The organism is Streptomyces sp. H27-C3 (assembly GCF_030063415.1).
Taxonomy (GTDB): Bacteria; Actinomycetota; Actinomycetes; order Streptomycetales; family Streptomycetaceae; genus Streptomyces.
Map to the genome: position 1 here is coordinate 131534 of NZ_JASITA010000015.1, position 49892 is coordinate 181425.

General features: G+C 70.4%; 50 protein-coding genes, 1 tRNA gene and 5 pseudogenes. 26 read left to right on the forward strand and 30 right to left on the reverse strand.

The window, feature by feature from the left end:
* On the forward strand, nucleotides 1-1521 hold a 1521-nt coding region (locus QMK30_RS17410; protein WP_283519047.1), incomplete at its 5' end, for an ATP-binding domain-containing protein.
* A 79-nt stretch (nucleotides 1522-1600) separates the two neighbouring features.
* Here the strand turns inward: QMK30_RS17410 and QMK30_RS17415 are convergent.
* The gene (locus tag QMK30_RS17415; protein WP_283519049.1) at nucleotides 1601-2251 is read right to left on the reverse strand and encodes a hypothetical protein; all 651 of its coding nucleotides are present in this window, start codon (nucleotides 2249-2251) and stop codon (nucleotides 1601-1603) included.
* A 47-nt stretch (nucleotides 2252-2298) separates the two neighbouring features.
* Between QMK30_RS17415 and QMK30_RS17420 the strand changes: the two genes are divergently transcribed.
* Nucleotides 2299-2487: a DUF5703 family protein gene (locus QMK30_RS17420; RefSeq protein ID WP_283519051.1), complete on the forward strand. Its 189-nt coding sequence runs from the start codon at nucleotides 2299-2301 to the stop codon at nucleotides 2485-2487.
* 80 nt (nucleotides 2488-2567) lie between these two features.
* Here QMK30_RS17420 and QMK30_RS17425 read toward each other — a convergent pair whose 3' ends face one another.
* The 3 genes from QMK30_RS17425 to QMK30_RS17435 all read right to left on the reverse strand — a co-directional run bounded on the left by QMK30_RS17425 (nucleotide 2568) and on the right by QMK30_RS17435 (nucleotide 5236).
* Nucleotides 2568-3365 carry a chaplin gene (locus QMK30_RS17425; protein ID WP_283519053.1) on the reverse strand — a complete coding sequence of 266 codons (798 nt, stop codon included), beginning with the start codon at nucleotides 3363-3365 and terminating at the stop codon, nucleotides 2568-2570.
* Between the two features lie 140 nt (nucleotides 3366-3505).
* Nucleotides 3506-3739 carry a chaplin ChpH gene (gene chpH, locus QMK30_RS17430; protein WP_283519056.1) on the reverse strand — a complete coding sequence of 78 codons (234 nt, stop codon included), beginning with the start codon at nucleotides 3737-3739 and terminating at the stop codon, nucleotides 3506-3508.
* Nucleotides 3740-3910: 171 nt separating this feature from the next.
* A complete protein-coding gene (locus QMK30_RS17435) occupies nucleotides 3911-5236 on the reverse strand; it encodes a M20/M25/M40 family metallo-hydrolase (RefSeq protein WP_283519057.1) in 1326 nt (441 codons plus the stop codon).
* Nucleotides 5237-5423: 187 nt separating this feature from the next.
* Here QMK30_RS17435 and QMK30_RS17440 point away from each other — a divergent pair.
* Nucleotides 5424-5511: transfer RNA gene (locus QMK30_RS17440), tRNA-Leu, on the forward strand.
* 334 nt (nucleotides 5512-5845) lie between these two features.
* Here QMK30_RS17440 and QMK30_RS17445 read toward each other — a convergent pair.
* Nucleotides 5846-6405, reverse strand: a pseudogene (locus tag QMK30_RS17445) (IS701 family transposase); the annotation flags it as partial.
* A gap of 20 nt (nucleotides 6406-6425) precedes the next feature.
* The gene (locus QMK30_RS17450) at nucleotides 6426-6788 is read right to left on the reverse strand and encodes a hypothetical protein (protein ID WP_283519059.1); all 363 of its coding nucleotides are present in this window, start codon (nucleotides 6786-6788) and stop codon (nucleotides 6426-6428) included.
* Nucleotides 6789-6890: 102 nt separating this feature from the next.
* On the opposite strand from QMK30_RS17450, the gene sigJ reads away from it, so the two are divergent.
* The 3 genes from sigJ to QMK30_RS17465 all read left to right on the forward strand — a co-directional run bounded on the left by sigJ (nucleotide 6891) and on the right by QMK30_RS17465 (nucleotide 9207).
* Nucleotides 6891-7790 carry an RNA polymerase sigma factor SigJ gene (gene sigJ / locus QMK30_RS17455; RefSeq protein ID WP_283519061.1) on the forward strand — a complete coding sequence of 300 codons (900 nt, stop codon included), beginning with the start codon at nucleotides 6891-6893 and terminating at the stop codon, nucleotides 7788-7790.
* Nucleotides 7791-8411: 621 nt separating this feature from the next.
* On the forward strand, nucleotides 8412-8768 hold the full coding sequence (locus QMK30_RS17460; RefSeq protein ID WP_283519063.1) for a recombinase family protein: 357 nt from the start codon (nucleotides 8412-8414) through the stop codon (nucleotides 8766-8768).
* The gene (locus QMK30_RS17465; protein ID WP_283519064.1) at nucleotides 8740-9207 is read left to right on the forward strand and encodes a recombinase family protein; all 468 of its coding nucleotides are present in this window, start codon (nucleotides 8740-8742) and stop codon (nucleotides 9205-9207) included. The genes QMK30_RS17460 and QMK30_RS17465 overlap by 29 nt, the downstream gene beginning before the upstream one ends.
* Nucleotides 9208-9259: 52 nt before the next feature.
* Here QMK30_RS17465 and QMK30_RS17470 read toward each other — a convergent pair whose 3' ends face one another.
* Both QMK30_RS17470 and QMK30_RS17475 read right to left on the reverse strand, forming a co-directional pair.
* Nucleotides 9260-9634: an STAS domain-containing protein gene (locus tag QMK30_RS17470; RefSeq protein WP_283519066.1), complete on the reverse strand. Its 375-nt coding sequence runs from the start codon at nucleotides 9632-9634 to the stop codon at nucleotides 9260-9262.
* Nucleotides 9631-11118, reverse strand: a complete 1488-nt coding sequence (locus tag QMK30_RS17475) for a PP2C family protein-serine/threonine phosphatase (RefSeq protein WP_283519067.1) — start codon at nucleotides 11116-11118, stop codon at nucleotides 9631-9633. The genes QMK30_RS17470 and QMK30_RS17475 overlap by 4 nt, the downstream gene beginning before the upstream one ends.
* Nucleotides 11119-11339: 221 nt before the next feature.
* Between QMK30_RS17475 and QMK30_RS17480 the strand changes: the two are divergent.
* Nucleotides 11340-11636, forward strand: a pseudogene (locus tag QMK30_RS17480) (DDE-type integrase/transposase/recombinase); the annotation flags it as partial.
* Nucleotides 11637-11696: 60 nt separating this feature from the next.
* On the opposite strand, the gene QMK30_RS17485 reads toward QMK30_RS17480, so the two are convergent.
* The 6 genes and pseudogenes from QMK30_RS17485 to QMK30_RS17510 form a co-directional block, all read right to left on the reverse strand.
* A complete protein-coding gene (locus tag QMK30_RS17485; protein WP_283519068.1) occupies nucleotides 11697-11888 on the reverse strand; it encodes a hypothetical protein in 192 nt (63 codons plus the stop codon).
* Nucleotides 11889-12371: 483 nt separating this feature from the next.
* On the reverse strand, nucleotides 12372-13001 hold the full coding sequence (locus tag QMK30_RS17490) for an MBL fold metallo-hydrolase (protein WP_283519069.1): 630 nt from the start codon (nucleotides 12999-13001) through the stop codon (nucleotides 12372-12374).
* On the reverse strand, nucleotides 13001-14086 hold the full coding sequence (locus QMK30_RS17495) for an S-(hydroxymethyl)mycothiol dehydrogenase (protein WP_283519070.1): 1086 nt from the start codon (nucleotides 14084-14086) through the stop codon (nucleotides 13001-13003). Before QMK30_RS17495 ends, QMK30_RS17490 begins: the two co-directional genes overlap by 1 nt.
* Before the next feature lie 82 nt (nucleotides 14087-14168).
* A pseudogene (locus tag QMK30_RS17500) lies at nucleotides 14169-15617 on the reverse strand (amidohydrolase); the annotation flags it as partial.
* Nucleotides 15618-15946: 329 nt separating this feature from the next.
* Nucleotides 15947-17413, reverse strand: coding sequence for an amino acid permease (locus QMK30_RS17505; RefSeq protein ID WP_283519071.1), 1467 nt, complete (start codon nucleotides 17411-17413; stop codon nucleotides 15947-15949).
* On the reverse strand, nucleotides 17406-18143 hold the full coding sequence (locus QMK30_RS17510; RefSeq protein WP_283519072.1) for a FadR/GntR family transcriptional regulator: 738 nt from the start codon (nucleotides 18141-18143) through the stop codon (nucleotides 17406-17408). The genes QMK30_RS17505 and QMK30_RS17510 overlap by 8 nt, the downstream gene beginning before the upstream one ends.
* Before the next feature lie 214 nt (nucleotides 18144-18357).
* On the opposite strand from QMK30_RS17510, the gene QMK30_RS17515 reads away from it, so the two are divergent.
* From QMK30_RS17515 to QMK30_RS17520, 3 genes and pseudogenes are all read left to right on the forward strand, one after another.
* A complete protein-coding gene (locus tag QMK30_RS17515; RefSeq protein WP_283519074.1) occupies nucleotides 18358-18867 on the forward strand; it encodes a gluconokinase in 510 nt (169 codons plus the stop codon).
* A gap of 60 nt (nucleotides 18868-18927) precedes the next feature.
* Nucleotides 18928-19125 (forward strand): hypothetical protein, encoded by a 198-nt coding sequence (locus QMK30_RS38800; protein WP_502963155.1) that lies wholly within the window; start codon nucleotides 18928-18930, stop codon nucleotides 19123-19125.
* Nucleotides 19101-19742, forward strand: a pseudogene (locus tag QMK30_RS17520) (GntT/GntP/DsdX family permease); the annotation flags it as partial. The gene QMK30_RS38800 and the pseudogene QMK30_RS17520, both read left to right, overlap by 25 nt.
* Here QMK30_RS17520 and QMK30_RS17525 read toward each other — a convergent pair.
* The 4 genes from QMK30_RS17525 to QMK30_RS17540 form a co-directional block, all read right to left on the reverse strand.
* The gene (locus QMK30_RS17525; RefSeq protein WP_283519075.1) at nucleotides 19704-20375 is read right to left on the reverse strand and encodes a cytochrome b/b6 domain-containing protein; all 672 of its coding nucleotides are present in this window, start codon (nucleotides 20373-20375) and stop codon (nucleotides 19704-19706) included. The pseudogene QMK30_RS17520 and the gene QMK30_RS17525 sit on opposite strands and share 39 nt — an antisense overlap.
* Nucleotides 20359-21024 (reverse strand): molybdopterin-dependent oxidoreductase, encoded by a 666-nt coding sequence (locus tag QMK30_RS17530; protein WP_283519143.1) that lies wholly within the window; start codon nucleotides 21022-21024, stop codon nucleotides 20359-20361. Before QMK30_RS17530 ends, QMK30_RS17525 begins: the two co-directional genes overlap by 17 nt.
* A gap of 165 nt (nucleotides 21025-21189) precedes the next feature.
* Complete coding sequence (locus QMK30_RS17535; RefSeq protein WP_283519077.1) at nucleotides 21190-22770, reverse strand: APC family permease; 1581 nt, start codon at nucleotides 22768-22770, stop codon at nucleotides 21190-21192.
* 23 nt (nucleotides 22771-22793) lie between these two features.
* Complete coding sequence (locus QMK30_RS17540) at nucleotides 22794-23744, reverse strand: hypothetical protein (RefSeq protein ID WP_283519079.1); 951 nt, start codon at nucleotides 23742-23744, stop codon at nucleotides 22794-22796.
* A 160-nt stretch (nucleotides 23745-23904) separates the two neighbouring features.
* On the opposite strand from QMK30_RS17540, the gene QMK30_RS17545 reads away from it, so the two are divergent.
* Nucleotides 23905-24345, forward strand: coding sequence for an ASCH domain-containing protein (locus tag QMK30_RS17545; RefSeq protein ID WP_283519081.1), 441 nt, complete (start codon nucleotides 23905-23907; stop codon nucleotides 24343-24345).
* Nucleotides 24346-24561: 216 nt separating this feature from the next.
* Here the strand turns inward: QMK30_RS17545 and QMK30_RS17550 are convergent, their stop codons facing one another.
* The 3 genes and pseudogenes from QMK30_RS17550 to QMK30_RS17560 all read right to left on the reverse strand — a co-directional run bounded on the left by QMK30_RS17550 (nucleotide 24562) and on the right by QMK30_RS17560 (nucleotide 27508).
* Nucleotides 24562-25590 (reverse strand): hydroxyacid dehydrogenase, encoded by a 1029-nt coding sequence (locus tag QMK30_RS17550; RefSeq protein ID WP_283519083.1) that lies wholly within the window; start codon nucleotides 25588-25590, stop codon nucleotides 24562-24564.
* Nucleotides 25591-25657: 67 nt separating this feature from the next.
* A pseudogene (locus QMK30_RS17555) lies at nucleotides 25658-25849 on the reverse strand (carbohydrate ABC transporter permease); the annotation flags it as partial.
* Nucleotides 25850-25852: 3 nt separating this feature from the next.
* Nucleotides 25853-27508 (reverse strand): FAD-binding dehydrogenase, encoded by a 1656-nt coding sequence (locus tag QMK30_RS17560; RefSeq protein ID WP_283519085.1) that lies wholly within the window; start codon nucleotides 27506-27508, stop codon nucleotides 25853-25855.
* 105 nt (nucleotides 27509-27613) lie between these two features.
* Between QMK30_RS17560 and QMK30_RS17565 the strand changes: the two genes are divergently transcribed.
* The 3 genes from QMK30_RS17565 to QMK30_RS17575 are packed head-to-tail and all read left to right on the forward strand — an operon-like array spanning nucleotide 27614 to nucleotide 28906.
* Nucleotides 27614-28168: an NUDIX domain-containing protein gene (locus QMK30_RS17565; RefSeq protein ID WP_283519087.1), complete on the forward strand. Its 555-nt coding sequence runs from the start codon at nucleotides 27614-27616 to the stop codon at nucleotides 28166-28168.
* A gap of 10 nt (nucleotides 28169-28178) precedes the next feature.
* Nucleotides 28179-28574: a YidH family protein gene (locus QMK30_RS17570; protein WP_283519089.1), complete on the forward strand. Its 396-nt coding sequence runs from the start codon at nucleotides 28179-28181 to the stop codon at nucleotides 28572-28574.
* Nucleotides 28571-28906: a DUF202 domain-containing protein gene (locus tag QMK30_RS17575; RefSeq protein WP_283519091.1), complete on the forward strand. Its 336-nt coding sequence runs from the start codon at nucleotides 28571-28573 to the stop codon at nucleotides 28904-28906. The genes QMK30_RS17570 and QMK30_RS17575 overlap by 4 nt, the downstream gene beginning before the upstream one ends.
* Before the next feature lie 544 nt (nucleotides 28907-29450).
* Here QMK30_RS17575 and QMK30_RS17580 read toward each other — a convergent pair.
* Nucleotides 29451-30383 carry an NADP-dependent oxidoreductase gene (locus QMK30_RS17580; protein WP_283519092.1) on the reverse strand — a complete coding sequence of 311 codons (933 nt, stop codon included), beginning with the start codon at nucleotides 30381-30383 and terminating at the stop codon, nucleotides 29451-29453.
* A gap of 170 nt (nucleotides 30384-30553) precedes the next feature.
* Here QMK30_RS17580 and QMK30_RS17585 point away from each other — a divergent pair, with 170 nt between their 5' ends.
* The 4 genes from QMK30_RS17585 (at nucleotide 30554) to QMK30_RS17600 (ending at nucleotide 34271) form a co-directional block, all read left to right on the forward strand.
* Complete coding sequence (locus tag QMK30_RS17585; RefSeq protein WP_283519093.1) at nucleotides 30554-30850, forward strand: hypothetical protein; 297 nt, start codon at nucleotides 30554-30556, stop codon at nucleotides 30848-30850.
* A gap of 155 nt (nucleotides 30851-31005) precedes the next feature.
* Nucleotides 31006-31917 (forward strand): MBL fold metallo-hydrolase, encoded by a 912-nt coding sequence (locus QMK30_RS17590; protein ID WP_283519094.1) that lies wholly within the window; start codon nucleotides 31006-31008, stop codon nucleotides 31915-31917.
* 95 nt (nucleotides 31918-32012) lie between these two features.
* Nucleotides 32013-33050 (forward strand): phosphotransferase family protein, encoded by a 1038-nt coding sequence (locus tag QMK30_RS17595; protein WP_283519095.1) that lies wholly within the window; start codon nucleotides 32013-32015, stop codon nucleotides 33048-33050.
* Between the two features lie 6 nt (nucleotides 33051-33056).
* Nucleotides 33057-34271 (forward strand): acyl-CoA dehydrogenase family protein, encoded by a 1215-nt coding sequence (locus tag QMK30_RS17600; protein ID WP_283519096.1) that lies wholly within the window; start codon nucleotides 33057-33059, stop codon nucleotides 34269-34271.
* 135 nt (nucleotides 34272-34406) lie between these two features.
* Here QMK30_RS17600 and QMK30_RS17605 read toward each other — a convergent pair whose 3' ends face one another.
* From QMK30_RS17605 to QMK30_RS17615, 3 genes are read right to left on the reverse strand one after another with little or no spacing between them, the layout of a single operon-like run.
* Nucleotides 34407-35000, reverse strand: a complete 594-nt coding sequence (locus QMK30_RS17605) for a TetR/AcrR family transcriptional regulator (RefSeq protein ID WP_283519098.1) — start codon at nucleotides 34998-35000, stop codon at nucleotides 34407-34409.
* 34 nt (nucleotides 35001-35034) lie between these two features.
* The gene (locus tag QMK30_RS17610; RefSeq protein ID WP_283519100.1) at nucleotides 35035-36690 is read right to left on the reverse strand and encodes an AMP-binding protein; all 1656 of its coding nucleotides are present in this window, start codon (nucleotides 36688-36690) and stop codon (nucleotides 35035-35037) included.
* Nucleotides 36687-37451 carry an SDR family oxidoreductase gene (locus tag QMK30_RS17615; RefSeq protein WP_283519102.1) on the reverse strand — a complete coding sequence of 255 codons (765 nt, stop codon included), beginning with the start codon at nucleotides 37449-37451 and terminating at the stop codon, nucleotides 36687-36689. The genes QMK30_RS17610 and QMK30_RS17615 overlap by 4 nt, the downstream gene beginning before the upstream one ends.
* Before the next feature lie 169 nt (nucleotides 37452-37620).
* Between QMK30_RS17615 and QMK30_RS17620 the strand changes: the two genes are divergently transcribed.
* The 4 genes from QMK30_RS17620 to QMK30_RS17635 all read left to right on the forward strand — a co-directional run bounded on the left by QMK30_RS17620 (nucleotide 37621) and on the right by QMK30_RS17635 (nucleotide 42002).
* Nucleotides 37621-38880: an exo-beta-N-acetylmuramidase NamZ family protein gene (locus tag QMK30_RS17620; protein ID WP_283519103.1), complete on the forward strand. Its 1260-nt coding sequence runs from the start codon at nucleotides 37621-37623 to the stop codon at nucleotides 38878-38880.
* Between the two features lie 114 nt (nucleotides 38881-38994).
* Nucleotides 38995-40308, forward strand: coding sequence for a serine-threonine protein kinase (locus QMK30_RS17625; RefSeq protein ID WP_283519104.1), 1314 nt, complete (start codon nucleotides 38995-38997; stop codon nucleotides 40306-40308).
* Nucleotides 40309-40455: 147 nt separating this feature from the next.
* Entirely contained in the window at nucleotides 40456-41067 is a 612-nt protein-coding gene (locus tag QMK30_RS17630; protein ID WP_283519105.1) for a hypothetical protein, read from the forward strand.
* Between the two features lie 221 nt (nucleotides 41068-41288).
* Entirely contained in the window at nucleotides 41289-42002 is a 714-nt protein-coding gene (locus QMK30_RS17635; protein WP_283519106.1) for a 3-keto-5-aminohexanoate cleavage protein, read from the forward strand.
* A gap of 98 nt (nucleotides 42003-42100) precedes the next feature.
* Here the strand turns inward: QMK30_RS17635 and soxR are convergent, their stop codons facing one another.
* Nucleotides 42101-42595, reverse strand: a complete 495-nt coding sequence (gene soxR, locus QMK30_RS17640) for a redox-sensitive transcriptional activator SoxR (protein WP_283519108.1) — start codon at nucleotides 42593-42595, stop codon at nucleotides 42101-42103.
* Nucleotides 42596-42727: 132 nt separating this feature from the next.
* Here soxR and QMK30_RS17645 point away from each other — a divergent pair, with 132 nt between their 5' ends.
* Nucleotides 42728-43189, forward strand: a complete 462-nt coding sequence (locus QMK30_RS17645; RefSeq protein WP_283519109.1) for a MaoC family dehydratase — start codon at nucleotides 42728-42730, stop codon at nucleotides 43187-43189.
* A 125-nt stretch (nucleotides 43190-43314) separates the two neighbouring features.
* Here the strand turns inward: QMK30_RS17645 and QMK30_RS17650 are convergent, their stop codons facing one another.
* The 3 genes from QMK30_RS17650 to QMK30_RS17660 form a co-directional block, all read right to left on the reverse strand.
* Nucleotides 43315-43941 (reverse strand): TetR/AcrR family transcriptional regulator, encoded by a 627-nt coding sequence (locus QMK30_RS17650; protein ID WP_283519111.1) that lies wholly within the window; start codon nucleotides 43939-43941, stop codon nucleotides 43315-43317.
* 140 nt (nucleotides 43942-44081) lie between these two features.
* Nucleotides 44082-44372 (reverse strand): YiaA/YiaB family inner membrane protein, encoded by a 291-nt coding sequence (locus tag QMK30_RS17655; RefSeq protein WP_283519113.1) that lies wholly within the window; start codon nucleotides 44370-44372, stop codon nucleotides 44082-44084.
* A 90-nt stretch (nucleotides 44373-44462) separates the two neighbouring features.
* The gene (locus QMK30_RS17660) at nucleotides 44463-45614 is read right to left on the reverse strand and encodes an acyl-CoA dehydrogenase family protein (RefSeq protein WP_283519114.1); all 1152 of its coding nucleotides are present in this window, start codon (nucleotides 45612-45614) and stop codon (nucleotides 44463-44465) included.
* A 74-nt stretch (nucleotides 45615-45688) separates the two neighbouring features.
* Here QMK30_RS17660 and QMK30_RS17665 point away from each other — a divergent pair, with 74 nt between their 5' ends.
* The 3 genes from QMK30_RS17665 (at nucleotide 45689) to QMK30_RS17675 (ending at nucleotide 48479) form a co-directional block, all read left to right on the forward strand.
* Nucleotides 45689-46369 (forward strand): TetR/AcrR family transcriptional regulator, encoded by a 681-nt coding sequence (locus QMK30_RS17665; RefSeq protein WP_283519116.1) that lies wholly within the window; start codon nucleotides 45689-45691, stop codon nucleotides 46367-46369.
* A gap of 302 nt (nucleotides 46370-46671) precedes the next feature.
* Complete coding sequence (locus tag QMK30_RS17670) at nucleotides 46672-47388, forward strand: ArsR/SmtB family transcription factor (RefSeq protein ID WP_283519118.1); 717 nt, start codon at nucleotides 46672-46674, stop codon at nucleotides 47386-47388.
* Nucleotides 47389-47420: 32 nt separating this feature from the next.
* Nucleotides 47421-48479, forward strand: coding sequence for a DMT family transporter (locus QMK30_RS17675; protein WP_283519119.1), 1059 nt, complete (start codon nucleotides 47421-47423; stop codon nucleotides 48477-48479).
* Here the strand turns inward: QMK30_RS17675 and QMK30_RS17680 are convergent.
* On the reverse strand, nucleotides 48433-49770 hold the full coding sequence (locus QMK30_RS17680; protein ID WP_283519121.1) for an MFS transporter: 1338 nt from the start codon (nucleotides 49768-49770) through the stop codon (nucleotides 48433-48435). The two genes, QMK30_RS17675 and QMK30_RS17680, sit on opposite strands and share 47 nt — an antisense overlap.
* Nucleotides 49771-49892: the final 122 nt, after the last annotated feature.

The following is a 49892-nucleotide window of genomic DNA, read 5'->3' on the forward strand; positions in this document are numbered from 1 at the left end:
GGCGACGAGCGCGGGAGGGCGGCGCTCGTCGCCCGGTTCCTTGAGCGTGCGGCCCTCCAGGGGCACACCGTCCTCGATGCGACCGTGGTGGCCAAGGCGCTGACCGGGCACGGGGTGCCAGACCCCGACGAGGCCCTGCAGCACGCGATCGCCGAAGGCGTCGTGCTGAGCTTCCAGGACGGCGCCGACGACACGGCCGCGGCCGACGAGGACGAGGACGAGGCGGAATCCGCGGACGCGCAGGAGCAGACCGAGCCGGTCCAGGTCCTGCTGGGTCTTGAGCGCTACGCCCTCGCCGAGGAGAGCCTCGCCGAGGGCCTCGCCAGGCTGGTCAGCACCTTCACCGAGGCCGCGGCCTGGGACACGGCCACGGCCTCGCGCTCCGCCGCCGGACTGATCGGCGCCGTCGCGGGGCACGGCCTGGTCGCCCACACCGGCGGTGAGGCCGCCCGCGCCGAACCGGCCGAGCTGGTCACCCTGGCGCGGGGGCTGGGCCTGCGCGCCTTCGCGGCGTCGCACAGCGTGGACGGCGCGCGGCGCCTCGCCACGGCGGTCGACGACCCCGCGGCCTCGGTCACCCTCTACGGCCTGCTCTCCGGGACCGAGGGGCCCGGCCGGGACGACGAGGGTCTGCTCGCGCTCGACCTGCTGGTCGTGCTGGACGCCCCGCAGCTGGACGTGGAGACCGCAGCGGTTCTGGTGGAGTCGCTGCCCGACGCCACCAGGCTCGTCCTCAGCGGCGACCCCGGTGTGCTGCCTTCGGCCGGTGCGGGCAGGGTGTTCGCGGATCTGCTGGCCGCTCATGCCTGCCCGCAGATCGCCTCGCGCACGCCCGACCCCGGGCCGATCGGCGAGCTGGTGTCCGGGATCGGAATCGGCGAGCTGAACCAGGTAGAGGCGCCGGGCAAGGAAGTGGTGATCGTCCCGGTCCGCGACGCGGGCGAGGCGGTGCACCGCACCGTGCAGCTGGTCGCCGATTCGGTGCCGCGCGCCTTCGGGATGAGTGCCGAACAGACGCAGGTGATCACTCCCGGGCACGGCGGATCCGCCGGTACCCGCGCGCTCAACGCGGCCCTCAAGCAGCGGCTGAACCCGGGCCCGGGCCGGTTCGCCGGCTTCGACCCGGGAGACCGGATCGCCCACGTACCGGTGCCCGGCCGGACGCTGCCCGGCACGGTCGTCACGGCCGACGCCGACGGTCTGCATCTCGACTGCGGCGGCACGCCCGTCGTCGTACCGAAGAGCCTGGTGGAGACCACGGTGCGGCACGGCTGGGCGCTCACCGCGCACCAGGCGACCGGGATGCGGTGGCCCGCGGTCGTGGTGGTGCTGCCCGGGGACGCAGCGGCGGGGCTGAGCCGGCCCTGGATCTACACCGCGTTCAGCCGCGGCGAGCGGCACCTGTCCGTGGTCCACGGCGTGGACCAGGCGCTGCCGCACGCAGTGACGGAGGTTCCGGACCGGCCACGCACCACGCGGCTGGGGGCCCTGCTGCAGCCCGCCGCCGGGCCCACGGCGTAGTACGCACCGAATAGTCCGCACCAAAAGGCCCCGCGGCCCCGGACGGGTCCGCGGGGCCACAGGGCCGTGTCTCGGGCTCTCAGGCCTCCTCGCGGCCGCCGAGCTCGTGAAGTTCGTCGTCGAAGACGGAGCTGACGTCGAAGCGGCATACGACGCGCAGCGGATCGGCCTGGTCGAAGGGCGCGGTCAGCCACTCCCCGGGTTCGGGCAGGTCGTCCGCCGCCGTCACCCACAGGGTGGAGTCGCCCTCCTCCAGGCCGAACTCTTTGTGCCGGGAGGCGATTTCGTCCGGCTCGTACTCGCCGAAGAGCACGCCGATGGCGGCGTGGACGCTGCCGCCGCCGACCCCTGCCGTCGCGCTCCGCTCGTCGGAGTCCGGGTCCAGGTCCGCGATGCGCTGTGCCTGTGCGAGCAGCCGCTGCGTCTGAGCCACCGCGTAGTCGCGCCGGATCAGGACGCTCACCGCGTTCGGCTCCTCGGGGCCCGAGTACGGCGGCAGGGAGTCGTCGGACGCGGGAATCTCGAAGGGGGTGACTTCGTCGTAGCGGTCGTAGAGCTGCTCGTCGTAGGCCTCGGCGGCTGCGGCGAGCTCGTTGAACGCGTCGTAGACGGCCGGGTCGTCGTCCCCGGTACGGTGCTCGACCGCCTCCAGGTGACGGTCCAGCGCGGCCTTGACCGCCTCGGCGGCGGCGCGTACCTCGGCAGCGGTGGGCTGCGCAGCATCAGACATAGTGCAGACGCTATCCGTACTGGGGCTCTGCCCGCACAATAGATGCGATGCCGGAATACGAATTTGTCGACGTGTACGTGCCACGCGGGGTCTCTCGCACGGACACGACCCGCCTGCTGACCGACCACGCCGAGTACGGACACTGGGAGTTGGACCGACTGAGCCTGCGCCGGGACGGCAGCCGCAGAGTGCGGCTGCGCAGGCGGATCATCCGCCAGCAGCGCGCGACCTGGTGAGGACGGTGCGGGCCCCGCAGTCACGGGGCCCGCACCGTCTTTCGCGCCGTCGAGGCCGACGCTGTCACCGCCTCACTGCCTTACGCCGCCGAACGTGCCCGGCGGTAGAGCACCGCACCGCCAAGGAGCAGTCCCGCACCCACCGGGACCACCAGCCCGAGCGGACCGGCGCCGGTCTGGGCGAGCAGTTCGGTGCCCTTGGGCTGGGTGACGCTCTGGGCGCCCGGGGTGTTCGGCTCGCCGGGCCGGTCCAGGCCCCCCGGCTTCTCGGGCCCGGCCGGGTCGACGGGCTTCTCGGGCTGACCCGGGTTGCCGGGTTGACCCGGATTCCCAGGCTCTCCCGGGTTGCCAGGAGTACCGGGGTTGCCGGGCTCTCCCGGGTTGCCAGGCTGCTCCGGCTTGCCGGGGCCGGGCCGGTCCGGGGCGCCGCTGTCGTTGGCGCAGTCGTTGCCCGTCACCGCGTTGCCGAGGCCGCCGATGGTGACGCTGTTCCCGCAGGCGTTCACCGGGATGTGGATCGGGACCTGGACGTGGTTGCCCGAGCCGACACCGGGCGAGTTGCTCGTGTGACCGTCGGCCGTCGCCCCGCCACCGCCGCGGGGCTTGCCGTGCGGCTTCCCGTGACCGGAGCCGTCCGACACATTGGCGCAGCGGTTGCCGACCGCGGGGTTGAGCAGCCCGACGACGTTGACCGTGTTCCCACAGGCGTTCACCGGGACGTGCACCGGGACCTGCACGGAGTTTCCCGACAGCACGCCCGGCGAGTCCGAGGCGGCCCCTTGGGCCCCCGCGTCGGCATGGGCGTTTCCGCCGGTCATGCCGAATACGCCGCCGACGGCCGCGATGGTGATCAGGCCTTTTCTGGTGACCTGGCGCATGGTTCTTCCTCCGCCTTCATACCTTCCGGAATGCCCGCGGACGTGGCTGCCCGCGGGCAGAATGCCCAGCGGCCCCGGAGTGCATGGCGCGCACTCCGGGGCCGCCCGGGACTCAGACCCTCACAGGTTGAGACACAACGTCACTTGTTGATGCAGGTGTTGCCGAAGGCGGGGTTCAGCAGCCCGATCACGGAGACCGTGTTTCCGCACACATTCACCGGAACGTGGATGGGCGCCTGGATGACGTTCCCCGAGAGGACGCCCGGCGAGCCCACAGCGGCACCCTGCGCGCCGGAATCCGCGACGGCCATACCCGCACCAGCGAGCACGAGACCACCAGTGGCAACCGCAGCAGCGACGACCTTCTTGATCATTACTTTTCCTCCTTGTTGGCAAATGCGATCCCAGCCGTGGACCACACCCCCTGTAACGAGGAGAAAGTGGCGGGGCTACGACCTGATGGCCCCATTCACTCCATTCAGTCAAATAGCACGCTCAACCGATTATTGGATGTTCCGTTTCCGCTACCGACCGGTGGCGTCCGCTCAGCATCCGTCCAGGAGGCGGTCCAGAACGCGTACGCCGAACTTCAGCCCGTCCACGGGCACCCGCTCGTCGACGCCGTGGAACATCCCCGCGAAGTCCAGCTCGGGCGGCAGCTTCAGCGGTGCGAAGCCGAAGCAGCGGATGCCCAGGTCGTCGAAGGACTTGGCGTCGGTGCCGCCGGAGAGCATGTACGGGACGGCGCGCGCGATGGGGTCCTCGGCCCTGAGGGCCACCTGCATCGCGTCGACGAGGTCACCGTCGAAGTTCGTCTCCAGGGCCTTGTCCCCGTGCACGTCCTCGCGCTTGACGCGCGGGCCGAGGATCCGGTCGAGGTCGGCCAGGAACTCGTCCTCGTACCCCGGCAGGAAGCGCCCGTCGACATGCGCGGTGGCCTGTCCGGGGATCACGTTCACCTTGTAGCCGGCGCCGAGCATGGTGGGCGCCGCCGAGTTCTGCAGGGTGGCGCCGACCATCTTCGCGATGCCGCCGAGCTTGGCGAGCGTGGCGTCCATGTCCTCCGGGTCGAGGGGGGTGCCGAGCGCGTCCGAGAGCTCGTCGAGGAAGGACCGTACGGTCTTGGTGACGCGCACCGGCCACTTGTGCCGGCCGAGCCGGCCGACGGCCTCGCACAGCTCGGTGATCGCGTTGTCCTTGTTGGTCATCGAGCCGTGCCCGGCCGTGCCGTCCACGGTGAGCCGCATCCAGTGCATGCCCTTCTGCGCCGTCTCGACGAGATACAGCCGCAGGTTCTCGTTGACGGTGAAGGAGAAGCCGCCGACCTCGCCGATGGCCTCGTTGACGCCCTCGAAGAGACCGGGGTGCTTGTCGACGAGATGCCGTGCCCCGTACGTGCCGCCCGCCTCCTCGTCGGCGAGGAAGGCCAGCACGATGTCGCGCGGGGGCTTGCGGCCGCTGCGCATCCTGTCGCGTACGACCGCGAGGGTCATCGCGTCCATGTCCTTCATGTCGACCGCGCCCCGGCCCCACACACAGCCGTCCGCGATCTCGCCGGCGAACGGATGGTGCGTCCAGTCCTGGGCGTTCGCCGGCACGACGTCGGTGTGCCCGTGGATGAGCAGCGCCGGCCGGGACGGGTCCTCGCCCGCGATCCTGGCCACCGTCGACGCGCGGCCCGGGTGGGACTCGAAGATCTGCGGTTCGAGCCCGACCTCGGCGAGCTGCTCGGCGATGTACTCCGCGGCGGCGCGTTCTCCCGGCCCGGAGTGGTCTCCGTAATTGCTGGTGTCGATCCGGATCAGGTCACGACAGAGATCGACGACCTCGTCCTCGCCCGAGACCTTCCGGGTCGTGTTCGACTCGCTCACGCTGCTTCCTCCCACTGGCATTGCTGGTGGTCCCCCCACATCCTCCCGCTTTCCGCCCCTTCACCCCAAGGGCGGTCCCCTCGCGTCATGCGCGGTTCACGGGTACGGGGGGTGGCGATCAGCGGGTCCGAATGTTTGCTATGGTTTTCCACGTCGGAACGGCCCAGGGCCGCACGGCAGACACCTTGTCCGGGTGGCGGAATGGCAGACGCGCTAGCTTGAGGTGCTAGTGCCCTTTATCGGGCGTGGGGGTTCAAGTCCCCCCTCGGACACCAGCAGGAACCCCAGTTGATCTGGGGTTTTTTGCGTTTCTAGGCTGTGGCGTGACCAACCACGTGACCAACAGCCCAGCGAATCACCTGGTCAGACCAGGGATGACAGGCCGAGTCGGCCCGCACCGGAGGCGGCGAGCTTCCGCGCTCCGTCCTTACGTGAGTGGCCGTATCGGGCCATCGTGTAGCCCGGCGAGTGGTGCCGGACGTTGGCGGAGACCTCGACAGGGCTCTCCCCGGCCTCCAGATCGTTCGTGACCTTGCTGTGCCGCCAGCCATGAATGCGGAAGTCCTCCGGCAGGTGCAGCCGGTTGCGCAGGGTGCACCCTGCGATTCAACCGGTCAGTGCCAGCACATAGGCCAGGCCTCGTTCCTCAAGGGCGAGGCGGAAGGGGCACTGACGCCGTAGCCGGCGTCGGCGACCACCACCGGTGCCTTCAGCTGCCAGTCAGTGAGCGTGTCGAGCAGTCCGAGTGCCAGACGCCACTTCTCCTGATGCGTCGCTCCCTCCGGAACACCGGCCTTCCGGCAGCGTTCCGGCTCGTCTGCCCACTCCCGGGGCAGATACAACTGCCACTGAAGCGGGCAGGACGCGGTATCGGTTGCAGCGTGGATACTGACCGCGACCTGGCAGTTCGCCCGTTTCCCGACCGCTCCGCAGTACTGGCGGGCCGCCCCCGCCGATGCATGGCCGCACTTGGGAAACGACACGTCATCGATCACCCACACCTCAGGTGCGATCGCCTCGGACAGCCGCTGGGCGATCCGCCGTCTCACCGGAAGCGGATCCCACGGCGACTGGTTGACGAACTGCCGCAGGGGCTGCGTGTTCCCGTCCGGCAGCCGTTCAGCCATCGGCTGGATCGACTTACGCCGGCCGTCCAGCAGCTGATCCCGGTGTGCCCCCGTATCGGACTTCAGCGCCGCGCCAGCGCCAGCACGCTCAGCCCGAACATCAGGACGCCCAGGGGGAGATGGACCGACGGTACGTGCGCGATGCCGAGCACGACCTGGGCCGAGGCGAGGACAAGGAAGCCGGACGCGTGCCAGACGGGCCGGGGCGAGCCGCCGCCCGGCTTCCACGCCAGCACCGCCGCGAGCACGTACAGCATCGACGCCCCGTACATCACGCGGGCTCCGACACTGTGCAGCGTCTCTCCGTAGGACGAGGTCAGCAGCAATCCGGCGGAGACCGCTTGAAGGAAGATGGTCAGGGTCTGCAAGGTGATCGCGATCTGCAGAAACGAGGAGCTGCGCTGTGCCGTCGCCTGGGTGGCCATGTCACGGTTCTCCTATTCCGCCCGGGGGCAGTAGATCGATAAGGTCTCACCAGCCCGACGACGCGGGCCTGCGAAAGGTAAGGCGAGGAGACGGTCGGGGGCATGGGGATGGCGGGGACGAGCACCGATGAGATAGCCGGTGAGCGGCGCCAACTGATCAATGTCGCCTACCGGTTGCTCGGTTCACTGGCCGAGGCCGAGGACGCCGTACAGGAGGCCTACGCGCGCTGGTACGCGCTGCCACGAAGTCGGCAGGAGGAGATCGTGTCCCCTGGCGCCTGGCTGACGACGGTGACCGGCCGCATCTGCCTGGACGTGCTCGGCTCGGCGCGGGCCCGGCGTGAACGCTATGTCGGCGCGTGGCTGCCCGAGCCGCTGCCCGACCGCGCCGAGTGGGACCACGGCCATGGCACCGACCCCGCCGACCAGATGGTCCTGGACGAATCGGTGACCATGGCATTCCTCGTCGTCCTGGAGTCGATGACGCCCGCCGAGCGGGTGGCGTTCGTCCTGCACGATGTCTTCCGTTACCCCTTCGCCGAGATCGCCGGCGTCCTCGGCCGGACCCCTGCGGCCTGCAAGCAGCTGGCGGCCTCCGCCCGGCGGCGGGTGGGCGTCGCGCGCGCTCCGGTGACGGCGGCCGGGCAGGCCGACGCGGTGATGCATGTCAAAGAGGCATGGGAGACGAAGGACATCGCGGCCCTCGTCGACCTCCTCGACCCGGCCGCCGTGATGACCGCCGACGGCGGCGGCATGGTCGGTACCGTCCTGCGCCCGATCGAAGGCGGCGCGCGCATCGCCCAGTACATGGTCGCCATCGCCGACAAGGCTCCGGGGCTCGAACTCCTGGAGCGGTCGGTCAACGGTGTGCCGGGCCTGGTGGCCCAGCGTGCCGGCGTCGTCATGACCGTAGCCTCGTTCGATGTCGCCGACGGCCGCGTCACCCGGATCTGGGCGGTCCGCAATCCGGAGAAGCTGCGGCCCTGGGCACGGGACGGCTAGTCATACCCCCACCCCTTCGTCGTCGCAGTCAGGCAGGGGGTAACGACCTCAACCGCGATTGACAGTGGGAGAAGGAGCGACGTCTGGGGCCTTCGAATCCAAGGCGGAGGAGGGAGTGATGGCGGAGCCATCGCGACTGACGACAACGCCGGAGGCGGAGGCCCCAGGCGCCGCGACGCCGCTGCCAATCGTGGGTGAGGTCGTAAGCCCCAGGCAGGGCGCGCCAGCACCCCCCGCTGTCCGAAGTGTTGAGCGTGAGTACCAGGACGCCCGACATGGCGGAGAGTGATCACGGCAGGGCGTCTCAATAACCATCCCGTTCCCGGAGCAAGATCAAGAGCGGGCTGCGGAAGCCGCCCGAATCGCGGATTCACTGTCACAACTCGTTCTCACTCAAAAGTGGGTTGCGGCCCATTCTGGGAAATGTTTGTGACAGCATCCGGGGGCATGACGGACCCTCAAGCCGCACTCGTGTCCGACGCCGATGATGTCGAGCGCCACCCCCGCCCCCGCTGTCACGCATCGTAAAGTTCACCCTGTCGCTCGCGTTCCGGGGCGGTCGCCGGCACCTATCACACCGGCCGCTTCACGAAGGTGCCCCGACTCGCGAAACTTCTGCGCGTGCCAACGCCCGCCGACCGCGGCCCCGGACAGCCGTGGCGGCCCGGCACCCCCGTCCCGGCACCGATCGACCCGCACACCCCGACCGTGGACATCCGCATCGGATACGCAAGGTGCTCCAGCCTCACCCAGGAACTACAGTCCCAGCTCGACGCGCTCGCCGCCAAGAACATTCCTCGGGACAAGATCTTCGCCGAGAAGATCAGCACCCGGGTACGGGTCCGTCCGCAGTTCGAAGCCGCACTCGCCGCCGCACGCGAGATCAAAGCCCACGCCCCGCACTGCCGGGTGATTTTCACGGTGAACGAGATGAAAAGGCTCGGACGGGATGCCCGCAGAGCTGACCGCGCTCGCTGACCACCTGACCGCCTACGGCCTGGTACTGGAGGTGCTCGCCGGGCCCCTGGCCGGGATCTACGACCCCACCGGACCCGGCCGCCCGCTGTTCGGCTTCTTCGCCGCGATGGCCGAGACCGAGCGCGAGAACATCCGCGAGGCCACCCTCGAAGGACTCGATGCCGCCTCCCGCAAGGGCAACCACGGCGGCCGGCCCCCGGTCATCACCGACGACATGCTGCACACCGTGCTCCGCCGCCGCGCGAACGGCGAGACCATCGAGGACATCCAGCCCGACCTGCTGATCCCCACCGGCCGCCGCAAGGGCCACAACCCCAGTCTGTCGAGCATCTACCGGGCGCTGGCCGAGCACGAAAAGACCCAGACGTACCCGGAAGCCGTCGCAACGGCACACGCCGACTTCGCCGCCCTCCAGCAGCGCGACCGCAGCCCCAAGTAGTTACTCAGTGCTACACGTCACCTGGCGGTAGCTATGCGAGAACAGGGCCGCTTCAGGCGGTTTTCAGCGGCAGTGCGCCAGGGGCGGACAGGGCGTCCGCTGCGCTCGCGTGGACGGGCAGGAGGGTATCGAGGCCGGTCAGACGCAGCACCTGGTCCAGGGATACGGGCAGAGCGGCCAGCGCCAGAGAGCCGTCGGCTGCTTGGGTGCGGTGCCACAGGTTGATGAAGGTGTTCAGGCCGGAGGAGTCGCAGAAGGCGACCTGTGACAGGTCGAGGACCAGGTGCGGATGGCCTTGCTCGATCAGGGCCAGGCAACGGGTGTGCAGCGCGGGGGCGTTGTGGAAGTCGATCCCGCCGGTGACGGCGACCACGGTGGCCGTGCCGTGATGGTGGTGCGAGAGGGCCAGGCCAGAGGTGTCGCTCACGGGGCTTCAGGGCTCCTGCCTGCGGACTCGGACGCCGCGGCACCGGGTGCTGCGGTGGTGTGGGCGGTGGCGCTGGCACCGTGCGGCACCGTGGGGCGGGTGGGCACGCTCAGCGCGAGCAGCGCCACATCGTCGCCGGGTCCCTCGGGCAGTGCGTCCAGGAGGGCGGCGGTGTCCTTGACCAGGGCGGCGGCGGACATCGGTGTGGGGCGCTGGGCGAGGAAGGCGGTCAGGCCGACGTCGCCGAGCATGCCGCCGCCTCGGGTGCGGGCTTCGGTCAGCCCGTCGGTGTACAGCAGCAGCGCCTCGCCGGGAGCCAGACGCACGGTGGTGGTGGCGAAACGGGCCTGGGCGAAGGCCCCGATGAGCATGCCGCCCTTGGGACGCACCGCATCCACCCGGACCCTGTCCACCTGCTCGCCGGGGATCAGATGGTAGGTCGGGGGGTGGCCGCCGGTGGCCACCGTGACCGTGAAGCCGGCTCCCTGTTCCTCGGGGACCAGGACGCCGAACACCGCGGTGCAGAACCGGCTGCCGATGGAGGGGTCCATCAGCAGGGCGGTGTTCAAGGTGGTCAGGACCGCTTCGGGGTCGGGGTCGATATGGGCGGCCGCGCGCAGCGTGTAGCGGGTCAGGGAGGTCACGGCGGCGGCTTCGGCGCCCTTGCCGCACACATCGCCGAGGAAGAACGCCCACCGCTCCGAACCGAGCGGGAAGACGTCGTAGAAGTCTCCGCCCACGTCCTGGGCGGAAGCGGTGTGGTAGTGGGCGGCCAGTTCCAGCCCGGGGACCGGCGGCAGGGCCGGCGGCAGCAGGGTGCGCTGGAGGGTGGCGGCGAAAGCGGCGATGGCGCTCTTGTCCCGCTCAGCCTGCTCACGCGCCACACGTTCACTCTCGGCCCGCTGGTGCTCGGCCTCCCGCTGGGCCTGCTCGGCCCGCACCGTGCCCAGCGCGGACAGCCGCAGTTCCAGCTCGTCCATCACGATCGCGGCCAGGTCCACCAGCGTCGCAGTGTCCGCGGCGGTGACCAGCCGCGGGCGGGTGTCCAGGACGTTCACAGTACCCAGCCGGTGCCCATCATCCGTGATGATCGGGGCCGCGGCGTAGAAGCGCACGCCCATGAGCCCGGCCACCAGCGGATTGGAGCAGGCCACCGGGTCTGCGAGAGCATCCGAGATCACCAAGGCGTCATCGCTCAGGACCGCCGAGGCACACAGACCCGGATCCCGGCCGATCTCGCTGACCCCCTCCAGACCGTGCGCGGCCTTGAACCAGATCCGGTCACTGTCCACGATCGTCACCGACGCCACCGGCACATCCAGCAACCGCGCCGCCATCGCCGCGACGCGGTCGAACGCCCCGTCCGGCGGAGTATCAAGAATGTCGTAACGGCGCACCGCCGCGATCCGCCCCACCTCATCCGAGGTTATGAGTGACGGCCGCACCCGCTCAGGTTCCCGGGACGCCGAAGCCTGCTGCGCCATGACCCCGCCTTCCCTCTACGAGGCCGCGGTTCCTTGGCGGCCCGGCCTGACCGCGCAACCCTATCCGAGGCCCCTCGGCCCCTCCAGAACAGCCCACGTCAAGGCCGATGTGCGGCTGAGGCCAGCGATGGGAGCCCCCTCGCACAACCAAGACCCAAGATCATCCCGTTGCGTGTTTTGGAGCCTGCTTGAACGGTACGGGCTTACCTCGGCGCTACCCCAGTTACGGGGCCGCACACCGCAAGGTGATGCCGTCGGTCGAGCACCGCTCGCACCAGGGACTCAACAACCAGGCGGAGAACTCCCACCAGCCAACGAGACAACGCGAACGCGCCATGAAGGGTTTCCGCTCCGTCGGCGGAGCTCAGCGGTGCCTGGGAGCCTTCAGCCGGATCTCCCCGCACTTCCGACCCCGCCGCCACCTCCTCGCGGCACCCCACTACCGCACCGAGACGAGGACCCGCTTCACCACCTGGCAGCAGATCACCACGCTCAGTGGCCCGCCCGCCGCGGCCTGAACACCGGCCACCATCCGGGGCCAACACATCCCGATCCGGAGAACGCCCCAGAGGCTCCACTCAACCTGACAATGCCCTCAGGGAAGCCGGCGCCCCATCCTCGCCGACCGCCGATTGTGTTCCTTGGTATCCCACCAGCTCCTCCAACAGGGCGCGCACCAGGTGTACGAGCTGGTGGAGCAGCTCGGGATCGGGGGCCTGCGAGGCGAACACATCCACAAAGGACTTATCGGTCCACGGCAGCGTGAACATCCAGCGCTCATCCTGGTGGCCTTGACGCACCGCAGCGAGCGAGTACGTCAAGGTCGCGCTGCGGTCCGGTGATGGGCGACTGACAGATCAGAGATGTCGAACGTAATTTGCCCGTCACCCGTGGTGTACGAATGACCCAGCGCACGCTCGGCCGGTGTGGGTGCCGGTGTCGGCATGCACACCCCCTGCCCTTTTCCCGTTATAGACCAGGCACTCACCCTCTTGCGCCGGGTTGGTCGCGTGGCCAACGCATGACCAACAGCGGTCCGAAGCAGGCAGAAACAGCAGGTGAGCATGACCAACACTCCCGCCCCGAACAGGGCCGAAGAGGGCATGTTTCCGCAGGTCAGCTAACTAATGAGCTGGTGCCCGAGTGGACAGTTCAAGTCCCCCCCTCGGACACCAGCAGGAACCCCAGTTGATCTGGGGTTTTTTGCGTTTCCGGGACCGTGTGCGGGGCCGGCCGGACTACTCCGGGCCGTGTCAGTGGCCCCTGGTGATCCATTCCTGGAGGTGCGGGGCCTCCGCGCCGATTGTGGTGGGGTCGCCGTGGCCGGTACGGACCTCGGTGTCCGGCGGCAGGGTCAGCAGCCGGTCCCTGATCGAGTCGACGATCGTCGGGAAGTGCGAGAAGGAGCGTCCGGTGGCGCCGGGGCCGCCCTGGAAGAGGGTGTCGCCGGTGAACACCGTGGACAGCTCCGGCGCGTACAGACAGACGGCGCCCGGCGCGTGGCCGGGGGTGTGCAGGACCGTGAGGGCGATTCCGGCGACCGTGATGCTCTGGCCGTCGGTGAGTTCGCCGTCGGGGGCGCGCTCCGGGTAGGTCTGCTTCCACAGCGGGAGGTCGTCGCCGTGCAGCAGGATCGGGGCGCCGGTGGCCGTGGCGAGGGCCGGGGCGGCGTCGATGTGGTCGTTGTGGGCGTGCGTGCAGATGATGGCGCGCAGCGTACGTCCGCCGAGTGCGGCCGCGATGGCGTCCGCGTCGTGGGCGGCGTCGATGACGACGGCCTCAATGTCATCACCGATGATCCACACATTGTTGTCGACGTCCCAGGTGCCGCCGTCGAGCGAGAAGGTGCCGGAGGTGACCAGGTGGTCGATGCGGGCGCTCATCAGAAGACCACCACCGAGCGCAGGACGTCGCCTTCGTGCATGCGCTCGAAGGCCTTCTCCACGTCGCCGAGTGCGATGGTCTCGGTGACGAAGGCGCCGAGATCGATCCGGCCCTGCTGGTGCAGGTCGATGAGCATCGGGAAGTCGCGCGACGGCAGACAGTCGCCGTACCAGGAGGACTTGAGCGCGCCGCCGCGGCCGAAGAAGTCGAGGAGCGGGAGCTCCAGCTTCATCTCCGGGGTGGGGACGCCGACCAGGACGACCGTGCCGGCCAGGTCGCGGGCGTAGAAGGCCTGCTTGTACGTCTCGGGGTGGCCCACCGCCTCGATGACGACGTCGGCGCCGAAGCCGCCGGTCAGCTCGCGGATGGCCTCGACGGCTTCCGTGGAGCGGGAGTTGACGGTGTGGGTGGCGCCCATCGTGCGGGCGGTCTCCAGCTTACGGTCGTCGATGTCGACGGCGATGATTTTGGCCGCGCCCGCGAGCTTGGCGCCCACGATCGCCGCGTCGCCGACGCCGCCGCAGCCGATGACGGCGACGGAGTCGCCGCGGCCGACCTGGCCGGTGTTGATGGCGGCGCCGATGCCCGCCATGACGCCGCAGCCGAGCAGGCCTGCGACAGCGGGTGATACGGCGGGGTCGACCTTGGTGCACTGGCCGGCCGCGACCAGGGTCTTCTCGGCGAAGGCGCCGATGCCGAGGGCCGGGGACAGCTCGGTGCCGTCGAGGAGGGTCATCTTCTGCTTCGCGTTGTGGGTGTCGAAGCAGTACTGGGGGCGGCCGCGCAGGCAGGCCCGGCACTGGCCGCACACCGCACGCCAGTTGAGGATGACGAAGTCGCCGGGGGCGACGTCGGTGACGCCGTCACCGACGGACTCGACGATGCCCGCCGCCTCGTGGCCGAGGAGGAAGGGGAAGTCGTCGTTGATGCCACCCTGCTTGTAGTGCAGGTCGGTGTGACAGACCCCGCACGCCTGGATCTTCACGACGGCCTCGCCGGGTCCCGGGTCCGGGACGAGGATGGTCTCCACCCGTACCGGCTGCTTCTTTCCGGGAGCGACTACCCCTTGGACCTGCTGCGTCATACCTGAACTTCCTTCCTAGCGTGTCGGGTACGCCCCCGTTTTCCGCACCGTACCCGCTGCCCGGCGTCCGCGGAGCGGTGGACTACAGACCGGCGTCGTAGACCTGCTGTCCGCCCACGAACGTACGGGCGACGCGGGTCGCGGCGATCTCCTCGGGCGGAGCCGCGTACGGGTCGCGGTCCAGCACCATCAGGTCGGCGAGGGCACCGGCGCGGACGCTGCCGGTGTAGTCGAGGTGATTCACCTGGGCGGAGCCCGCGGTGTACGCGGCGAAGGCGGCAGTCAGGCCGATGCGCTGGTCGGGGAGGAAGACCGGTCCGCTGTCGCCGGGCCCGACCCGGTTGACCGCGGTGTGGATGCCGTGCAGCGGGTCGGGACTGCTGACCGGCCAGTCGCTGCCCGCCGCGATGGTGGCGCCGGAGCGCAGCAGCGCCCCGAACGGGTACTGCCACCCTGCCCGTTCCGTTCCGAGGAAGGGGATGGTCAGTTCGTCCATCTGCGGTTCGTGCGCGGCCCACAGGGGCTGGATGTTGGCGGTGGCGCCGAGTTCCCGGAAGCGGCCGATGTCGTCGGGGTGGACGACCTGGACGTGGGCGAGGTGCGGGCGGGTGTCGCGCCAGCCGTTCGCGGTGCGGGCCGCCCCGACGGCGTCCAGGGCCTCGCGCACGGCGCGGTCGCCCAGCGCGTGGAAGTGGGCCTGGAAGCCGAGGGCGTCCAGCTCGGTGACGTACCGGCGCAGGTCGGCGGGGGCGATGAAGCTGGTGCCGCGGTTGGCGGTGGCGCAGCCGCAGCCGTCCAGGTAGGGGGCGAGGAGGGCCGCGGTGCCGGTCTCGGCGACCCCGTCGACCATCAGCTTGACCGATCCGGCGCGGAACCGGCCGAGGCTCGACTCGGCTCGGCGTGCGACGAGTTCGGGTATCTGCTCGGCGCCGCGCTCGCGGTCCCACCACAGGGCTCCGGCGACGCGGGCGGTCAGCGAGCCGTCGCGGGCCGCCGTCAGATAGGCGTCGAAGGGGTCCCCCATCGCGCCGAAGGTGCCGACGATGGCGTCCTGCCAGGCGGTGATGCCGAAGGAATGGAGGAGCCGCTGGGCGCGCAGCAGGGCGGCGAGCCGCTCGGCCGGGGTGGACGGCGGGGTGAGCCGGGCGATCAGGTCCATGGCGCCCTCCTGGAGGAGACCGGTGGGCTCGCCGTGCGTGTCCCGCTCGATGCGGCCGTCGGCCGGGTCGGGGGTGTCGCGGTCGATGCCGGCCAGGCGCAGGGCAAGGCTGTTGGCCCAGGCTCCGTGGTGGTCGCGGTTGGGCAGATAGACGGGCCGGTCGGGGACGACCGCGTCGAGCAGGTCCTGGGTGGGGCTGCCCCCGGCGAACGCCTCCATGGACCAGCCGCCGCCGGTGATCCACTCCGCCTCGGGGCGGGCTTCGGCGTACGCCCGTACGGCGGCGACGCTTTCGGGGGCGGTCAGGATGCCCGTCAGGTCGCACTGCGCCAGCTCCAGGCCGGCCGAGACCGGGTGGACGTGGGCGTCCTTGAGCCGGGAGTACGCGCATGATGCTGGCGGCGGCCGCGGCGCGGTTGCGGCGAGTCCATGCGGAGGAGAGTGGGTGATCGCCGGGCGGGCCGAGTGACGCGGCCCGCCCGGCGATCGGAGAACGCCAGTGCCGCGGCAGGTGACGTTTACCCGTCAAGGAGCGGCGTCCGGTGCGTGCTCTCGGCGCGCCGGCCGGAAGTCCTCGTACTGGACCGCACCTGGGCTTTCGGCCGGTGCGGCGAAGGGGGTCCCTCCCTGTTCGAGCGAAGCCGAGAACTCGGGAGCGCGTGCCGGGCGTCGCGACGGGCCAGATGTTGCCTGACGCGGCGCTAGAATCCCTCGCGATCCGCGGCCATCACCGCGACCCGCTTGCGGACCAGGAACCAGCCGCCGACCAGCGCCGCCGCGATCAGCGGCAGACACATCACGGTCGTGCGGCCGACGCCGCCGCCCCACCACATCAGGACCACGACGGTGGCGAGGAAGGCCAGCGTGACGAGCTGGGTGTACGGGGCCCAGGGCAGCCGGTAGGAGGGGCGGGTGACCTTGCCCTCCTTGGCCCGGTGCCAGAACAGCAGCGAGCAGAGCATGATCATGCCCCAGGTGCCGAGGATGCCGATCGAGGCGAAGTTCAGGACGATCTCGAAGGCCTCGCCGGGCATCACGAAGTTCAGCGCGACGCCGAGGACACCGAAGCCGGCGGTCAGCAGGATGCCGCCGTAGGGCACCTGGCCCTTGTTCATGCGGCCGGTGAACCTGGGCGCGGATCCCGCCAGTGCCATCGAGCGCAGAATCCGGCCGGTCGAGTACAGGCCCGAGTTGAGGCTGGAGAGCGCCGCTGTCAGGACGACGAGGTTCATCACGTCCGCGGCGCCGGCGACGCCGAGCTTGTTCATCACGGTGACGAAGGGGCTCTCGCCGTCGGAGTACGAGGTGTACGGGAGCAGCAGCGCGAGCAGGACGACCGAGCCGACGTAGAAGATGCCGACGCGCCACATGATCGAGTTAATCGCCTTCGGCATGATCTTCTCGGGGTTCTCCGTCTCACCGGCGGCGACGCCGCACAGCTCGACCGAGGCGTACGCGAAGACGACGCCCTGGATCACCAGGAGCATCGGCAGCATGCCGACGGGGAAGAAGCCGCCGCTGTCGCTGATGGTGGAGAAGCCGGGGGTGTGGCCGTCGATCTGGTGCTGGGTGACCACCAGGTAGATGCCGACGAGCATGAAGGCGACCAGCGCCGCGACCTTGATGATCGCGAACCAGAACTCCATCTCGCCGAAGTACTTCACCGAGATCAGGTTCGCGGTGAGGACGACGGCGAGGGCGATGAGGGCGAGCACCCACTGGGGTACGTCGCTGAACATGGCCCAGAAGTGGGCGTAGGTGGCGGCCGCCGTGATGTCGGCCACGGCCGTGGTGGACCAGTTGAGGAAGTACAGCCAGCCGGCCGCGAAGGCGCCCTTCTCGCCCATGAACTCACGGGCGTACGAGACGAAGGCGCCCGAGGAGGGGCGGTAGAGGACCAGCTCGCCCAGCGCGCGGACGACGAAGAAGGCGAAGACTCCGCAGACGGCGTACGCGACGGCGAGCGAGGGGCCCGCGCCGGCCATCCGGCCACCGGCGCCGAGGAAGAGGCCGGTGCCTATCGCGCCGCCGATCGCGATCATGCTGATGTGACGGGGCTTGAGATCCTTGCTGTAACCCTCGTCACCCGCGTCGACATGCGGTGATGTCTGCATGTGGGGGTCGATGCCGGTGCCGGGGTCGGCCGCAGACAGGGTGCGGTCACTCATGTATTTCTTCGCCTTCATTTGGGGGGTGTGCGGTGCCGGGCCGCACGATCGCGTTGAGAGTGATCTCGACGTGTTCGAGGTGGGCGGCCATGGCCTGCACGGCCGCCCCCTCGGAGCCGTCGAGAATTGCCTCGACGAGGGCCCGGTGCTCAAGGTCCGACTGGCGTCGCCGGTCCCCGAGTTGGTTCAGGAAGGTGGACTGCCGGGCGAGGGCGTCCCTGATCTCTTCGATGATCTTGCGGAAGACAGGGTTGCCCGACGCCTGGGCGACTGAGATGTGGAAGAGCGTGTCCAGCGCCACCCACGCGGTGGGGTCGGGCTCCTGCTCCATCTTCCCGATCAGGTGCGTCAGCAGGTGGATGTCGTCCTGCGTACGGCGGGAAGCAGCGTAACCCGCGACGGGGATCTCGACGTGCCGCCGCACTTCCAGCAGGTCACGGGCGGAGTACGAGCCGAAGATCGGGTTCTGGTCGGGCCCGCTGGCCGCGACATAGGTCCCCTTGCCGGCCCGCGACACCGTGAGGCCGAGCGCCTGGAGGGTGCGCAGCGCCTCGCGCACGACGGAGCGGCTCACCTCGAAGTGCTTGCCGAGCTCGGCCTCCGTGGGGAGCTTCTCCCCCACGGTGAGCTCGCCGCGCTCTATCGCGTCCCTGAGGTGCGCGAGGACGGCGTCCGTGGCGCTGATACGCCGGGGAACGCCGCCACTTGTCCGGCTGTCTGACAAGGTCATGCGGTGAATGCTCGGAGGTGAAGCACGTAAGCGTCAAGAGTGAACGGAGAATTGATTTAAAAAGAAGAAAAGGATAAAGGACCGGACATAATCGGTCACGCCAGGGCCTCACGAGGGGGTCGGTCAGGGAGCGAGGACGTCGAGCTCCTGGAGAGCCCCGACAGCGATTTCGCGTGACGGACCGATGTCGATGAAGACAGCGAGGCATCCATTCATGAACAGCCCCCACGTCGTCGTGATGATGGGCGTGGCAGGGACCGGTAAGACCACCATCGGTCCCCTGCTCGCCGAACGGCTCGGCGTTCCGTACGCCGAGGGCGACGACTTCCACCCGCCGGCGAACATCGCGAAGATGTCGGCCGGCACACCGCTGGACGACGAGGACCGGTGGCCCTGGCTCGACGCGATCGGGCAGTGGGCGCACGGCAGGGCAGCGCTCGGCGGGGTGGTGAGCAGCTCCGCGCTCAAGCGTTCCTACCGCGACCGGCTGCGCGCCGCCGCCCCCGACGCCGTATTCCTGCACCTCACCGGCGACCGCGAGCTGATCGAGAAGCGGATGCGCGAGCGCAAGGGGCACTTCATGCCCACCGCCCTGCTCGATTCGCAATACGCCACCCTCCAGCCGCTCCAGGACGACGAGGCGGGCGTGGACGTCGACGTCTCGGGCACCCCCGAAGTCATCACCGAGCGAGCCGTCGCGACCCTGCGCCGACTCGACGGCTAAAAGCGCGGCTCCCCCCAGCCGCAGCTCAGCCCGGCCCAGCCTGCGGAAAGAAGAAAGACCGTGACCAGTCTCAGCGTCGAGACGCTGGCAGCGGACGCCGTCGAGCCGATCACCTCGGCCGGCAACGCCCAGCTGGGGATCGCAGTGCTCGCGGGCATTGCCGTCATCGTCCTGCTCATCACGCAGTTCAAGCTCCACGCCTTCCCCGTGCCCGAGTGGCCGGCGACCGCGGAACCGTGCTGCTGCCTGTCGTGCTGATGCTGGCCAAGGCCCTGGTGGACATCGTCGTCGACGCTCCGGAGCACCCCGTCCAGCGGGTCACGGACGTCATCGGCTCGCCGCTGATCGCCCTGCTCGCCGCCGTGCTCGTAGGCATGTTCACGCTGGGCCGCGCTGCGGGCTTCACCAAGGACCGCCTCGCTTCGACCGTCGAGAAGTCGCTCGCCCCGATCGCGGGTGTGCTGATGATCGTCGGCGCGGGAGGCGGCTTCAAGCAGACGCTCATCGATGTGGGCGTGGGCGAGATGATCCTGGACTTCTCCAAGAGCTGGGCGATCCCCACTCTGTTGCTCGCCTGGCTGATCGCCGTCGCGATCCGGCTCGCGACGGGCTCGGCGACCGTGGCGACGATCTCCGCGACCGGTCTGGTGGCGCCACTCGCCGCCGACATGTCGACGTCGCACGCGGCGCTTCTGGTGCTGGCGGTCGGCGCGGGCTCGCTCTTCTTCAGCCATGTCAACGACGCCGGATTCTGGCTGGTCAAGGAGTACTTCGGGATGAGCGTCGGTCAGACGATCAAGACCTGGTCGGCGATGGAGACGATCATCTCGGTGGTCTCACTGATCTTCATCCTGCTGCTCTCGCTCGTTCTCTAGCTCCACCCCCTGCCCCATCTCTTTTTCCCACAACGGGTGTTCCGCCCGCGCCCATCGTCGGTCGACAGTCCCGGTGCGCATGCCGCGCCGGGACTCCGGCCGCATCAGGGCCATCCCGATGTGTCCGGCGACCACCAGGCCCATGGCCAGTGCCAGCCAGTCGTGCACGAAGGTCGCGCTGGTACGCCACAGCAGCGGCGCCAGATCGGTGAACCACATCAGCAGCCCGGTGCCGAGCATCACCAGCACCGCACCCGCGACCCAGCCCGCGTAGAGCTTCTGCCCCGCGTTGAACTTCCCCGCGGGGCGCGAAGCGTGGCGGTGGTCGCGGCGCAGCGCGGCCCGCAGCCAGCGCCGGTCGTGCGGGCCGAAGCGGTTGAGCCTGCGCAGGTCGGAGCGGAAGGGGCGGGAGACCAGGCCGAGCAGGAACGGGGCGGGGATCAGCAGCCCCGACCACTCGTGCACGGTGACCACCAGGTGCCTGCGGCCGACGAGTTCGGCGAGCGGGGGAACGTACAGAAATGCCGCTGTCGCGATGCACAGCAGGGTCAGGCCCGCGGTGGCGCGGTGCACCCAGCGCTCGGATCGGCTGAACCGGCGCAGCCTTACGGGGAGTTCAGACCGTAGGAGCATCGTCGCGTCCGTTCGACCGGCCGACCCATGCGTCGATGTCATAGCCGAGCTCCTCCCAGTATCCGGGGCGCACCTCGTCGGTGACGGTGATACCGGAGAGCCATTTCGCCGATTTGTAGAAGTACATGGGCGCCACGTACAGGCGCACCGGGCCGCCGTGGGTGTGGCTGACCGGCTTGTCCTGCATGCGCAGAGCCACCAGCACGTCCTTGCGGCCGGCCTGCTGGAGCGTGAGGCTTTCGCTGTACGTGCCGTCGAAGCAGGTAAAGCGGATCGCCCTGCCCTCGGGGCGCACCCCGGCGGCGGCCAGCAGCCGCGACAGTTGTACGCCCTCGAAGGGGGTGTCGGGGACCCGCCAGCCGGTCACGCACTGGACGTCGCGGACGATCCGCGTCTGCTCCATCGCGCGCAGGTCGTCGAGGGTGTAGGTGGCAGGCCGTTCCACCAGTCCGTCGATCTTGAGCCGGTAGTTCTCCGGGCCCTTGCGGGGCACGGAGGTGGCCACTGAGTAGTAGCGGAAACCGCCGCCGTTGGGCAGGAGGCGGGTGAGGCCGGTGGGGTCCTTGTCAGCGGCCGAGCCGAGGAACGCTTCCAGACCGTTCTGGAGGTACGGCGCCGCTGCCACACCCGCGGCGCCGAGGCCGAGCATGCCGAGGACGACACGGCGGCCTACCGGCGCGCCCCCTTCGTCCGCTGGTTGATGAGTCACAAGACGATTCGAGCACCCGCGGCCGCCGATGGCCAGCGACCGCGGGTGCTCGTCAGACTTCCGTCATACCTGGGCGGACTCGCGTCGCACCCGGGCGGAGTCGCTTCAGACCCGGGTCCGCTCGGACTCGGCGGCCTTCTCCAGCTGGAAGGCCTCGTTGCCCAGGCCGATGCGGGCATGCACCTCGGGCTTCGCGGAGCGCAGGATCGCGCCGTACAGCAGGCCGATGACGGCGGCGGCGCCGATGATGGCCGGCAGGATCCAGCTCAGGGCGGAGCCGGGTCCTGCGCCCACGAGTACGTCGAAGTCCTTGACGGTATAGAAGGCGATCGCCAGGAGGGCCAGCCCGGAGAGGCCGGAGGCCACCAGCCGGCCGGCCTGCGCGCGGCCGGCGCCGCGCCGTACGAAGAAGGCGATGACGGCCAGCGATGCGGTGGCCATCAGCAGGATGACGCCGAGGGCGCCGACATTGCCCATCCAGGTGAACAGGTGCAGCACCGGCGCCGTCGGGTCGCCGGCCGGATTGTCGTCGGTGAACGCGAAGGCCAGGACGACGGCCACGGAGACCGCGGACTGGAGCAGCGAGCCGCCCGCGGGGGCGCCGCTCGCCTTGTTCGTACGGCCGAAGGCGACGGGCAGCAGACCTTCGCGGCCCATCGCGAAGGCGTACCGCGCGACGACATTGTGGAAGCTGAGCAGCGCCGCGAACATGCCCGTGACGAACAGGATGTGCAGGACGTCGGTGAAGGTCGAGCCGAGCCGGCTCTCGGTGAGGCCGAAGAGCAGTCCTGGCCCCTGCTCCCCCGCCACCTTGACGATCTCGCCTGGGCCCACGGCGACGCTGAGCGCCCAGGCGCTGAACGCGAGGAAGAGCGCGGCGTAGCCGACGGCGAGGAACATCACGCGACGGACGACGATCTGCGGGCGGCTGGTCTCCTCGGCGTACACCGGGGCCTGCTCGAAGCCGACGAAGGCGGCGATGCAGAAGCAGAGCGCGGTGCCCAGGCCGGCGCCGGTGAGGGTGTCGGGGTTGAACGCCTGGAGGGACAGGCCCTCCTGGCCGGGCTCCGCTATCGCCGCCACGTCGAAGATCACGACCAGCGCGCACTCGACGACGAGCAGCACGCCCAGCACCTTGGCGTTGAGGTCGATCTTGAGCCAGCCGAGCGCGCCGACCAGCGCCACGGAGACCAGCGCCGGTATCCACCAGGCGACGGTGACGTCGAAGTAGGTGGCGAGGATCCCGGACACCTCGAAGCCGAGGATGCCGTAGATGCCGACCTGCATGGCGCTGTACGCGACGAGGGCGACCACCGAGGCACCGGCACCCGCGGTCGGACCGAGGCCGCGGGCTATGTACGCGTAGAAGGCCCCGGCGTTGTGGACGTGCCGGCTCATCTCCGCGTATCCGACGCTGAACAGCATCAGGACCACACCGAGGATGACGAAGAGCAGCGGCTGGCCGACGATGCCCATCACGCCGTATGTAGTAGGCATGACACCTGCGACGACCATCAGAGGGGCGCTGGCCGCCAGGACGGACAGCAGCAGCCCGGTGGTGCCCAGACGGCCGGCGCGCAGCGCCCGTTCCTGCCCCTTGTACGTAGGGATCTCAGCGGCCCTGCCGCTGGCCGTGCTCTCGCTGCGCGCACCGGTCTCGCTCGTGCTCGATCTGCCCGTCGACATGGCGGGGTTGTCCCTTCGGTGAGTTACACGGAGCCGAACGCGGCACTGCGTGCGGCGACGAACGCCTGATGGGGGTCCCGGCCCGGATAGGACCAGGGGGCCGAGGTGAGATGCGATCCGATGCGGTCGAACAGCGCCGCGGCCTCGGCGGACCTGCCCTCGCAGAACTTCGCGTGGGCCAGGAAGTTGAGGTCGACGCAGTGACGTGGGCGGCCCTCGTGCTCCCACTCCAACCACCAGTCGAAGGCCGCCTTCATCACCTGGCGGGCGCGCCGGTCCGTCCAGTGCCCGGAGGCGACAGGGTCCGGGGATTCGCGGCCCGCCGCGGCCAGGGCGCGGTAGCGCTCGGCGTGCGCGACCACCGGCAGCACGGCGAGCGGGGAGTCCGCGGGGGCCTGCTCGGCGGCCCAGGCCGCGAAGTCGTACACCTCGTGCAGCGGGTCGCGGCCGGTGTCCGGTCTGCGCTCGGCGAGGCGGGCGACCACCAGGTGGTGGGCGTGGTGGTGCTCGGGGTGGCGCAGCCGCACCTGGTCGAAGAGCTGGGTGACCTCCTCCTCCGTACCGAGGGAGCGGGCCAGCAGGAGCAGGCCGAGCCAGGGGGTCGGATCGGCGGGTGCCCGGGCGGCAGCGCGGCGGCAGGCTTCGCGGGCCCTGTCCGCGGACTTCTCGCCGCGGAGGGCCGCGAAGACATGGGCGCAGGCCAGGAGCGTCAGGGCGTCGGCGCTCTCCGGCTCGGCGAGCAGCCAGTCGTCGGCCCAGGCGGCCGATCCGGCGCCCTCGGCGAGGACGACAAGACGGTGGCCACGGCGGTCCCAGTCGTCGCCGGTCGCGGTGAGCAGGGAGCGGACGCGGGTCCAGCGGCCCTGGGCGAGCCGGCCTCGTACGTCGGCCAGTTCGGCGTCGTCGAGTGCGGGGTCGAAGAAATGGTCGGTCCGGCGGCGTGAGCGGCCGAGGGGCGGCGGAGGTGGGCTCATCCGCGGGTCCTCCACACGCAGTGTGCGAGCGTTTGATCACGCACAGCAAACCGGTAGGGGCGGCTCCACGTCAAGGCTGATCGGTATCAACACGACCATCGATCGCTGTACTTGGCTCGCCGCTCAGGGGAACGGGGCGGCCTCCCTCTACTCTTGCGCCATGTCTGACACCTCGGCGCTCCCCCTCTGCCTGTTCGCGTATCCCGGCCCGCTGCGCGATCGGTTGGTCGCGGCCACGCTGTCCGGCGAGAAGGTGTCGACGACCGGTCTGCTCGTCGAGTACGAGGTGGAGAAGGAGGAGTTGCCGCCGGTCGGCGAGCGCTCCGTGGTCGTCGACTCGGACGGGCGGCATGTCGCGGTGATCGAGCTGACCGAGGTACGGGTGCTCGCTCTGGGCGACGTGAACCTCCAGCACGCGCTGGACGAGGGCGAGGGCTACACGTCGGTCGCCGACTGGCGCGCGGGGCACGAGACGTTCTGGCACGGCGAGGAGACGCGGGAGGCGCTGGGCGATCCGGAGTTCGAGGTCGACGACTCGACGATGGTGGTCGCGGAGCGCTTCCGGGTCGTCGAGCGGCTGGACGGACCGGAAGCCGACTGAGAGGTCCCCGCGTGGTGCGGCCCGGGGCGCGGAGTGTGGTGCGCCCGCGCCCCGGGCCGCGGCTCAGGTGCCGTCGATGTGGCGGACGGCGAGGTCCGGGCTGAACTGCCCCGTCGGGCGTCGGGCGCGGTGCCGCACAGGCCGTCCGAGTTGCCCGGCGTCTTCACCCACAACAGCGTCTCGGCACCGCCGCCGACCTGCGCGTGCTGGAAGTGCTCATGCGAGGTAGGCCAGCCTTTCGCGTCGTACCGGATGGGTGAAACCGTCACCCGCGGCCCAGCGGCCCGCCTCGGAGACAGCGAGAGCGGCCAGCCGCCCCCACTCGTTGCCCTGCGAGCCGGCGAGGTGCGGGGTGATGGTGACGTTGTCGCAGTCCCACAGGGGGTGTTCGGGCGGCAGGGCCTCGGGGTCGGTGACGTCAAGGACGGCCCGGATCCGACGGTCCGTGAGTGCCTCGGTGAGCGCGTCCTGGTCGACCACGGCTCCGCGGGCGGTGTTGATGAGCACCGCGTCCGGTCGCATCGCGGCGATCAGCTCCCGGCTGACGAGCCCCTGGGTGGCGGGGAGCAGCGGAGTGTGGACGCTCACGACGTCGCTGCGCTCGAACAGTTCGCCGATGCCGACCCCCCGCACGCCGAGCGACGCGGCCTCCTCCTCGGTGACGTACGGGTCGTGCAGCAGCACCCTCAGGTCGTACGGGCGCAGCAGTTCCACGACTCTGCGCCCGATCAGCGAGGCGGAGAGAATGCCGACCGTGCGGCCGTAGTTGCCGATGTCGCGCGGGGTGCTCAGCCAGTCGTCCCGGTGGCGCGTGGCGCGGAACTCCCGGGCGCGTTCCAGGACGTGCTTGCCGCTGAGCAGGATCATGGCGACGGTGTACTCCGCGACGGGCAGCGCGTTGGCCGCGGCTGCCGAGGACACCTCGATGCCGCGTGCCCAGCACTCCTCGGTGATGTGGCCGCGCACCGAGCCCGCGGTGTGCACGACCGCGCGCAGCTGGGGCGCGGAGTCGAGCACATCGGCGTCGAGCGGCGGGCAGCCCCAGCCGGTGACCAGGACCTCCACGTCCCGCAGCACGGCACGGGCCCGCGCGGTGGTGAAATCGGCGATGACGGGCAGCGGTGCGAGGGCGCAGACCCGGCCGAGGGCGTCCAGGGCCGCGGCGTCGAACACGGCCGCCGCCGTGTCCGACGCCATGGCGAGGGCGGCACGCGGACGGGGGTCGCCACTGGCGGTGGTGGGCATCTGTCTCCTGAGATGTCTGTGGCGGTACGTGTACGGGTGGGGCGGGGCGACTCCCGTCCCGGTCCTGCTACTTGACGGATCCCGCCGCGAGGCCCGACTTCCAGACCCGCTGGAGCAGGATGAAGGCGAGAACCAGCGGCAGCACCGCGAGAAGCGACCCCATGATCACGGCGGGGTAGTACTCGGGCGAGACGCTGGCCGAGCTGTTCCAGGCGTACAGGCCGAGGCTGATCGGATAGAGCTCCTGGCCGGAGAGCACCCCCTAGCCGACCGCCTTCGCCGCGGCGCGGCCCGCCGTGCGCCCCGAGAAGAGGCAACCGCCGAGGAAGGTCCCTTCGAGCGAGCGGTATCCGTGCATCCCGCCGCCGCCGAACCCGGCCGCCTCGCCCGCCGCGTACACACCGGGCAGCGTGTCGGCGGCGTCGGTCAGCACCCGTGAGGACAGATCGGTCTCCAGGCCGCCGAGCGACTTGCGGGTGAGGATGTGCAGGCGCACGGCGATGAGCGGGCCCGCCTTGGGGTCGAGGATGCGGTGCGGCGCCACCGTACGGATGAGCTTGTCGCCCAGGTAGTTGCGGGCGCCCCGGATCGCCATCACCTGGAGGTCCTTGGTGAAGGTGTTGGTGATCTCCCGGTCGCGCGCGGTGATTTCGTGGCGCAGCGCGGCCTCGTCGATCAGCGGCTCCTTGGTGAGCGCGTTCATCCCGCGGACCAGCGAGGCCAGGTCCTTCTCCACGACGAAGTCCGCGCCCTTGTCCATGAACGCCTTGACCGGGCCGGGTACGTCGGCCCGCGCCCGGCCGATGACATCACGGATCGATTTGCCCGTCAGGTCCGGGTTCTGCTCGGAGCCCGAGAGCGCGAACTCCTTGCCGATGATCCGCTGGTCGAGGACGAACCAGGTGTAGTCGTAGCCGGTCTTCATGATGTGGTCGAGCGTGCCGAGGGTGTCGAAGCCGGGGAAGAGCGGCACGGGCAGCCGCTTGCCGGTGGCGTCGAACCACAGGGACGAGGGGCCCGGCAGGATGCGGATGCCGTGCCTGGCCCAGATGGGGTTCCAGTTCTCGATGCCCTCGGTGTAGTGCCACATCCGGTCGCGGTTGACCATGCGGCCGCCGGCGCCCTCGGTGATGCCGAGCATCAGGCCGTCCACGTGCGCGGGCACGCCGGAGAGCATCGAGGCGGGCGGAGTACCCAGCCGCTGGGGCCAGTTGGCGCGTACGAGGTCGTGGTTGCCGCCGATGCCACCGGAGGTGACGATCACCGCCTGGGCCCTGAGCTCGAACTCGCCCGCCGTCTCACGGCTGCTGGCGACGCCCCGCCCGACGCCAGAGGGGGACAGGATCTCGCCAGTGACGGTGTCCACGGAGCCCGCGCTGCGGGCCAGGCCGGTGACGCGGTGGCGGAACTTCAGCTTGACGAGACCGCGGGCGACGCCGTCGCGCACCCGGCGCTCGAACGGCGCGACGAGGCCGGGCCCGGTGCCCCAGGTGATGTGGAAGCGTGGCACGGAGTTGCCGTGCCCGTTGGCGTCGTACCCGCCGCGCTCGGCCCAGCCGACGACCGGGAAGAAGCGCACGCCCTGGCCGTGCAGCCAGGACCGCTTCTCCCCCGAGGCGAAGTCGACGTACGCCTCGGCCCACTTGCGCGGCCAGTGGTCCTCCTCACGGTCGAAGCCGGCCGTGCCGTGCCAGTCCTGGAGGGCCAGCTCCCGGCTGTCCTTGATCCGCATCCGGCGCTGCTCGGGGGAGCCGACGAAGAAGAGGCCGCCGAAGGACCAGTGCGCCTGGCCGCCGATGGACTGCTCGGGCTCCTGGTCGAGCAGGATCACCGTGCGGCCCGCGTCGACCAGTTCCGCGGTCGCTGCCAGGCCGGCGAGGCCCGCCCCGATCACGATCACATCAGCGTCGTACGCCATGGTTTCCGTCCTTGCCGGGGCGAGTCGAGCGGGCAGTTACTCGTGCGTCCGATCTTCGGGACAGCCAGTCGAAGCGTCAACCGTTCGGGGTGTTGGATTGGTTCCATGACGACCGACGGAACATCCGACCCCGCCGCTGAGATCCTCGACATCGTCGACGAGCACGACGAGGTCGTCGGGCAGGCCCCTCGCGGCGAGGCGTACGCGCGAGGCCTGCGGCACCGCTGCGTGTTCGTCCTCGCGCGGGACGGTGAGGGGCGGTACTTCGTGCACCGCAGGACGCCGGTGAAGCTGGTCTTCCCCTCGCTGTACGACATGTTCGTGGGCGGGGTCGTCGGCGCGGGCGAGTCGTACGACGAAGCGGCGCTGCGCGAGGCGGAGGAGGAGCTCGGTGTCAGCGGGCTGCCCCGGCCCGTACCGCTGCTGAAGTTCCTCTACGAGAGCCGCGACGGCGCGCGGACCTGGTGGTCGTACGTGTATGAGGTGCGCTGCGAGCTTCCGGTGAATCCGCAGGCGGAGGAGGTCGCCTGGCACACCTTCCTGTCCGCTGCGGAGCTGGAGGAGCGGCTCGGCGTGTGGGAGTGGGTGCCGGACGGGCTCGCCGCGTGGGAGCGGGTGCGGGCGATTCGCGCGAGCTGGGCGAAGACCGGCGGCCGGTAGGGTGCGGCGCGTGATCGACTTCGTGCGGAGCCTGCGGCTGTGGTTCGCTCCGCAGCGCATCAAGGAAGAGGGCGAGACCCCCGACTACCGCTTCTCGCTGGCCAATGAACGCACCTTCCTGGCCTGGATCCGCACGGCTCTCGCCCTGATCGGCGGCGGCTTCGCCGTCGATCAGTTCCTGCCGGACCTGCCCCGGGCCGTCGGGGCGACCATGGCGCTCGGGCTGCTGGTCGCCGGTGTGCTGTGCGCGCTGCGGGCGGTGAACCACTGGATGCGCTGCGAGCGGGCGATGCGGCGGGGCGACGACCTTCCGGTGTCGCGCTTTCCGACCCTGCTGAGCCTGGTGGTGGCCGTTGTCGCGGTGGCGATGGTGGTGGTCGTCGTCTTCGGCTGGGAGGGCAAGTGACCGCGTCTGCCACCGCGTCGTCCGTTCCCGCCCGGGACCCCGGCCTTCAGCCGGAGCGGACCAGGCTGGCCTGGCGGCGTACGACGCTCTCCTGCACGGTGGTGGCCGTGCTGGCGGGCCGGCAGGCGGCGGTCGAGCAGTTCACCGTGGCCTCGGTGGTCGCGATGGCACTGACGGCGTTCGTCTGGCTGGGCTTCCTGGGGGTCGCCCATCGGCGGATGCGGGCGGTGGGCAGCAGCCCGCGTCCGGAGCCGATGTCCGTGCGGGCTGCGATGACCGCGGTGGCCTGCACAGTTGCCCTGGCGGGGTTCGCGGTGGCGATGGTGGGGTGAGGGGAGTGGGGGCGGGTGCGGAACCGTGGGCGGGTTGCCTGCGGCGCTGTTCCCCTACCCGCCCCTTCCCGAACTGGGGCTCCGCCCCAGACCCCGGTCCTCAAACGCCGGACGGGCTGAAGTGGGCGGGGTGTTGAAAACGCGGGGCGGCCCCACGCGTTGGTCCCGGTCCTCGAACGCCCGGACGGGCTGAAATGGGCCGGGGACGGGGCAGCTTGGCCTCCGGCCTCGGCTTCGCCCCTCCGGACGGGCCGAACCGGACGGGGCGAAGGTGCGCAGTATCCGCAAAGAATTCAGCCCGTCCGGCGCTTGAGGACACGCCCGAAAGGCGTCCGGCCGGGGGCTCGCCCCCACCGCGCGGCGGCAACCGCGCAATGTCACGGCGGAAGGGGCGGGGTGGGGAACAAGCCCCGCGCAGCGGCTCCGCCTAGGAGTGTCCTGAAGATCTTAAAATCACGCCCGTATTACACCAGTTCGACGGGATTGGCATTTACTGGCAATCCGGGGTGATCCGGGCGGCCGGAGCAAGATCTTCATCGGCCTTCTAGCCCGCGTCCATCGTCACCACGATCTTGCCCCGCGTGCGCCCCTGCTCATTGAGCCGGTGCGCCTCCGCCGCCTGCTCCAGCGGGAACACCCGGTCCACGTGGACGGTGATGACGCCCTCGTCCGCCAGCTCGCCCAGCTTCCGCAGATCGCCCGCGTCGGGCCGTACGAACACATAGTGTCCGCCGTGTTCGGTGACCGAACCGTCCGCGATCGAGGCCAGTCGGCCGCCCTCGGTGAGCAGCTCGACCGAGGCCTTGAGCGCGTCGCCGCCCACCGTGTCGAACGCCGCGTCGACACCGCCGGGTGCCAGGGCCCGTACCCGGCCCACCAGTCCGTCGCCGTACGTCACCGGCTCCGCACCCAGCTTCCGCAGATGGTCGTGGTTGCGCTCGCTCGCCGTGCCGATCACGCGGGCCCCCGCGTGCCGGGCGATCTGCACCGCGAGGGAGCCCACACCGCCCGCCGCCGCGTGCACCAGCACCGTGTCTCCCTTGCGCACCTCCAGTGCCCCGTGCAGCACCTGGTAGGCGGTGAGCCCGGCCAGCGGCAGCCCGGCGGCCTCCTCGAAGCTCAGGCTCGCGGGCTTGGGGGCGAGGGTGCGAATGGGGGCGGCGACGAGTTCGGCGAAGGTGCCGCGGGAGAGGAAGTCCTCGCGTACGTACCCGATGACCTCGTCACCGACGGCGAACTCCGTCACTGACGGGCCCGGCTGGACGACGACTCCGGACACGTCCCAGCCGGGGATCACCGGGAAGACGGCGTCGAGCGCGCCGTCGAGATAGCCCTGGCGGCACTTCCAGTCGACCGGGTTGACGGCCGCTGCACGCACCTTCACCAGGACGGAATCGGGCCCGACCTTGGGGTCGGGGCGCTCGCCGTATTCGAGGACATCGGAGCCGCCGTAGCGGGAGTAACTGATCGCCTTCATGCCTACGACCCTCCGCGCAGCCCGGCCCCCGCGCAAGCCGAAGCGGAAAACGGTGGGTCACGCGTGCGGAACGGCACCCGGGCCACGGTGCGGTATCGGGATCAACCAGCCATTCAGGACTAGCCTGGGAAGAGTAACGGAGCATCCACATCGCACCAGAGGTGAACGTCATGACCGTCCTCCACCAGGAGCACCCGACCCACGAGCACGTGCACGGTCCGGCCTGCGGGCACGCCCAGGTCCCGCACGGCGACCACCTCGACTACGCGCACGACGGTCACATGCACCGGGAGCACTCCGGGCACTGGGACGAGTGCGAGTCCACGGACCACGTCACGCACGGCGGGCACGGCCACGCGCACGGGGAGAACTGCGGCCACCCCGCGGTCGCGCACGGTGACCACGTCGACTACGTCCACGACGGCCACCGGCACGCCGCCCACGAGGGGCACTGGGACGACCACTGACCCACCGGGTACCCATGCCCCCCCTTCCCCCGGGTCCGCGGCGACTGGCAGGCTCTCATCGACCAGTTCGACCGGATTGATCAGCTCGACCGGATCGATCAGCTCGCCGCAGTCCGCTCGGTTCGCCGAGCCGACCCCGACCCGGGGGAACTCCCATGCCTGCCACGGATCCGTACACCGTCCGGCTCGCGCCGCACGTACACGCCTACGTCCAGCCGGACGGCGGCTGGTGCCTGAACAACGCGGGGTTCGTCAGTGACGGCGAGTCCACCCTGCTGGTGGACACCGCGGCCACCGAGCGCCGCGCGCACGCGCTGCGCGCGGCGCTGCTGGAAACCGGGGTGCCGCTCCCCCGCACCGTCGTCAATACGCACCACCACGGCGACCACACCTACGGCAACAGCGTCTTCCTGCCCGAGGCCACCGTCGTCGGGCACGACACCTGCCGCACCGAGGTTCTGGCAGTCGGGCACCAACTCCACCTGATGTGGCCGCAGAACGACTTCGGGGACATCACCATCACCGCCCCCACCCTCACCTACAGCGAGCGCCTCACCGTCCATGTCGGCGGGACCGAGGTGTGGCTGATCCACCCCGGCGTCGCGCACACCACCGGCGATTCGGTCGTCCACCTGCCGGAGCACGGGATCGTCTTCACCGGCGACCTGGTCTTCCAGGGCGCCACGCCCTTCGTCCCGATGGGGTCCCTGAGCGGCTCGCTGCACGCGCTCGACCTGCTGCGCTCACTGGACGCGAGCACGGTCGTGCCGGGCCACGGGCCGATCACCGATCCGTCGGCGTACGACGCGACAGAGCGCTATCTGCGGTATGTCGCCGAGCTCGCCGAGGCCGGTCACACCAAGGGGCTCACCCCGCTGGAGACGGCGAAGCAGGCGGATCTGGGGGAGTTCGCCGAGCTGCGCGAGAGCGAGCGGCTCGTCGCGAACCTGCACCGCGCCTACGCCGAGCTGGACGGCCTGCCGCCGGGCTCGCCGCTCGATCCGGTGGCCGTCTTCACCGACATGGCGGTCATGAACGGCGGCCTGCCGGTCGCCTGTCACGCGTGATTCCGGTCTCGGGGCGCGTCGGCGCGCTGGACTGCATACCGACTGGTCGGCATGATGAGGGTGCGACGTACTAAACGCCCTCGGAGGTGCAGTCCATGAGCGCAGCCCACCCGCCGGGTCTCGATCCTGAGCAGTTGCGCGGTCTCCTCGACCGCGAGCGGCCTGGGCTGGTGAGCGGACCGCTCAGCGCCCGGCTGATCGAGGGCGGCCGGTCGAACCTGACGTACGCCGTCACCGACGGGCAGGCCCGGTGGGTCGTGCGCCGGCCGCCGCTGGGGCACGTGCTGGCCACCGCGCACGACATGAAGCGCGAGTTCCGGGTGATCAGCGCGCTGCACCCGACGGATGTGCCGGTGCCCGCGCCGGTGCTGCTGTGCGAGGACGAGTCGGTGATCGGGTCGCCGTTCTACGTCATGGAGTTCGTCGAGGGGGTTCCGTACCGTACGGCCGAGGAACTGGCCGTCCTCGGTGCCGAGCGCACGCGTGGTGCGGTGCTCGACCTGGTCGACACCCTCGTCACCCTGCACTCCGTGGACCCCACCGCGGTCGGACTCGGCGACTTCGGGCGGCCCGAAGGCTTCCTCGGCCGGCAGTTGCGGCGCTGGGGCAAACAGCTCGACGCCTCCCGCAACCGTGACCTGCCCGGCATCGACGAGCTGCACGCCGCGCTCGGGCGCTCGCTGCCCGCCTCCCCCGCGCCGACCGTCGTGCACGGCGACTACCGGCTCGACAACGTCCTGATCGCCCCCACCGGAACCGACGGCAGCGACCGGATCACGGCCGTCCTGGACTGGGAGATGTCGACGCTCGGCGATCCGCTGACCGACCTCGGTCTGCTGGTGATGTACAGCTCGGAGCTGTCGCTCTCCGACTCGCCGATCAGCACGACCAGCGGCGCCCCAGGGCACCCGTCTGCGCGCGAGATCGTCGAGCGGTACGCAGCCGGGTCCGGCCGGGACACCTCCGCGATCGACTGGTACACGGCGTTCGCCTGGTTCAAGCTCGCCGTGATCCTGGAGGGCATCCACTACCGCTTCACGCTCGGGCAGACCGTCGGCCCCGGCTTCGACCAAATCGGCGATCTGGTCCCCGTCTTCATCGAGCACGGCCTCACGACCCTCCAAGAAGGCTGAGACACCATGGACTTCGCATTCGACGCGCGGACCGAAGAGCTCCGGACCCGACTTCTCGCCTTCATGGACGAGTACGTGTATCCGGCCGAGACCGTCTCGCACGAGCAGCGCGGGCAGCTCGCCTCGCCCTGGGACACCCCGCAGATCGTCGAGGACCTCAAGGCCGAGGCCCGTCGGCAGGGGCTGTGGAACCTCTTCCTGCCGGACGCGGAGCACGGCGCCGGGCTCACCAACCTGCAGTACGCACCGCTGGCCGAGATCACCGGCCGCAGCCCGCACCTGGCGCCCACGGCTCTCAACTGCGCGGCCCCGGACACCGGGAACATGGAGGTGCTCGCCCAGTTCGCTACCGACCGGCAGAAGAAGCAGTGGCTGGAGCCGCTGCTCGCCGGTGAGATCCGCTCGGCCTTCGCGATGACCGAGCCCGAGGTGGCCTCGTCGGACGCGACGAACATCCGGACGCGGATCGAGCGGGACGGCGAGGAGTACGTCGTCACCGGCCGCAAGTGGTACATCTCCGGTGCGATGAACCCGGACTGCAAGATCTTCATCGTGATGGGCAAGACCGACCCGGACGGCGAGGACCCGCGCCGCCAGCAGTCGATGATCCTGGTGCCGCGCGACACGCCGGGGGTCGAGATCCGGCGGGCCATGCAGGTCTACGGGTACGAGGACCACTCACACGGCGGCCACGCCGAGGTCGTCTTCACCGGCGCGCGGGTGCCCGCCGCGAACCTGATCGGCGAGGAGGGCGGCGGCTTCGCCATCGCCCAGGCCCGCCTCGGCCCCGGCCGCATCCACCACTGCATGCGGCTGATCGGCATGGCCGAGCGGGCGATCGAGTTGATGTGCCGGCGGGCGGTGGAGCGGACGGCCTTCGGCAAGCCGATCGCCCAGCAGGGTGTCGTACAGAACTGGATCGCGGACTCGCGGGTCGCCGTCGAGCAGCTGCGGCTGCTGGTACTCAAGACCGCGTGGCTGATGGACACGGTGGGCAACCGGGGCGCGCACACCGAGATCCAGGCCATCAAGATCGCGACGCCGAGGGCGGTGGTCGACATCATCGACAAGGCGGTGCAGCTGCACGGCGCGGGCGGGGTCAGCCAGGACTTCCCGCTGGCGGAGCTGTGGGCGGGGGCGCGGACGCTGAAGCTGGCGGACGGGCCGGACGAGGTGCATCAGCGGTCGCTGGCCGGGCGGGAGCTGAAGAAGTACGTGTAGGGCGGGGCAAGCCCCCGGACAAACGCCGGACGGGCTGAAAGATTGCCGTATGCGGCAACCTTCAGCGCCCGTCCGGCGTTTGAGGACCGGGGTCTGGAAGGGGCGGGTTCGGGGCGCAGCGACGCCCCCGCGCCCCTACGGCCGCAACGCCCGCAGCAGCAGGTCCGCCAAGTGGTCCGCGACCTGCTGCTGCGTGAGCGGCCCGTTCGGGCGATACCAGGTCGACAGGTGATGCACAGAGCCGAAGTGGTAGTCGACGACCAGATCCGCCGGCGTGGCCAGCGAGAACACCCCGTTCTTCTGCCCCTCTTCGACCAGCGCCCGGAACCGCTCGTGGTAGCGCCGCCGCTCCGCCCGCACCTGCTTGTCCTTCTCCGGACTCAGGTGGTGCATGGAGCGGAAGAAGATCGACGCGTCGTCGAGGTTGTCGATGGTGGTGACGACCACGTCCGCCGCCGCGTCCCGCAGCCGCTGCTCCACCGGCGCGTCCGCGTCCGCGAAGGCGTCGAGGCGCTCCTGCTGGAGGCGGAGCACGCGCGCGTACACCTCGTGCAGCAGGTCGTCCTTGGAGCCGAAGTAGTGGTAGAGCGCACCCTTGGTGACACCCGCCGCCTCGACGATCTCCTGGACGGAGGTGCGGTCGTAACCGCGCTCGGCGAACAGGCGGGTGGCGGCGGCCAGCAGCCTCTGGGGGACGGGAATGCCGCTCCCGTCCGTCGTCCTGGCCATTGCCGCCACCTGCCTTTCGTCGAAGAGTCGGTGTTCAGGAGCGGGAACGCAGTTCCCGCCTGAGGATCTTCCCACTCGCCGTCTTCGGAAGCTCGGGCAGGATCTCCACTTGGCGCGGGTACTTGTACGCGGCCAGCCGTTCCTCGCAGTACGCGGAGATCTCCTCCGGCGTGGCGCCGTCTCCGGGGCGCAGGCTGACGTACGCCTTGACGCTCTCCCCGCGGTACGCGTCCGGGATGCCGACGACGGCCGCCTCACGCACCGCCGGGTGGGTGTAGAGCACGTCCTCGACCTCGCGCGGCCAGACCTTGAAGCCGGACGCGTTGATCATGTCCTTCTTGCGGTCGACGACATAGAGCCAGCCGTCCGCGTCCATGAAACCGATGTCCCCGGTGCGCAGTTCGCCGTCCGGGAAGGCCTCGGCGGTGGCTTCGGGGCGGCGCCAGTAGCCGGAGGCGACCTGCGGGCCGCGCACCAGGATCTCGCCCTGTTCGCCGAACGGCACCTCGTCGCCCTTCTCGTCCACGATCCGTACGACCGTGTCGGGGCCGGGCACGCCCACCGAGAGCGTCCCGGAGACCGGGTCGACCGGGGCCTCCTTCTCGGGCGGCACCGAGGCGCAGGGCGCGGTGCACTCGGTGAGTCCGTAGCCGTTGCGGATGTACGGGCCGAAGCCCACCCGGAACTTCTCCACCAGGGCGGGCGGCACCGGCGCCCCGCCCGAGGAGATCACCTGGAAGGACTCGAAGTGGTCCCGGGAGACGCCGGGGGTGGCGGCCAGTGCCATGAAGGCGGTGGACGGGCCGACCGTGTACGCCGGGCGGTGCTCGGTGAAGGCGTCGAGCACGACGCCCGGATGGAAGCGGTAGGCCAGTACGAGGGTGCCCGCGTTGGCGATGCAGGCGGCCAGTTCGCAGACCATGCCGGTGATGTGGAAGAGGGGCGCGAGCGCGAAGTAGCGCGCCCCCTCCTCGATCGGGTGGCCGACCCGCTGGCGCTCGGCGTTGACCATGATGTTGCCGTGGGCGTTCATGGCGCCCTTGGGGGCGCCGCTGGTGCCCGATGTGTAGCTGATCAGCGCCACGTCGGTGGAGCTCAACTCGCGGTCCGGAGGGGCAGGCGCGCCCTGGCGGGCGACGGCCACCAGGTCCTCGGCGTCCTCGGCCTGCGGCTGCCGCTCGAAGGTGAGGACGCGCTCGTCGTTCCTGGTCTGGAAGTCCAGTTCGCAGGCGGTGAGGGCGATGCGGACGGGAGAGTTCGCGACGGTGTCACGCAGATAAGCCGCCCACGCGCGGTCCGTGCAGATCAGTGCGCTCACTTCGGCGTCCGCCAGTACGTGGGCCACCTCGGCCGACTTGTACATGGGGTTGACCGGCACGACGGTGGCGCCGGCCTTCCAGGCGCCGAGCAGCGCGATCACGAAGTGCGGGGTGTTCTGCAGCATGACAGCGACCCGGTCGCCGCGCCGCAGCCCCTTCGCCGCCAGATGACCCGCGACGGAGTCGGACAGTGCGTCGATTTCCCGGTAGGTCAGCCGGCCGTCGAAGTAGGTGAGGGCCGGGTGTTCGGGAGCGCGGGCAACGGCGGCGCGAAAGGCGTGCGGCACGCTCGGCGCGGGCTGTACGGGCGCCCGTTGGGCCTCGCTGAGCTGCGCGAGCCAGGGCTTGGCCGCATAAATCGACGCGCTCATCCGGCGGCCCCTTCCCACTTCTGCTGGAGGTGGTTCATGCCGGACAGCCAGCGGTCCGGGTTCTCGGCGCGCGCCTGGTAGTACCCGGCGACCTCGGGGTGCGGCAGGATCAGGAACCGGTCGGCGGCCATCCCGTCGAAGAGCGCGTCCGCGACGTCCTCCGGCTCGATGGCGGTCGGCGCGAGCACCAGTTCACCGGCCGAGCCCGCCGCGGTCAGCATGTCGGTGCGTACGCCCTGCGGGCAGATCGCGTGCACCTTGACGCCGCGGTGGCGGTAGGTCAGCGACAGCCACTCGGCGTACGCGAGCGCGCCGTGCTTGCTGACGCTGTACGGCGCGGCGCCGACCATGGTGAGCAGTCCGGCGGCGGAGACGGTGGAGACGAAGCGGCCAGTGCCGCGCTCCAGCCAGTCGGGCAGCAGCGCGCGGGACGCCCTGACGTGGGCCATCACATTGACGTCCCAGGCGGCGGCCCAGACCTCTTCGTCGGCGAAGGCGTCGCCCGGCGAGGCGAGGCCCGCGTTGGCGCAGTAGACGTCGATGGTGCCGCCGAGTGCGTCGCGGGCCTCGTCGACGATGGTGGAGGCGTCCCCGGCGACGGCGATCGCGCCGGTCTCGTCGGCGATCGCCTTGATCTTCTGCGCGTCGAGGTCATTGACGACGACCCGTGCGCCCTCCGCCGCGAATCTGCGGGCGAGGGCGGCTCCGATGCCGCCTCCCGCTCCCGTGACCACAACACTGGCGCCCTGGAACGTACTCACGTGCGACCCGCCTCCCGATGCCGACAACCTCAACAGACTAACCAGTCGGTATGTCGTGGCGAAAGGGGTGGAGGGCCGTGAACCGCCGTGTGCGGCACGTTCCCCGTGGCCTGTCCACACGCTAGCGTGCGTGGCCATGACAGACAGTGCCGATATCGGAGGTAGTGGGATGAGCCTGTCCAGACGGGGACTGCTGGCCGTGACGGGAGCCGCGGGAGCGGTGGGGGCGTTCGCCACCACCAAGGGCGCCGCCGCCGTGGGCAAGCAGGGCGGCGGGCGCGGTCGTGTGCGTACCGGCTTCGACCGGCTGGCCGCCGACGGGTACGACCTCCTCGACGGGCAGCGGGTCGGCGTCGTCACCAACCCGACGGGCACCACCTCCGGCGTGCGCCACATCGTGGATGTGATGCACGCCGACGACCGGGTCGACCTGACCGCCGTCTTCGGACCCGAGCACGGTTTTCGCGGCACCGCCCAGGCGGGCGGGTCCGAGGGTCGCTACGACGACCCGGCGACCGGGCTGCCCGTCTACGACACGTATCTGAAGAGCGGCAAGCCGCTCGCGGACATCTTCACGGCGTCCGGTGTGGACACCGTGGTCTTCGACATCCAGGACGCCGGGGCGCGCTTCTACACGTACATCTGGACGCTCTACGACTGCATGGTGGCGGCCTCGCTCGCGGGCAAGCGCTTCGTGGTGCTCGACCGGCCCAATCCGGTGACGGGGCGGGCCGCGCTTGGCCCGGTGCTCGACAGGGCGTTCGCGACGTTCGTGGGGCGCGAGCCGATCGCGCAGGCGCACGGCATGACCGTGACCGAGCTGGCGCGGCTGTTCAACGGCGAGTTCCTGACGACCCCGGTGCCACTGGAGACGGTGAAGATGTCGGGGTGGCGGCGCTCGGACTTCTTCGACGAGACGGGCCTGCCCTGGGTGCCGCCGAGCCCCAACATGCCGACTCCGGAGACCGCCCTGGTCTACTCAGGTACGTGTCTCTTCGAGGGCACCAACCTGTCGGAGGGGCGGGGCACCACTCGGCCCTTCGAGCTGCTGGGCGCCGAGGGCATCGACCGGCGCTGGGCGGAGGCCGCGAACGCGGCGGGGCTCGGGGGCGTGGACTTCCGCGAGGCGTACTTCGCGCCGACGTTCTCGAAGTTCCAGGGCAAGACGATCGGCGGCGTCCAGCTGCATGTGCACGACCGTCAGGCGTTCGACCCGGTGCGCACCGGCATCGGCCTGCTGGTGACGGCGAAGAAGAGCTGGAGCGGCTTCGCCTGGCGCCCCGACAACTGGATCGACAAGCTGACGGGCAACACCCGGGTCCGCACGATGATCGACGCGGGCGCGGGGACGGACGAGGTGGTCGGGGCCTGGCGGAGCGACCTCGCCGCGTTCAGGGCCGTGCGCCGGGAGTATCTGCTCTACCGGTGACGGCGCCGCGCGTGGGAGTGGTGCGGGCCGGCCTTGCCGCGCGTATGGCCCATCCTCCGGTCCCGCGGGATGCTGAACTTCCCAGCGTGCCCGCGTGGACCGGAGGGATGGGTCATGGTGAATGTGGGTGTGGAGCCGTACCGGGAAGTGACGTTCGACGCCGACGGTGACATCGACGTACGACAGCGCGATCGTCTCGCCGAACTCGACGTCACCGACCTGGTGATGTTCGCGCACGGCTGGAACAACGACCGCAGGACGGCCAATCGGCTGTACGACCGCTTCCTCGCCCCCTTCCCCGGCCTGATGGCCGACGAGCCGGGCGTCCGGCTCGGCTACGTGGGGATCATGTGGCCGTCGATCAGGTTCGCGGACGAGCCGATCCCGGACTTCGAGCCGCGCGGCGCGGTGGCCCCGCGGGTCTCTCCGGGCCTCGACGACGCGACGCGGCAGGCGCTGGTCCAGGCCTTCCCTGGCCGTGAGCAGCTCGTGGAGCGGCTGGCCGCGCTGCTCGACGAGTGCCCGGAGGAGCGGACGGCGTTCGACGAATTCGGCATGCTGATACGCCAGTTGGTGGAGGAGCCGCAGGACCGGCTCGCCGTACTGTTCGGCTCGGACATCGAGTCGGAGGATCACCCGCAGAGCGATCCGATGATGCTGCACGAGGACACGCTCGCGGTGTGCGTCGGGTTCACCGACGCGCTGGAGGAGGCAGGCGCGGACCTGGACGCGGGTTCGGCTCCCGGCATCACGCTGGGCGGCGGCCTGAAGAAGGTCTGGAACGGGGCGAAGGAGCTGTTGCGCCAGGCGACGTACTACGCGATGAAGCGGCGGTCCGGAACGGTCGGCCGGCTGGGGCTCGGGCCGCTGCTCGGGGAGCTGGCGCGGACCTCGCCCTCGATGCGGGTGCATCTGGTCGGTCACAGTCAGGGCGCCAGGGTGGTGTCGTTCGCACTGCACGGCCTGCCCGAGGGTGTGCGGAATGTGAAGTCCGTGACGCTGCTCCAAGGAGCCTTCTCGCACTACGCGTTCGCCGGTCGTCTGCCGCACTCGATGCGTGGTGGCGGTGCGCTGCGTGACGCACAGCGGCGGATCGACGGACCTCTGGTCGCCTGCTATTCGCACCACGACACGGCGCTCGGGGTGATCTATCCGCTGGCGTCGCGGCTGGCCGGGGACGCGGTGGGGCTGATCGCGCCGCACAACCAGTGGGGTGCGGTCGGTTACGACGGGGTGCAGGCGGTGGCGGACACCCCGACGCTCACCGTCGCGCAGGCCCTGCGCCAGGGCATGCCGGACCGGGGGTGCGTGAATGTCGACGCGTCCGCGCTGGTACGGCGCGGCGGCCCGCCGGCGGGGGCGCACAACGACGTCTGTCACGCCGATCTGGCGCGGGTGGTGCTGGCGGCGGGGCGCGTGGGACGCTGATCATCGGGGGCCGAGCGTCGTACACGCGTCTCACGATGTAGACGAAATACCGCTTATGAGGCCCATTTGTTTTTCGATGGAGCCGAATCGGGCACCCGTACGTCCATTCCATGACGCCGAAGTACCAGCGACGGAGGTGGCAGTGCGATGGCCGGTTTCCGGAGTCTTGCGAGACAGGTGCGCGACCCGCGGTGCGATCTTGCCCTGCGGCGATATTCGCTACGTAAATGCCTGGAACGATTTGCCCCTTATGGTCACCGGGCGACCTGGGACCACCTGTGCTCACGGCACAGGATCGAACCGGAGGACAGGGCGCCCGATCCGGTGCGGCTGGTGGCCGCGCTCGACGAATTGGAGGAAGCGCGGGCCGTCTGGCTCGGCTACGAGGAGGAGTTCGCGGAGCGCCGCAAACGCGAGAAGCACGACGGGCTGCGGCAGCCCGGCTCGTTCGACGACTGGCACCGACGCACCTGGGGAGGGTGCGGTACGGCGGTGTGCCCCGATCCCGCGGTCCATCCGACGGCGCCGCTCGGCGACGTACTGCGACGGCTGATCTCCGCCCTGGAGGCGGACCCCGGCGCACGGTGCCCGGCGTGCACGGAGAGCCGGATCGTCTGGACGCAGGATCTCGACCATGAACCCTGGTTCGGGCCCGTCTGCGCGAGCTGCGGCATTCTGGTGCCCCGGCCGGTTCTGACCTCGGCGGCCCTGGCGGAGTCCAAGAGGGTACGGCGCAAGGACTTGGCGTCGGTGGCGTGAGGGCGCGCGGACGCGGCGCCGCTGTGGACGCCGGCTCGGTCGGTTCCCGGCTCTTCCTCCGGGGGTAGCCGCGCCACCGGTGAACGGCGGCGTTCTCAGTGGCATTGGCGGTGGCTTCGTCGGTGGCTCTGTCGATGGCTTTGTCAGTCAGTGGCTGAGCCACGACCGCCGGAAGCCGCCTACGCGTATCAATGTCAGTGGTGGATGGCACCATCGCAGGCATGATTCAGGTCTGCCTCAACGGCCCTCGCGGGGTGCGTGACGGTGCGGCGGTTCCGGTGTCGCCGGGTGCGATGGCCGACTCGGCGCGCGCGGCCGTCGCCGCCGGGGCGTCCGACGTCCATGTGCATCCCAAGTCGCCCTGCGGCGAGGACACCCTGTCACGGCGCGCGGTCGCGGCGACGCTCACGGCGATACGGGCCGCGGTGCCGGCGTCGGTCCTGATCGGGGTGACCACGGGCGCCTGGGCCGAGCCGGATCCCGGGCGGCGGGTGGAGCGCGTCCGCTCCTGGACGGCGCTGCCCGACCATGCCTCGGTGAACTGGCACGAGCCGGGCGCCGAGGAGGTCGCGGCGGCCCTCGTCGAGCGCGGCGTCGGCGTGGAGGCGGGCATATGGTCCGGCACGGACGGCGCGGAGCGCTTCCTGGCCTCGCCGCTGGCTCCCCGGGTGCTGCGTGTGCTGGCCGAAGTGACGGACCCGGGACCCGAGGCGGCCGAGGACTCCGCCCGCACACTCCTGTCCGCCCTGGGCGACGCGCACGGCAGGCCCGTGCTGCTGCACGGCGAGGACGGCTCGGCCTGGCCGGTGCTGCGGCTCGCCCGTCGGCTGGGCCTGGCGACCAGGGTCGGCCTTGAGGACACGCTGCGGCTCCCGGACGGCCGACCTGCGGCCTCCAACGCCGAGTTGGTGCGCGCGGCGGACGATATTCACTGACCGTGAGGCGGGCGGCCCCTTCACATTGGGGGCGGAAAACCGCAACAGAGGGGGCGCCGAATGTCTGATCGCCGGGCCGCCCGTCGCGGGTCCGGCGATCAGCTGCCGGACCCCTGGCCCTGGCTCTCCTTCGCGGCCTTGCGGCCGGGGAGCAGCAGGGAGCCGGTCATACGGTCGCCGAAGACGTCGTCCGGGTTGGACAGGACGCAGGTCTCCAGGGACAGGCAGCCACAGCCGATGCAGTCGCTGAGGTGGTCGCGGAGCCGGCCGAGCTGCTTGATCCGCTCGTCCAGCTCGGATCGCCACACCTCGGAGAGCCGGGCCCAGTCCTCGTGGTTCGGCGTCCGCTCCTCGGGGAGTTCGGTCAGCGCGTCCCTGATCGTGGCGAGCGGAATACCGACCCGCTGGGCCGCCCGCACGAAGGCGACGCGTCGCAGGGTGTCACGGCCGTAGCGGCGTTGATTGCCGCTGGTCCTGCGGCTGCTGATCAGGCCCTTGGACTCGTAGAAGTGCAGGGCGGAAACGGCGGCGCCGCTTCGCGCGGACAGCTGGCCGACCGTGAGCTCATGGATCTTCTCTGGAATCTGCGGCACTCAGTGAACCCTACTGGGAGTCCGTTGACAGGAACACATGCGCCCGACGATGCTGAGCAAGCGCTTAGACAGGCTGTTGGACCAGAGATGCTGTTGGAACGTAACCGTGCTGGAGAGGCAGGGGCCAGGGACATGGCAGAGCCGAGGATCTTCACTTCCGCCGAGGAGTTGCGCGCCGGGGTCGGCGAGCAACTGGGGCACAGCGCATGGCTGGAGGTGGACCAGAAGCGGATCGACCTGTTCGCCGACGCGACCGGTGACCACCAGTGGATCCATGTGGACCCCGAGAAGGCCGCCGCGGGCCCGTTCGGCGCGACGATCGCGCACGGCTATCTGACGCTCTCCCTGCTGCCCGCGCTGGTCCCGCAGATCATGCGGGTCGAGGGCATGAGGATGGGCATCAACTACGGCACCAACAAGGTGCGCTTCCCGTCCCCCGTGCCGGTCGGCTCGCGGCTGCGCGCGACGGCGGTCCTCAAGGAGGTCACGGACGCCGGCGGCGGCGTACAGGTGACGGCCGTTGTCACGGTGGAGCGCGAGGGCGCCGAGAAGCCGGCCTGCGTGGCCGAGTCGGTGTCCCGCTATTACTTCTGAGCAACGGCCGAGCAACCTTCGAGCAAATTCCAAGGCCCCCGAGGCGACCGCTGCCGAGAGGTCGCCTCGGGGCGGCCACCTCTGAGCGGTCGACCCCAAGCAGTCGACTCCGGCCGGTCCCGCCGCTACTTCTGAGCGCCGACCATCCGCAGGACCAAGCCGGCGTAGAGCGCGCCGACCTCGTCGGGCGTCCGGCGCCCCTGCGTGTTGAACCACCGCGCCACGTCGATGCAGAGCGACAGCACGGCGAGGGCGGTTCCGGGGACGTCCGGGACGTCGAACTCTCCCGCCTTCACGCCGTCGTTGATGATCTCACGCACGGCGGCGTCGCTCCTGCGGCGCAGTTCGACGATCTCGGCGCGGTGCTCGTCACCGAGCGCGTCCAGCTCGTACTGGACCACACGCGCCGTGGTGTGCCGCTCGGCGTGCCAGCGGACGAAGGAACGTACCGCGTCGGCGAGCCGCTCGGCGGCCGTGCCCTCGCCTTCCGCCGCTGCCCGAAGGATCTCCAGGGCCCTGTCGTGCCCGATCCTGCTGATCCGGTGGAGCAGCTCTTCCTTGGTCTTGTAGTGAATGTAGAGCGCCGCCGGGCTCATCCCTGCGCGGCCGGCGATGTCGCGGGTGGTGGTCGCGTGATACCCGCGCTCGGCGAACGCGTCGACGGCGGCGACCAGCAGTTTCCTGGCCGCTTCGGGGGTCACTTCGCCCCATGGCTTGTCCTCGCCACCGGCCAGCTCCTCCGCCGTGCTCATCGCGCCCCTTCCGCCCGGTCGGCCCGTCCGACCAGGACGAACACCATACCCCGAAGGTGAGCAAGCGCTTAGGCATTCGGGGCTTCAGACGTCGGCGTCCCGGATATGTCAGAGCTTCCGGGACTCGAAGCATCCGGGACTCAGAGCTTCTGGAACGGGTCGTGCTCGGCCAGCAGCTTCTCCAGCCGAGCCTGGTCGACACGGCTCACGATCTGCCCGGCCTCCTGCCGGTCCCTGATCACCTTGGCGAGGGTGAAGGCGGAGGTGACGAGATACAGGACGCCGATGCCGAGAAAGGCGCGCACCCAGGCGTCGGCTTCGAGCTTGAGGATGCCGAGGGTGACAGCGCCCAGGGCGACCGCGAAGGCGGCGACCGCCTGTCCGTAGTACGCCGCCGTGTTGTTCTGCTGCTTGACCGGTGTCTCACTCATGGCCACAGCATCGTCCGGCGTGGCGCCCACCACATCCGTTGCCGTACTCAGGCGGGGCGCCCCGGTACTCAGAAGCCGGAGGGCCGAACGTCAGAAGGCCGAAACCCCGGTCAGCGCCCGGCCGATGACAAGCTTCTGGATCTGGCTGGTGCCTTCGTAGAGCGTCATCACGCGGGCGTCGCGCAGCAGTTTGCCCGCCGGGTACTCGTCGATGTAGCCGTAACCGCCGAAGACCTGGAGCGCGTTGTTCGCGGCGCGTACCGCGGCCTCGGAGGCGAAGAGCTTGGCCGTGGACGCCTCGGTGACGAACGGCCGGTCGCGGTCGATCAGATCAGCGACGCGCCAGGTCAGCAGCCGGGCCGCGTCCACGTCCACCGCGATGTCGGTGAGCAGTTCCTGGACGAGCTGGTGGTGGGCGATCGTCTTGCCGAACTGGTCGCGCCCGGTGGCGTAGCTCACCGCCGCGTCGAGCGCGGCCTGGGCTATGCCGACGCAGCCCGCCGCGACCGACATCCGCCCCTTGGCGAGGGCCGACATGGCGACGGAGAAGCCCTTGCCCTCGGGCGCAAGCATCGCGGAGGCGGGGACGCGCACATCCTCCAGGAACAGCTCAGCGGTGGCCTGGCCTCGCAGGCCGAGCTTGCCGTGGATCTCACGGCGGGTCAGACCGACGGACTCGGTGGGCACCAGGAAGGCGGAGACGCCCCGGTGGCCGGGCGCGTCCGTGGAGCGGGCGAAGAGCAGCACCACATCGGCCCAGGTGCCGTTGGTGATGAACATCTTGGAGCCGTTGATCACGTAGTCGTCGCCGTCCCGGACGGCGCGGGTGGTGAGGTTGCCCGCGTCGGAGCCGGTGCCGGGCTCGGTGAGGCCGAAGCAGCCGATCAGATCGCCGGACGCGAGGCCGGGCAGCCACTGCCGCTTCTGCTCCTCGGTCCCCCAGTGGGCGATGGTCTTGGCGACGAGACCGAGCGATACGGACACGATGCCGCGCACCGAGGAGTCACCGCGGCCGAGCTCCTCGGTGACCAGGCAGTACGCGAGGTGGTCGCCGCCGGAGCCGCCGTACTCCTCGGGGATCGTCAGGCCCAGAAAGCCGAGGGCCCCGAGCTTCTTGACGAGTCCGCGGTCCACGGACTCGGCCCGGTCCCACTCGACGACGTACGGGGTGACCTCGCGGCCCACAAAGTCCCGGGCGAGCCGCCGCACGGCGGTCTGCTCCTCGCTGAGCTCCAGATCCATCCGGGCACCCCATTTTGGTCAGCAGCTTTAATTAGCACTGCTAGTTTCTTGTTGGCACGCCTACTATGAGCCGCATGGCCCGACCACGCAAGCCCCTCCTCAGCCGTGACCGCATCGTCGAGGTGGCGGGCGCACTCGTGGACGCCGAAGGGCTGGCGGCGGTCTCCACGCGACGGCTCGCCGCCGAACTGGGGGTCAGCGGCCCCTCCCTCTACAACCACTTCCGCAACAAGGACGAGATCCTCGACGCGGTCGCCGACGCGGTCAGCGTCCAGGTCGACCTGTCGATGTTCGACACCGGGGACGACCGCGACTGGCGCACCGCGCTGCACGACTGGGCCGTCTCGTACCGCGCGGCCCTCACTGAACACCCCAACATCGTCCCGGTCCTGGCACACGGCCCCGGCCGCCGCCCGGCGGGGCTGCGGGTCGCCGACGCGGTGTTCGGCGCGATGGTCAGGGCGGGCTGGCCGCCGACCCAGGCGACGTACATCGGGGCGCTGATGCGGTATTTCATCACCGGGTCGGCGCTGGGCTCCTTCGCACGGGGCTTCGTCGACGACGAGAGCGCGTACGACCCTGCCGACTACCCGCATCTCGGCCAGGCCCATCTGCTGGCCGAGCACCGGCAGAAGGTCGACGAGGGCGCGTTCGAGACGGGGCTGCGGGCACTCGTCGACGGCCTGGCCCTCCAGCACGAGCAGCTCGGGCAGGACGGCAAGGCCCAGCAGCACAGGGCGGGCAGCAAGGCCTAGTGCCGCGCCAGGCAACGTTTGCCCCGTCGCGGCACTAGCTTCCGCCGCATCGAGGACGCGCAGGTGCGTTTTGTGTACGACTCCCCCCAGACGGGAGAGGACGCGCTCAAGGCGGCAGACGCCGCACTCGACGCCTTCGCCGCGCGAGGCGTACAGGGGGCCCGCCGGATTCGACCGGATTCGACCGGATTCGACGGCCGGGCCCTCCCCCGTCTCGACATCCGCCTACCCGCCCATCCCCGCATCCCCCCATCCGCAACAGTTCGGTGCGCTCCGAACCATTCATGAGGCACGCTGGGGACATGTCCCCCACCGACTCGGCCGGCACCCCCGGCGCCAGGCTCGCCGCCTTCGCGGCACTCCTCGCCGACGAGACCCGGGCCGTCTTCTGCCTGTCCCTGCTCGACGGACGCGCCTGGACCGCGAGCGAACTGGCGCGGCAGGCGGGCGTCGCCGCCTCCACGGCCAGCGAGCACCTCGGCAAGCTCGTCGCGGCCCGGCTGCTCACCGAGGAACGGCAGGGCAGACACCGGTACGTGCGGCTGGCCGACGCGCCCACCGCGCAGCTCGTGGAGTCCCTCGCCGCCCACGCCATTCCCGGCCGCGACAACCCGCACACCCTGCGTGCGGCGAGCGCGAGCAGTGCCATGGCCCGGGGGCGCACCTGTTACGACCATCTCGCCGGCCGCCTCGGCATCGTCATCACGGAGGCCATGGAGCGGCGCGGGCTGCTGATCCTGGACACGGGCTTCACGCTCACCGACGACGGGGCCCACTGGTTCCGGGAGACCGGCATCCCTCTGGAGAGCAAGGGCCGACGCCCGCTGGTCAGCTCCTGCCTGGACTGGACCGAGCGCAAGCGCCACCTGGCGGGCGTCGCCGGGGCGGCCCTGTGCCGTCATGCCCTGGAAGCCGAGTGGTGCGAACGGATCGGGACCGAGCGGGCGGTGCGGGTGACCCCGGCCGGGGAGCATGCTCTCGGGGAGCTGCTCGACATCGAGTCGGGCATACTTCGGTGACAACCGAAGTGTCGAGCGCTTAGTATCGCCGCATGGCTACTTCCTCCCTCTCCGGATCCCCCTCCGGCCGCGCCGAACCTCTCGCCCTCGCCGCCGCCGGGGTCACCGTCGTGCTGTGGGCCTCGGCCTTCGTGTCGATCCGGAGCGCGGGTGAGGCGTACGCGCCCGGCGCGCTCGCCCTGGGCCGACTGGTGACCGGATCGCTGGCACTCGTCGCGATCCTGCTGATACGTCGCGAAGGCCTCCCCCCGCGGGCCGCGTGGCGCGGGATCGCGGTGTCCGGACTGCTGTGGTTCGGCGGCTACGCGGTGCTCCTCAACTGGGGCGAGCAGTTGGTCGACGCGGGCACCGCGTCCCTCGTGGTCAATGTCGCGCCGATCCTGATGGCCCTGCTCGCGGGCCGCCTGCTCGGCGAGGGTCTGCCGCCGAGGCTGCTGGCCGGGATGGTGGTGTCCTTCGCGGGGGCGGCGGTCGTCGGCCTGTCGATGTCGGGCGGCGGCAGTACCTCAGTGCTGGGTGTGGTGCTCTGCCTGGTGGCCGCGGTGACCTACGCGTGCGGCGTCGTCGCGCAGAAGCCCACGCTGACACATGCGAGCCCGCTGCAAGTGACGACGTACGGCTGCCTGGTGGGAATGGTCGGCTGCCTGCCGTTCGCGGGGCAGCTGTTCCATGACGTCGCGCGAGCGCCGATGTCGGCGACGCTCAACATGGTCTATCTGGGCGTCTTCCCGACCGCTATCGCGTTCACGACCTGGGCGTACGCCCTGGCCAGGACGACGGCGGGCAAGATGGGCTCGACGACGTACGCGGTGCCCGCACTGGTGGTGCTGATGTCCTGGCTGCTGCTCGACGAGGTGCCGGGTTGGCTGACGCTGCTGGGCGGTGTGATCTGCCTGGCGGGCGTGGCGGTTTCGCGCTCACGGTCCAGGAAGCGGGCGTCCACCCGGGTGGTGACCACGGGGGCGGACGCCGCGGACCTTACGACCTCGGGGGCAATAGAGCGCGGGCTCCCGGCTGATCCACGCCCCATTGCCCCCGAGGTCGTTACGGTTGCGCCTCCCGAGCAGCCGCGCGCTTCGCGAGAATCCTGATCGAGAGCAGTGCGATCACGGCCAGACCGATGATGTAGGCCGAGACCGCCATCGACGTACCGGTCGTCTCCAGCAGCAGGACCATCATGAACGGGGCGAGGCCGCCGCCGAAGACCGCCGCGATCTGATAGCCGAGCGAGGCTCCCGTGTAGCGCATCTCGGCGGTGAACAGCTCGGCGAACAGGGCCGCCTGGGGGCCGTACATGATGCTCAGGAAGCAGCTGGTCACGAAGGTGCCCACGGCCAGCCAGAGCAGCGATTTCGTGTCGATCAGCAGGAACATCGGGATCGCCCACAGCCCCAGGCCCGCCGCGCCCAGCGCGTAGATCCGCAGGCGGCCGATGCGGTCGGAGAGGGCGGCCGATGCGGGGATCAGCACCAGTTGGGTGAGGCTGATGCAGAGCGAGACGGTGAGCACCGCACTGCGCTTCATGTCGAGTTCGCGGGTCGCGTAGTCGAGCACGCCGGTGATGATGATGTAGAAGGTCGCGGTGTTGACGGCGAAGGAGCCGCCGGCCAGGAAGACCGTGCCGAGGTGCTTGCGCAGGATCGTACGCAGCGGGGAGCGGCTCTGGCCCTTCTCCTGCGCGGCCAGGGCCTGTTCGGCCTCGCGGAACTCGGGGGTTTCCTCGACGTGGGTGTGGATGTACCAGGCGAGGACGAGCACGAGGACGCCGACGAAGAACGGCACCCGCCAGCCCCACGAGGCGAAGGCGCTCTCGCTCGTCGTGGCGCCCACGACGAGGAAGACGGTGTTGGCGGTGACGACGCCGATGGGCACGCCCAGCTGGACGAGGCTGCCGTAGAGGCCGCGCTTGCCCTCGGGGGCGTACTCGGTGGCCATGAGCATCGCACCGCCCCACTGCGCGCCGACCGCGATGCCCTGGAGCACGCGTAGGAACACGAGCAGGATCGGAGCGGCGATCCCGATCGTTTCGTACGTCGGCAGGAGGCCGATGCCGGTGGTGGCGAGGCCCATCAGGGTGAGCGCGATGACCAGCATCGGCTTGCGGCCGTGCTTGTCGCCGAACTGCCCGGCGATGACGCCGCCGACGGGCCGGGCGAGGAAACCGACGGCGAAGGTGGCGAAGGCCGCGAGGACACCGGCCGAGGAACTCCCGGACGGGAAGTAGAGGTCGCCGAGGACGAGCGCGGCGGCGATGCCGAAGACGAAGTAGTCGTACCACTCGACGGCGGAGGCGAGAGCGGCAGCGGTGGCGACCTTGCGCCGGTTGCGGTCGGCTGGGGCGGAATCAGGGGTTCCGACGAGCGGGGATGCGGCCGTGTCCATGCGGTGCACACTCCGGTGGGTGCGGGGCGGGAGGGGACGGAGGGGGGCGGCGGCGAGATGTGCGGGGAACGTACCGACCGGATGGTACGGAGGTCAACTGGTTGTGCGGGGGGAGTTTTTTT

Excerpts from the sequence above, each read along its gene's own strand:
- QMK30_RS17415 (WP_283519049.1), bottom strand. The coding sequence starts at position 2,251 with ATGTCTGATGCTGCGCAGCCCACCGCTGCCGAGGTACGCGCCGCCGCC.
- QMK30_RS17420 (WP_283519051.1), top strand. The coding sequence starts at position 2,299 with ATGCCGGAATACGAATTTGTCGACGTGTACGTGCCACGCGGGGTCTCT.
- QMK30_RS17425 (WP_283519053.1), bottom strand. The coding sequence starts at position 3,365 with ATGCGCCAGGTCACCAGAAAAGGCCTGATCACCATCGCGGCCGTCGGC.
- chpH (WP_283519056.1), bottom strand. The coding sequence starts at position 3,739 with ATGATCAAGAAGGTCGTCGCTGCTGCGGTTGCCACTGGTGGTCTCGTG.
- QMK30_RS17450 (WP_283519059.1), bottom strand. The coding sequence starts at position 6,788 with ATGGCCACCCAGGCGACGGCACAGCGCAGCTCCTCGTTTCTGCAGATC.
- sigJ (WP_283519061.1), top strand. The coding sequence starts at position 6,891 with ATGGGGATGGCGGGGACGAGCACCGATGAGATAGCCGGTGAGCGGCGC.
- QMK30_RS17465 (WP_283519064.1), top strand. The coding sequence starts at position 8,740 with ATGCCCGCAGAGCTGACCGCGCTCGCTGACCACCTGACCGCCTACGGC.
- QMK30_RS17475 (WP_283519067.1), bottom strand. The coding sequence starts at position 11,118 with ATGGCGCAGCAGGCTTCGGCGTCCCGGGAACCTGAGCGGGTGCGGCCG.
- QMK30_RS17485 (WP_283519068.1), bottom strand. The coding sequence starts at position 11,888 with ATGTTCACGCTGCCGTGGACCGATAAGTCCTTTGTGGATGTGTTCGCC.
- QMK30_RS17490 (WP_283519069.1), bottom strand. The coding sequence starts at position 13,001 with ATGAGCGCCCGCATCGACCACCTGGTCACCTCCGGCACCTTCTCGCTC.
- QMK30_RS17495 (WP_283519070.1), bottom strand. The coding sequence starts at position 14,086 with ATGACGCAGCAGGTCCAAGGGGTAGTCGCTCCCGGAAAGAAGCAGCCG.
- QMK30_RS17505 (WP_283519071.1), bottom strand. The coding sequence starts at position 17,413 with ATGAGTGACCGCACCCTGTCTGCGGCCGACCCCGGCACCGGCATCGAC.
- QMK30_RS17510 (WP_283519072.1), bottom strand. The coding sequence starts at position 18,143 with ATGACCTTGTCAGACAGCCGGACAAGTGGCGGCGTTCCCCGGCGTATC.
- QMK30_RS17515 (WP_283519074.1), top strand. The coding sequence starts at position 18,358 with ATGAACAGCCCCCACGTCGTCGTGATGATGGGCGTGGCAGGGACCGGT.
- QMK30_RS17525 (WP_283519075.1), bottom strand. The coding sequence starts at position 20,375 with ATGCTCCTACGGTCTGAACTCCCCGTAAGGCTGCGCCGGTTCAGCCGA.
- QMK30_RS17530 (WP_283519143.1), bottom strand. The coding sequence starts at position 21,024 with ATGCTCGGCCTCGGCGCCGCGGGTGTGGCAGCGGCGCCGTACCTCCAG.
- QMK30_RS17535 (WP_283519077.1), bottom strand. The coding sequence starts at position 22,770 with ATGTCGACGGGCAGATCGAGCACGAGCGAGACCGGTGCGCGCAGCGAG.
- QMK30_RS17540 (WP_283519079.1), bottom strand. The coding sequence starts at position 23,744 with ATGAGCCCACCTCCGCCGCCCCTCGGCCGCTCACGCCGCCGGACCGAC.
- QMK30_RS17545 (WP_283519081.1), top strand. The coding sequence starts at position 23,905 with ATGTCTGACACCTCGGCGCTCCCCCTCTGCCTGTTCGCGTATCCCGGC.
- QMK30_RS17550 (WP_283519083.1), bottom strand. The coding sequence starts at position 25,590 with ATGCCCACCACCGCCAGTGGCGACCCCCGTCCGCGTGCCGCCCTCGCC.
- QMK30_RS17560 (WP_283519085.1), bottom strand. The coding sequence starts at position 27,508 with ATGGCGTACGACGCTGATGTGATCGTGATCGGGGCGGGCCTCGCCGGC.
- QMK30_RS17565 (WP_283519087.1), top strand. The coding sequence starts at position 27,614 with ATGACGACCGACGGAACATCCGACCCCGCCGCTGAGATCCTCGACATC.
- QMK30_RS17580 (WP_283519092.1), bottom strand. The coding sequence starts at position 30,383 with ATGAAGGCGATCAGTTACTCCCGCTACGGCGGCTCCGATGTCCTCGAA.
- QMK30_RS17585 (WP_283519093.1), top strand. The coding sequence starts at position 30,554 with ATGACCGTCCTCCACCAGGAGCACCCGACCCACGAGCACGTGCACGGT.
- QMK30_RS17590 (WP_283519094.1), top strand. The coding sequence starts at position 31,006 with ATGCCTGCCACGGATCCGTACACCGTCCGGCTCGCGCCGCACGTACAC.
- QMK30_RS17595 (WP_283519095.1), top strand. The coding sequence starts at position 32,013 with ATGAGCGCAGCCCACCCGCCGGGTCTCGATCCTGAGCAGTTGCGCGGT.
- QMK30_RS17600 (WP_283519096.1), top strand. The coding sequence starts at position 33,057 with ATGGACTTCGCATTCGACGCGCGGACCGAAGAGCTCCGGACCCGACTT.
- QMK30_RS17605 (WP_283519098.1), bottom strand. The coding sequence starts at position 35,000 with ATGGCCAGGACGACGGACGGGAGCGGCATTCCCGTCCCCCAGAGGCTG.
- QMK30_RS17610 (WP_283519100.1), bottom strand. The coding sequence starts at position 36,690 with ATGAGCGCGTCGATTTATGCGGCCAAGCCCTGGCTCGCGCAGCTCAGC.
- QMK30_RS17620 (WP_283519103.1), top strand. The coding sequence starts at position 37,621 with ATGAGCCTGTCCAGACGGGGACTGCTGGCCGTGACGGGAGCCGCGGGA.
- QMK30_RS17625 (WP_283519104.1), top strand. The coding sequence starts at position 38,995 with ATGGTGAATGTGGGTGTGGAGCCGTACCGGGAAGTGACGTTCGACGCC.
- QMK30_RS17630 (WP_283519105.1), top strand. The coding sequence starts at position 40,456 with ATGGCCGGTTTCCGGAGTCTTGCGAGACAGGTGCGCGACCCGCGGTGC.
- QMK30_RS17635 (WP_283519106.1), top strand. The coding sequence starts at position 41,289 with ATGATTCAGGTCTGCCTCAACGGCCCTCGCGGGGTGCGTGACGGTGCG.
- QMK30_RS17645 (WP_283519109.1), top strand. The coding sequence starts at position 42,728 with ATGGCAGAGCCGAGGATCTTCACTTCCGCCGAGGAGTTGCGCGCCGGG.
- QMK30_RS17650 (WP_283519111.1), bottom strand. The coding sequence starts at position 43,941 with ATGAGCACGGCGGAGGAGCTGGCCGGTGGCGAGGACAAGCCATGGGGC.
- QMK30_RS17655 (WP_283519113.1), bottom strand. The coding sequence starts at position 44,372 with ATGAGTGAGACACCGGTCAAGCAGCAGAACAACACGGCGGCGTACTAC.
- QMK30_RS17660 (WP_283519114.1), bottom strand. The coding sequence starts at position 45,614 with ATGGATCTGGAGCTCAGCGAGGAGCAGACCGCCGTGCGGCGGCTCGCC.
- QMK30_RS17665 (WP_283519116.1), top strand. The coding sequence starts at position 45,689 with ATGGCCCGACCACGCAAGCCCCTCCTCAGCCGTGACCGCATCGTCGAG.
- QMK30_RS17670 (WP_283519118.1), top strand. The coding sequence starts at position 46,672 with ATGTCCCCCACCGACTCGGCCGGCACCCCCGGCGCCAGGCTCGCCGCC.
- QMK30_RS17675 (WP_283519119.1), top strand. The coding sequence starts at position 47,421 with ATGGCTACTTCCTCCCTCTCCGGATCCCCCTCCGGCCGCGCCGAACCT.
- QMK30_RS17680 (WP_283519121.1), bottom strand. The coding sequence starts at position 49,770 with ATGGACACGGCCGCATCCCCGCTCGTCGGAACCCCTGATTCCGCCCCA.